Below are 57,671 nucleotides of genomic sequence, written 5' to 3'. Positions count from 1 at the left end.
ATCAATGATTTTTGTTGAAGCTGTTAGAACAACATTAGCACCTAACACAGCTTCTTTTTCTACTCTCACTCCTTCAACAACTATACACCTTGAGCCAATAAATGCACTGTCTTCAATAATCACAGGTGAGGCTTGTAAAGGTTCCAAAACTCCACCAATACCTACACCACCACTTAAATGAACATTTTTGCCTATTTGAGCGCAAGACCCTACAGTAGCCCATGTATCTACCATAGTGCCACTGTCAACGTAGGCGCCAATATTCACGTAAGACGGCATCATAATAACTCCTTTAGCTAAAAAAGCACCATATCTAGCAACAGCATGAGGAACAACACGAACTCCTAATTCAGCATAATTGCTTTTTAATTTCATCTTATCGTGAAATTCCATTGGACCAGCTTCTAGAGTTTCCATCTTTTGGATAGGGAAATATAAAATTACGGCTTTTTTTATCCATTCATTTACAACCCATTTGCCCTCTTTGTTGTCCGAAACACGAAGACGGCCTTTGTCCAATTCTTCTATAATGTAACGAATACTTTCTTGAGTTTTACTATCGTTTAAAAGCTCACGATTTTCCCAAGCTTGTTCTATTATTAATTTTTGTTGTTCAATCATAGGAGCAAAGATAGTTAAATGCTTTATTTTTGCACTATGTCAAGAGTGTTAGCAATCGATTATGGTCAAAAGCGAGTGGGTATTGCAATTACGGATGAGGAACAAATTATAGCCTCTGCTCTAACAACCCTAAATTCAAAGGATGTAATCCCTTTCCTAAAAGATTATTTGGATAAAGAAGTTGTGGAGTGTTTTGTCGTAGGTTTAGCCAAAAACCTTGATGATACACCTTCTGAAAGTGCTCGTTTTATAGAGCCTTTTGTAAGACGTTTAAAAGATGCTTTTCCTGAAGTTAGTATAGAAAGAGTCGATGAGCGTTTTACCTCAAAAATGGCTTTCCAAACAATGATAGATGCAGGGTTGAAGCAACGTAAAAGAAGGGACAAAGGCTTAGTAGACAAAATAAGTGCTACTCTTATTCTTCAATCATTTCTGGACGCTAGAAAGTAATTTTTCTTTTAAAAATTGCGCTGTATACGATTTCTTATTTTTAACTAATTCTTCTGGTGTTCCTTGAAAAAGTAGTTCTCCACCATTTTCTCCTCCTTCAGGGCCTAAGTCTATTATCCAGTCGGCACATTTTATAACATCAGAATTGTGTTCTACACAGATAATTGTGTGTCCGTTTTCAATTAAGGCATTAAAGGAGTTTAGCAACTTTTTAATATCGTGAAAATGTAAGCCGGTTGTAGGTTCATCAAATATAAACATGGTCTTTTCGGACTTATGCCCTTTGCTTAAAAAGAAGGCTAACTTTATTCTCTGTGCTTCACCGCCACTGAGCGTATTTGACGATTGCCCAAGTTGAATGTAGCCTAAGCCTACCTGTTGCAGCGGTAGAAGTTTAGAAACGATTTTCTTTTTATCATTTTTATCAAAAAATGAAACCGCTTCATCTATGGTCATTTCCAATATATGAGCAATGTTTTTACCCTTAAATGTAATATCTAAAGTTTCATTTTTGAATCGTTGTCCTTTACAGCTTTCGCATTCTAAATGAACATCTGCCATAAATTGCATTTCTATGGTGATGTTACCCTCTCCTTCACATACCTCGCATCTACCACCTGAAACGTTAAAAGAGAAATGGCCACTTTTGTATCCTCTAGCTTTAGATAACTCTTGTCTTGCGAATAAATTTCTTATTTCGTCATAAGCCTTCAAATAGGTCACTGGATTTGATCGAGATGACCTGCCAATAGGATTTTGGTTGATAAACTCAATATGTTGAACAAGTTTGGTGTCTCCCTCAACACTATCATGAGCTCCTAGTTTAGAGGCGTAGCCTTGTATGCTTTTTTGTATAGCCGGAAATAATATTTGTTTGACGAGTGAGCTTTTTCCTGAGCCACTAACTCCAGAAACTACGGTTAAGCATTCTAAAGGAAAACGGACATTAATATTTTTAAGATTATTTTCTCTGGCACCATTTATTAAAATAGCATGTTGGCTTTTTCTACGTTGATATGGTATTTCAATACTCTCTTTATTGGATAAGTATTGTGCTGTTAAGCTTTCTGTATTATTACCAATGTTTTCAAGTTTACCTTGATAAACTATATTACCCCCATTTTTGCCAGCTAGCGGGCCAATATCAATAATTTCGTCTGCTGCCATCATTATTTCCTCGTCATGTTCAACGACAACAACTGTATTTCCTAACTCTTTTAGAGAATGTAAGATGTCAATTAACTTTTGAGTGTCTTTGGAATGTAATCCGATACTTGGTTCATCTAGGATATACAAAGATCCAACCAAACTACTTGCTAAGGAAGTTGCTAAATTTATTCGTTGCGATTCTCCGCCTGAAAGGGTAGAGGACAAACGGTTTAGTGTTAAATAACCTAAGCCCACATTATCTAAGAATTGTACTCTGTTTTTTATTTCTTGAATTATACGATCAGCTATTACTGATTCGGTACTAGAAAGTTTTATGTCTGATACTAGTTTGAGTAGTTTGCTAATTGGCAAATGAACAATGTCATTGATTGTCTTCTTTCCAACTTCTACGTATAAAGCCTCTTTTCTTAGTCGAGTGCCGTTACACTCGGGGCATGTGTTTTTGCCTCTGTATCGAGCCAATAACACTCTATTTTGCACTTTATAATTCTCTCTTTCTAAAAGTTGAAAAAACTGACGTATACCTTTTACCCCTTTTGCTCCATTCCACACTAGCTTTTTCTCATCTTCGTTGAGGTCGTTGTACGGCCGATGAATAGGGAAATCGTGTTTAGAAGAGTTAAGAACAAAGCGTTCTTTCCAACGGCTAAGCTTTTCTCCTTTCCAGCAATTTATGGCACCTTCGTAAATGGAAAGTGATTTGTTAGGAATGACTTTATCTTCATCTATTCCTAGAACAGAGCCAAAGCCTTCACACATTTTACATGCCCCATATGGGTTGTTGAAACTGAACAAATGTTCTGAAGGTAGTTCAAACGAAATTCCATCTAATTCAAAGCGATTTGAAAACTCTTTGATTCCCTTGTCAACAATTTCAATAGCGCACTCTCCGTTACCTTCAAAAAGTGCGATTTGAATACTATCGGCTAATCGGTTTAAATTATCATTTTCAAGATTGACCATTAATCTATCAATAACCACCCAAATCGTTTTATCTTTTCCTATTGCTGAATAGTCTTCAATACTATCCAATCTAAGAATTTCTGTATTTACTTTGATTCTAGAAAAGCCTTTTAAGCTTAGTTTATCTAAGTTTTCTTGAATAGAGTTTTTAGAAAGGTCAAGTTTAAACAAAACAAGAACCTTATTGCCGATTTTTTGTTCGCAAACGTAATCTACAACATCACTTACTTGATGTTTTTTGACTTCTTTTTTTGAAATAGGGGAAATAGTTTTGCCAACTCTAGCAAATAATAGTTTTAAATAGTCATAAATTTCTGTAGAAGTGCCAACTGTTGATCTTGGGTTTTGAGTATTTACTTTCTGTTCAATAGCTATAGCGGGTGAGATCCCCTTAATATGATCAACATCTGGTTTTTGTAACTTGCCTAAGAATTGTCTAGCGTATGAAGATAGGCTTTCTATGTAGCGTCTTTGTCCTTCAGCAAACAAGGTGTCAAATGCTAAAGATGATTTTCCCGATCCTGAAACTCCAGTAATAACAACTAATTTTCTTTTTGGAATTGCAACATCAATATTTTTGAGGTTGTGCATTCTTGCCCCTCTAATAGTGATGTATTTTTGATTGTCTTTTTGCACTTGTTTTAAAGGCATTGTTTTGTTTTAATTTTAGCGGAATTTTGCAAATTTACGGTTTTATCATTTGGAATTTTACTAAAAGTCATTTATATTTGAACCAGTTAACGACCAATTGAATGGTCATTTTTAGTGTAATTTAAATCATTCGCCTATAGATACATATCTACCTTTTAATTAGTATTAATTTAAAATTGTTAGATATGTTATTACACAAAGTCTCCGATAAGGATTTAGTCTCATCTTACATTAATGGAAATCCACTAGCTTTAGATGAACTAGTTACTAGACATCAGTCAAGAGTATTAAGTTTTATTAACTCTAAGGTCAGGAATCTACAACTTGCTGAGGATATTTTTCAAGATGCCTTTTTTAAAGTCATTAAGTCACTAAATTCAGGTAAATATAATGAAGAAGGTAAGTTTTTGCCATGGTTGATGCGTATTTCTCATAATCTTGTTATTGATTACTTTAGACAAAATAAGAGAATGCCCAAGGTAGCTCAATCTAAAAGCTTAGAGAATTTCGACATTTTTGATGTTATCGGAAATGGTGAAAAATCTAAAGAATACGATATGATGGAAGATGAGCAAACGCAGATGTTACGTCGTTTAATCTCCGAGTTGCCGAATGAGCAAAAAGAAGTTCTTGTAATGCGCCACTACGAAGATTTAAGCTTTAAGGAAATTGCAGAAAAAACAGGTGTGAGTATAAATACAGCTCTTGGTAGAATGCGTTATGCATTAATAAATATTCGTAAACTACTAGAAGAGAATAACGTGGATTTAACCATAAATTATAGTTGATGCAATAAAGGTTGTTAGACTTGCGTTATAGTAGCATAATTTAAAATCTACTATATGTATAAAACCTTTACTCAAAATGATTTAATTAGATTCTTGTATAATGAAATGAATTCAGAAGAATCCATATTGTTGAAAGATGCATTGCTTAATGATGCAGAGTTATGTGCAACATATCACAAGTTAAAGTCTTCAATGGATTTATTAGACGCTGAACGTTATTCGTTAACACCATCTGATTTTAGTCTTGCAAAAATTAAGTCTTATGCAAGAGGATTTTCATCAAAACCATCAAAATATTTAAATAGAATTGATTTGGTTTTGAATTAGTTAATAACATATTTTTAACATGCCCTTCTTATTAATTTAAGAGGGGCTTTTTTTATACATTTGGGTATGAATAGAAAAAAACGATTCGAATTATTTGTTGACTATTTCGATGAGAATATGCCTATTGCTGAAACAGAGCTGCATTATAACAATGGTTTCGAGTTGCTCGTTGCGGTTATTTTGTCCGCTCAGTGTACTGATAAGCGTGTTAATATGGTAACACCTACTTTATTTTCAGCATTCCCTACTGCTGAATTGATGGCCTTGTCTTCTGCTGATGAGATTTTTCATTATATCCGATCTATAAGCTATCCTAACAATAAGGCTAAACACCTTCATAAAATGGCTAATATGTTGATGACTGACTTCAATGGTCAGGTTCCTGACACTGTAGATGCTCTTCAGTTATTGCCTGGTGTAGGTCGAAAAACTGCTAATGTCGTTGCTTCTGTTTTGTTTGGTGTTCCGACAATGCCTGTCGATACCCATGTATTTAGAGTGTCAGAACGTATAGGGCTTTCCAAAAATTCTAAAAATCCTTTGCAGACAGAAAAGCAATTGGTAAAATATTTCCCTACTGAAAAGTTAACTATCGCTCATCATTGGCTTATTCTTCATGGTCGTTATGTATGTTTGGCAAGAAAGCCAAAATGTAATGATTGTGGTATCACAGACTTTTGTGATTTTTTTCAAAAGAAAAGATAATTTGTTAATAAATGCCGCTCTAAAACTTTGTTAATACTGAGATTTTTTTGCTCTTTTGTTTAGCTAATAAAAATATTAAATGACTAGTTTAAAAGAAGGCGATAAAGCGCCCCAATTCAGTGTTGTTAATCAAAACGATGAAGTGCTAACCCTAGATTCTTACGTAGGTAAGAAACTTATACTTTATTTTTATCCAAAAGATAGCACTCCTTGCTGTACTGCTGAGAGTTGCAATTTAAGAGACAACTATTCTGAGCTATTGTCTTTAGGTTATGACGTGCTTGGTGTTAGTGCCGATAATAGTGCTTCACATCAAAAGTTTATTGCCAAAAATGAATTACCTTTTCACTTACTTTCTGACACTGAAAAAGAAGTTATTAAGGCGTATGGTGTTTGGGGTCCTAAAAAATTTATGGGAAAGGAATATGATGGCATACATAGAACAACCTTTGTGATTGATGAAAAAGGTCATATTGAACGTATTTTTACAAAAGTCAAAACAAAAGAACACACACAACAAATTTTAGAAACATATAAGTAAATAGCTATGAGCGACAAACAAAAAGAAGCAAAATTAAAGGCCTTACAACTTACTCTAGATAAAATGGAGAAGTCATATGGTAAAGGAACAGTCATGCGCTTAGGAGATAAGCCTGTAGAAAATATAGATGCTATTCCAACAGGCTCTTTAGGTTTAGATATTGCGTTAGGAATAGGTGGTTATCCAAGAGGAAGGGTGATAGAGATTTATGGTCCAGAATCTTCAGGTAAAACCACTTTAGCAATACATGCTATAGCAGAAGCACAACGTCAAGGCGGTATTGCTGCGTTTATTGATGCAGAACATGCTTTTGATCAAACGTATGCAGCTAGTTTAGGTGTAAATGTTGATGATTTATTAATTTCTCAGCCCGATAACGGTGAACAAGCTTTAGAAATTGCTGATAATCTTATACGTTCGGGTGCAATAGATATTCTTGTAATCGATTCTGTTGCTGCTCTTACGCCTAAAAGTGAAATAGAAGGGGAGATGGGTGATACTTCTGTAGGTCTTCATGCCCGATTAATGTCTAAAGCACTACGAAAATTAACCGGTACTATCAGTAAAACAGGTTGTACATGTATTTTTATTAACCAGTTGAGAGAGAAAATTGGTGTTATGTTTGGAAATCCTGAAACGACAACTGGTGGTAACGCTTTAAAGTTCTATTCTTCTATTCGATTAGATGTAAGGAGAAGTACTGCTATCAAAGATGCTGATGGCGCTATTGGAAACAAAACAAGAGTTAAGGTAGTTAAAAACAAAGTGGCACCCCCTTTTAAACTGGTTGAGTTCGATATAATGTATGGTAAAGGAATCTCAAAATCTGGTGAAATATTAGATAAAGCTGTGGAATTAGATATTGTTCAGAAAAGTGGTTCTTGGTTTAGTTATGATGGTGATAAGCTAGGTCAGGGAAGAGATGCTGTAAAGCTTGTTTTGCAAGATAACCCTGAATTATCCGATCAGTTAGAAGAAAAGATAAAAGAACAAATCAATAATTAAGTTAATAGCACCTTGTATGTTTAGGCTGCTTGTATTTTCTTGTATCATTGTATTTTTTTCCTGTTCAGAAGGCAAAGTAGGATCTAGTGAGCCCAAGTCTATTTCTGAATTGAGTAAGGCCTTGCTACAGGAGCCTAACGATACTGTTTTACTTAAACAAAGACGTGATTTGTTTATCTCAAATGGCATATTAGATAAAGCAATTCTTGATCAGCAACAACTCTATAATTTAGATTCAACAAACTTAAAATATCGTTATGATTTAGCGGAAATGTATTTTGAGTTATCAGTATCAAATCCTAGCTATGTCAATAAGAGCTTAAACTTGTTAACTGAAAATAACATGGTTTACTCACCTATGTTACTTCTGAGAGCAAAATTGCATTATATATTTCAGGATTATTCTCAATCATTAGTTGATTTAAATACATATTTACCATCTTATCCCTTCAACGCTGAGGCATATTTTTATAAAGGTTTAAATTATAAAGAAATGGGGGATTTAGAAATGGCAAAATCTCAATTTCAAACAGCTGTTGAGCAAGATCCTAATTATATTGAGTCCTATGAACAATTGGCTTTTATTTATGCTTTTAATGGTGATAGCCTTGCGGAGTACTATTTTGATAATGCCTTGGAAGTAGATTCTAGTTTAATTAGTTCTTGGTATAATAAGGGTATGTATCACCAGAATGCAGGAGATTTTTCAAAAGCTAAGGCATCTTATTATGGTATTCTTAGAAGAGATTCATTACATTCTGATGCTAATTATAATTTAGGATATATATCATTAGTTGAGGGCGATTATAATTCGTCTATTGATTATTTCACATCCGTTATTGTTCAGAACCCAAGCTTTGCTTCGGCTTATTTTTCTAGGGGCTTAGCTTTTAAGTTAAATAATGACTTAGTAAGTGCTCGAAAAGATTTTCTTTCAACTTTAGAATTAAGTCCAGAATTTAAGGAGGCTGAGGATGAACTTAAATTTTTGCCATAAAAAAAGGCTCCGTTAGGAGCCTTTTTCATTGTTAGTCTTAGTTTATTTATGCTAATTTTACATTTGTAGCGTTTAGACCTTTACGGCCTTCTTCTAAGTCAAATGTAACTTTGTCATTTTCACTAATTTCATCGATTACTCCAGAAACGTGTACAAAGTACTCCTTATCTGTTTCGTCTTCTTTAATGAATCCATATCCTTTGGTATCATTAAAAAATTTAACTGTTCCAGTATTCATAATTAATTTAATTTATTTCGACAAAGGTAACAAAAAAGGTAAACCATTGATGATTTACCTTCTTTAAATTATTATATGAGTTAAAATTTAACTTTTAACCTTGTCCACTACTGCTTTAAAAGCTTCTGGATGGTTCATTGCAAGGTCTGCAAGAACTTTTCTGTTTAGGGCAATACCCTTTTTCGATACTGCACCCATAAATGTAGAATAACTCATTCCGTGTTCTCTAACACCTGCGTTTATTCTTTGAATCCATAATGAACGGAAGTTTCTTTTCTTTTGTTTACGTCCAATGTATGCATATTGCATTGCTTTTTCTACAGCATTTTTAGCTACTGTATGGACATTTTTTCTACGGCCGAAGTAACCTTTAGCGGCATCTAATACCTTTTTTCTTCTAGCCTTTGCTGCGACAGCGTTTACCGATCTTGGCATAATTTAATTGTTTTAGTAGTTAGCGCCTCTATACGAGAACTTTTGAGCTAAATACTTGGTTAATAATTATTAATTAGAGGCACAATTGTTGTTTGATGTTTTTAACATCAGACTCATGTACTAATCCTGTTTGAGTTAAGTTACGCTTTTGTTTAGTCTCTTTCTTTGTTAAGATGTGACTTTTAAAAGCATGCTTTCTCTTGATTTTACCTGTACCAGTAAGCTTAAAACGCTTTTTAGCACTAGATTTTGTTTTCATTTTTGGCATGATAAATCCGTTTAATTGGTTTTACTTCTTCTTTTTAGGAGCAATGAACATAGTCATTCGTTTCCCTTCTAATTTTGGCATTTGTTCTACAACACCATAATCTTCTAAGGCTTGGGCAAATTTTAGTAATAAAATCTCGCCTTTTTCTTTAAAGACTATGCTTCTTCCTCTAAAAAATACGAAAGCTTTTACTTTCGAGCCTTCTTCAAGGAATTTTAATGCATGTTTTGTTTTAAAAGCAAGGTCATGCTCTTCTGTATTAGGTCCGAAACGGATTTCTTTGATTACAGTTTTTGATGCGTTTGCTTTTATTAATTTTTGTTTCTTTTTTTGATCGTATAGAAACTTTTTATAGTCGATAATTTTACAAACAGGAGGATCTGCTTTAGGAGAAATTTCAACTAAATCCAATCCCATTTCATTAGCGATATTCAATGCTTTTGCTAAAGGAAAGATTCCAGATTCTATGCCTTCGCCTATTAATCTGACTTCAGGAGCAGTAATAAATTTATTGATTTTATGTTCTGCTTCTGTTTTTCTTCTGTAGTTGTTATTTCTTCTTCTTATTGCGATTGTATTCTGTTTTTATTATCTACTCTATTTAAAGTTACTTATCAAACTATCAATTTCTTCGTTGATGATTTTTATGAATTCTTCAATTTTCATACTGCCTAAATCTTCACCACCATGTTTTCTAACAGATACTGTATGTTCGTTTTTTTCTTTTTCACCAACAATTAACATGTAAGGTGATTTACTTATTTCAGCATCTCTTATCTTACGACCGGCTTTTTCAGCTCTTTCGTCAACGAGGGCGCGAATATCGGAATTATTTAGCAGATTTAAAATATTTTCTGCGTAATCGTGATATTTTTCACTAATTGGTAAAATCATAACCTGATTTGGTGTTAGCCAAAGTGGGAAATTACCGGCGCAATGTTCTAGTAAAACGGATACAAACCTTTCCATAGATCCGAACGGGGCTCTATGAATCATAACGGGCCTGTGTGTCTGATTATCAGAGCCAATATATTCTAATTCAAAGCGTTCGGGCAAGTTATAGTCTACTTGTATAGTACCTAATTGCCATTTTCTTCCCAAAGCATCTTTGACCATGAAGTCTAGTTTTGGGCCATAAAATGCAGCTTCTCCATATTCAATTATTGTATCAATACCCTTTTCTTCAGTTGCCTCTAATATGGCTTTTTCTGCTTTTTCCCAATTGTCAGTTGAACCAATATATTTTTCGGGTTGGTTGACATCTCTTAGAGATATCTGAGCTGTGAATTGTTCAAAGCTTAATGTTTTAAAAATGTAAAATACAAGGTCTATAACTTTAATAAACTCTTCTTTTACTTGTTCAGGGGTGCAGAAAATATGAGCATCATCTTGAGTAAATCCTCTTACTCTTGAAAGTCCATGTAATTCACCAGATTGTTCGTAACGATAAACGGTTCCAAATTCTGCAAATCTAATTGGTAAATCTTTATATGAACGTGGCTTTGTTTTATATATTTCGCAATGGTGGGGGCAGTTCATCGGCTTGAGTAAAAATTCTTCACCATCAGCAGGGGTGTTAATCGGCTGAAATGAATCCGCTCCATATTTGGCATAGTGACCAGAACATACGTAAAGTTCTTTACTGCCAATATGTGGCGTAATGACTTGATCGTAACCAGCAGTTTTTTGTGCTTTTTTAAGAAAATTTTCTAATCGCTCTCTAAGTGCAGCTCCTTTTGGAAGCCACAAAGGTAGTCCTTGACCTACTTTTTGAGAAAATGAAAATAATTCCATTTCTTTCCCAAGCTTTCTATGATCTCTTTGTTTGGCTTGTTCTAGAAGTTCCAAGTATGCTGTTAGTTCCTTTTGCTTAGGAAAACTAATGCCATAAATACGTGTTAACTGCTTATTGTTCTCATCGCCTCTCCAATATGCTCCTGCAATGTTGAGCAGTTTGGTCGATTTTATAAAAGAGGTATTTGGAATATGTGGACCTCTACATAAATCGGTAAAATTACCTTGTGTATAAAAAGTAATATTGCCATCTTCTAAATCTTCAAGAAGCTCAAGTTTGTATTGGTCATCTTTTTCTTGAAAGTAAGAAATAGCATCTTGTTTGGATATCTCTTTTCTTACATATTCGTTTTTTTGTCTAGCTAACTCAACCATTTTAGCTTCAATTTTGCTAAAGTCATCGGAAGAGATAGAGTGTTCTCCTAGATCAACATCGTAATAGAATCCGTTTTCAATAGCTGGTCCAATGGCTAGTTTAATGCCTGGGTAAATCGCTTCTAAGGCTTCAGCCATAAGGTGTGCCGAAGAGTGCCACATGGTTTGTTTGCCTAGATCATCATTCCAAGTGAGTAGTTTGAATTCACAATCCTTTTCTATAGGACGGTTAGCATCCCAAACCTCTTCATCTATTTGACATGCTAGAACATTTCTTGCTAATCCTTCACTGATACTTTTGGCAATATCCATGCCTGTAGTACCTTTTTCAACTTGTCTTGTCGCTCCGTCTGGAAGTGTAATTTGTATCATAAAATTTATCTATACTCTTATCTAGAGTCTGCAAATATAATCAAATGAATATATTTTCTGAGAGATTGCTTGTGTTTAAACTTGAATAACTCCTGGGTTATAAGCTGTTTTGATGGGTGAATTGTTTGCAGCTTCTATTCCCATTGAAATTACTTTTCTGGTTTCTCTTGGGTCTATAATAGCATCAATCCAAAGTCGTGATGCTGCGTAATAGGGTGATGTTTGTTCATCGTATCGTTCAGTGATTGTTTTAAGAAGTTTATCCTCTTTCTTTTTGTCGATTTTTTGACCTTGTTTTTTTAGGGATGATTTTTCTATTTGCAATAATACTTTAGCAGCTTGTTCTCCTCCCATTACAGCCATCTTGGCAGTTGGCCATGCGACTATTAATCTTGGGTCGAATGCTTTTCCGCACATAGCATAATTACCAGCTCCGTAAGAATTCCCCATTATAATGGTGAATTTTGGAACTACCGAATTGCTTAAAGCATTTACCATTTTTGCTCCATCTTTAATGATTCCTGAATGTTCAGATCGAGAACCAACCATAAAGCCTGTTACATCTTGTAAGAAGACTAAAGGGATTTTCTTTTGATTACAATTTGCTATAAATCGAGTAGCTTTATCTGCTGAGTCAGAATAAATAACACCTCCAAATTGCATTTCACCTTTTTTACTTTTGACCAATTTTCTTTGGTTTGCAATGAGTCCTATCGCCCAACCATCAATTCTTGCATAGCCGCAAATTATAGTTTCGCCGTAGCCTTTTTTATATTCTTCAAAATCAGAGTTGTCAACCAGTCGGTCAATAATTTCAAGGGTATTATAAGGCTTATCTCTATTGACAGGTAAAATGCCAACTATTTCATTTTTATCTTTTTTGGGATCTTTAGACTCTATTCTGTTGAAGCCAGCTTTTTCAAAGTCACCAATTTTACTGAATATATTACGGATAGTTTTTAGACAGTCCTCATCATTTTCTGACTTATAGTCTGTTACACCTGAAATTTCACAATGAGTTTCTGCACCACCTAAAGTTTCGTTGTCAATATCTTCACCGATAGCGGCTTTTACTAGGTAGCTTCCTGCAAGAAATATAGTTCCTGTTTTATTAACGATTAATGCTTCATCGCTCATTATAGGAAGATATGCGCCGCCAGCTACACAAGAGCCCATAACGGCTGATATTTGTGTAATGCCCATTGACGACATTTTGGCATTATTTCTAAAGATTCTACCAAAGTGTTCTTTGTCTGGAAAGATTTCGTTTTGTAATGGTAAAAATACACCGGCACTATCTACCAAATAGATAATAGGCAGTCTATTTTCCATTGCAATTTCTTGTGCGCGTAAATTTTTCTTAGCTGTAATAGGAAACCAAGCACCTGCTTTTACGGTAGCATCATTAGCTACAATAATACATTGTTTAGAGCTCACATAGCCGATGACAATAACAACTCCTCCTGATGGACAGCCTCCATATTCTTCGTACATTCCATCTCCTACAAAAGCACCAATTTCAATAGTTTCACTTCTGTCATCAACTAAAAATTGAATTCTTTCTCTGGCAGTAAGTTTTCCTTGGTCGTGTTGTTTTTTGATTTTTGCCTTGCCACCACCAATCGAAACTTTATCAAACTTTTGATTCATCTCTGATATCAAGAGTCTCATTTGATCTTCGTTTTTATTAAATTCTAAATCCATAAGACGTTAATGATTTTTAGGTGTTAATTGATTCGAGATAAGCTCTACTATTATTCCCTTCATTAAAAAGAAGATCTAATATACTGAGATTAGCAATAAAGCCGAGTTTATTTTCAAAAACTTGCATATACCTTTTTGTAATTTCATTATCAAAGGTATCCATTCTTTTATCATCTAAATCTGGGTTTTTGATGTAGTTTTCACTGATTTTATAGTCTGTTGAAAGTCCAATTTTTGAACAAATAAAACTCATCATTTCTAAATTCAAGTCTACTAAGAAAGTGTGTTTCTTGTGAAATAAAGGCTGGAATTCATCTTCGTAGTATTCAAAAAATGGAGAAGAACGGTAGGCGCTGGTTATACTTTGCCAATGTTCTTTTTGCCAATGGTGATCATAATTTATCTTAATATCTTTGAACAGTGTTTTAGAGCTGTTTTTTCTAAATTTCGGAACAGTTAGTGTTAATGGTCCATTAGCTCCATAAATAACACATCGCGTTCTTAAGCTTTGTTTTACAAAATAGTCGTTGACTTCTATAATACAATTGCTAGAGAGTAGGTTAGAAAAATACTCAATAGAGCCGAAATATGGGCAAGGTAAAAGTGTAGCTCTAGTGGACTGCATTGAACAACCTATTCCATCTAATTTTGTGAATGCCTTTTTTGTTTTTATCCCAGCTCATCCATATGAAAAGGGCTTTTCCAACGACATGGTCCTCTGGAACAAATCCCCAGTATCTAGAATCTAGTGAATTGTGTCTATTATCTCCCATCATCCAATAGTAATCCATTTGAAATGTATAGCTTTTGCTAAGGTTTCCGTTAATGTAAATATTGTCATCAACTATTTCTAAAGTATTTTTTTCATAGCTTTCTATCACTCTTCTGTATGTCTGAATATTTTGAGTATCTATATCTACTGTCATTCCTTTGGCAGGAATAGTTAATGGTCCAAAGTTATCGAGGTTCCAATTGAATTTATCATCTGGAAAAATTAATTCAGTTGAATTGGTTTTAACACCTTTTTCTGCTACTATTTTTTCAACCTTTTTTACATAGGTAAAGCGTCTTATGGCTTCTAAGCTTTCGTTGTTAAGCATTAATTCATAATCACCATTTCTTGATAAGATTTGGCCTTCGTAAATATTATATTTATTTAATGTTTTTTGACTAAATAAGGTGCCATCGGTTTTAACATAATACCTAAATTGGTTTTTCATCTTTTCGGTAGTACTTTGTGGTTCGCCATTGACAAATAGTCCTGTGTTTTTTATCTCAATGACATCGCCGGGTAAGCCTACACATCTTTTTATATAATTTTCTTTTTTGTCTACTGGTCTTTCTGGGTGTAGTGCATCGTCGGCTGGATAATTAAAGACCACACAATCGTTTCTTTCTATTTTACCCATCCCCTTCATTCTGTGGTAATCTAATTGTATCCATTTAAGATATGCCGGAGTGTTTTTGGTAAGTGGTAATGTATGATGAACAAGAGGAAAAGATAGGGGGGTGTTAGGCACTCTTGGGCCGTAACTTACCTTACTAACAAATAAAAAATCACCTATTAGAAGAGATTTTTCCATAGATGATGTAGGTATGGTATAAGCTTCGATTAAGAAAGTTCTAAGAATTGTTGCTGCTATTACGGCAAATAGAATAGCGTTAAACCAACTTTTGATTTCGCTTTTAGGTTTTTTCTTTTTCTTTTCTTTTTTCTTCCAAAATTGCCAGCTAATAGTTTCCCAAAATAGAATGTCCCCAACGATTAAAGGGAAAAAGTAAAGCCATTCACCATCTATTAAGTAGACTAATAGTGACCATAATATCGTAAATACGATGAATAGTACCACTTTAAAAGATTTGCCTAAAAGTTGTTTTAATTTATTCATTGTTCTTAATTAATTTTTAGAATGTCACTTATAGAGAAACACCCTTTTTTATCAATAATCCACTCTGCAGCAAGAAGTGCGCCTTTGACAAAGCCCATTCTGTTGTGTGCTTGATGAGAAATGGAAATAGTATCTATCGTTGAAGTATATTCTACAATATGTGTGCCGGGAACGTTTTCTTGCCTTTCACTTTTGATATTGATAGTGTCAGAAATTTGCGATTTTAATGTAAGTGCTGTTCCGCTTGGTATATCTAGTTTTTGAGTGTGATGTATTTCTTCAATTGATGCTTTGTAGTCAGTGTGATTATACATCAGTTGATTTAGCTTTTTGTTCAATTCAAAAAATAGGTTTACACCAATACTGAAGTTAGATGCATATAAAAATGCGGTTTCTTGTTCTACCGCCATCTTTTTAATCTCTTCAATTTTTTCTAGCCAGCCTGTTGTCCCAGATACTACAGGTATTCCTTTTAACAACAATTGACTGATATTACTGAAAGCACTTTCTGGTGTGCTAAAATCAATCGCAACGTCAATGTCCGAAAAATTTTGCTTGTTGATGGGGTTTTTGCTAGTAGCAATGAGAGAAATCGAATGTCCCTTTTCTAGAGCAATTTGCTCTATTAGTTGTCCCATTTTACCATAACCTATAAGTGCAATGTTCATATCGGCAAAGTTAAAAATTCATTTTTAATGATAACACCGTTGTTTTACCTATAGGCGTATCAATAATTTTGGGTGTTGTGTTTAAACTCAAGTCTTCACTAATGTCAAAATCAAAAAGATGGGCGTCTACGCTAGCATCTACTATGTTAAGAAGGTAGATTGCCCCAGCAATAATATAGGAAACATCCCTGTTCCTTTCATAATAATCGACAATTGTGAGTAGTTGGCTATTATTGTAAATATCTATATAGTCATCAGTCCCTCCATTAGACCTTGTGATGTATGCGTCTTGATAGGTCGTTAATTTGTTCTGATTATCCTTAATGAAATAAATACTTGTTGCTAGTGAAGCGTAAATAATGGGAACCTTCCAATATTTTTTATTATAAACTTGTCCAGCACCTGGAACAACAGCCGAAAGTATTGAGGCTTTATGAGCAGACTTAATAGTTTTTGATTCGTTAGATTGAGAATGACCAATCAACGAATAACATAAGAGTATATTTAAAATTATGTATTTCAATTATAAACCTAATTGTGAAATGAGATTATATAGATCATCATTGGAAGTGAAGGGAATTTCTATTTTCCCTTTACCACTTTTAGAAACCTTTAGCTTGACGTCTGTACCGAGCTTATTTGTTAGGTCATTGGCTAACTTTTGATGTTCAAAGCTTGGCAATGTCTTGCTTCTATTTCTAGATGTTTTGAGGTATGAGCTTTCGCCAAAATCTTTAACAATTTGTTCGATTTCTCTAACTGTAAAGCCATTGTTAACGGCATCTCTAAAAATGTTTATTTGAGTTTCTTCACTTTTGACGTTTACGAGAGCTCTTGCATGTCCCATGCTAATGCTTTCATTCCTTAGGCCTGCAAGAATTTCTGCAGGTAATTTAAGTAGTCTGAGATAATTGGTAATAGTAGAGCGTTTTTTTCCAACTCTTGCACTCATTTTTTCTTGAGTGAGTTTGCATTCGTCTATAAGTCTTTGATAACTTAAAGCTACTTCAACAGGATTTAGCTGTTCTCTTTGAATATTTTCGACCAAAGCCATTTCTAACATTTCTTGGTCGTTAGCAATCCTTACATAAACAGGAACTGTTTTGAGTTCAGCAATTTGTGAAGCTCTAAATCTTCTTTCCCCAGAAATTAGTTGGAACTTATCGTAGCCTAACTTCCTTACAGTTAGTGGTTGGATAATTCCTAACTCTTTGATAGAGATAGCTAGTTCTTGCAGCGCATCTTGATCAAAATCTGTTCTTGGCTGGAATGGATTTACTTCGATTTGTTCTATTTCTATTTCAGCAACTGCTCCAACTACTTGAGTTGTTTCTGCTATACTTTCATTACTAGTAATATCAGTATTAGGGTCTTTTAATAATGCCGATAGGCCTTTTCCTAATGCACGTTTTTTTTCTGCCATTTTATTGATTTTATTGTGCTAGTTTTTTATTCTTTTCTAAAACTTCTTTCGCTAGGTTAAGGTAGTTGATAGCACCTTTGCTATTCGCATCATGCATAATTATTGTTTGCCCAAAGCTTGGCGCTTCACTAAGTCTTACGTTACGCTGAATGATAGTATTGAAAACCATTTCTTGAAAATGGGTCTTTACTTCTTCAACGACTTGGTTTGATAATCTTAAACGGGTATCATACATCGTTAGTAAAAGTCCTTCGATATCAAGTTCTTTGTTTAAACGATTTTGGACAATTTTAATTGTATTAAGTAATTTTCCAAGCCCTTCTAAAGCAAAATATTCGCATTGGATAGGAATAATGATGGAGTCTGCTGCTGTTAGTGCATTGGTGGTTACTATTCCTAATGATGGTGCGCAATCAATTATGATATAGTCATAGTTAGAATTGACTTGTTCTAAAATTCCTTTGAGTATATATTCTCTGTTTTGTTGATTGACAAGCTCGAGTTCAGCTCCAACTAAATCAATATGTGCTGGAAGTAAGTCTAAATTTGGACTTTCTGTTTTTACTATTGCATCTGTTGCACTAAGGTTATCAATCAAACATTCGTACAGTCCAGACTTTATTTCTCTAGGATCATAGCCAACGCCTGAAGTTGAATTTGCTTGGGGATCAGCATCGACAAGCAATACTTTTTTTTCGAGTACGCCCAGACAAGCTGCTAGGTTGATTGCTGTAGTTGTTTTACCTACTCCACCTTTTTGATTTGCAATTACAATTGTTTTATTCATTTTGTTAGTTTTATATTGAAGTGTAAAATTTATTTGGTTTTAAGGGTTCGTCAGATAAGGTCGTTTATACTAACTTATTTGGCTATATTTACGATTCAAAAATAACCTAATTAATTGACTGCCTAAGAAGAAAAAAACGTGTTTTTTTTAACATTTAGCGCAAAATGTTAATAGCTTTAATTTAAACCTATTTAAATATGTCATTTATTATAAATTCATCAGAATCAGTATTCTTAATTGTTCAGATTTTATCAGTATTATTTTTAACGATTTTGTTTTTACAGTCTGGTATTGATAAGGTCGTAGATAAAAAAGGAAATTTGGAATGGTTAAGCTCTCATTTTTCTAATTCTCCATTTAAAAATTCAGTACCTGTTTTATTGTTTACAGTTACTGTTGTTGAACTTTTGTCGGGAGTGCTGAATTTGATAGGTGTTATATTTCTAATTAAAGACGGTAGTTCAACTTTCGCTTTGCTAGGTACTATGCTAGCTTCAATAGCTCTCATAATGTTGTTCCTAGGTCAAAGAATAGCCAAAGATTATGCTGGAGCACAATCTTTGGTAAGTTATTTCATACTTACAGTTTTAACGCTAATTCTATTTGGATTTACAATGTAGATCTAAATATCATCAAAGTTAACATCAGTAAAATTTTTGTTGTCTTCGTCTGAATCTTTCTTTGGGTTTGAAATAATTTCCTCGCCCTTGTTTTTGAAAATAAAGTCTACACTTTCTGAGAGTGCATCTTTAAACTTTTCAAAATCTTCTTTGTAAAGAAATATTTTGTGTTTTTTGAAATGATGGCTGCCATCATCATTAAATATTTTTTTGCTTTCGGTAATTGTGAGATAGTAGTCGTCTGCTCTAGTCGCGCGAACGTCAAAAAAGTAAGTTCTTTTACCTGCTCTTACTTTATTTGAGAAAATTTCTTCTTGGTCTTTGTAGTCTTCCATAATTTTTCATGATTTATCTATCAAATCTATGAAATTAATTGGAATGGACAAATTTATATTTACTTTGAAAGTTGTTGCTGGTACATTTCGAAATAGATGCCTCTTTTTTCAAAAAGGTTTTTATGAGTTCCCATTTCGGCAATTTGACCGTTATTAAGAACTATTATTTTGTCAACATGTTGTATAGACGATATTCTATGACTAATAGTAATGGTCGTTTTTTTCACACCTTCTTTTTTAATTGAAGCGAGTATTTTTTCTTCTGTTTCGTTATCTACTGCTGATAAACAATCGTCAAAGATAAGTATACTTGAAGGTCTAATTAAAGCTCTTGCAATAGAGATGCGTTGCTTTTGTCCTCCAGAAAGGGTAACACCTCTTTCTCCAACTATTGTTTGATAACCTTTAGGAAAGCCTTTAATGTTATCATGTATAGCCGCTTTTTCTGCCACAGCTTCGATTGTTTGTTGAGTAAGTTCTTCTTTTGAGCCAAAAGCAATATTGTTAGAAATAGTATCAGAAAATAATAAAGCTTCTTGAGGAACAAGGCTAATTCCAGAGCGTAAGCTCTTGAGGTTTATTTTTTCTATTGGAATACCGTCTATTTCTATTCTTCCAGAAGTAGGCTTATACATGCGACTTATGAGATTGATAATGGTGGATTTTCCAGAGCCTGTTCTTCCTACTATAGCTATTGATTCACCTTTATCTATGTCAAATGAAATGTTATTCAGAGCTTTTATTTCGCTATCGGGGTATTCAAAGCTTATATTTTTAAAAGATATTCTTCCTTGAATTTCATGAGTATTACCATCTGTTGAATTAATATTAGCTTTAGTGTTTAAGAATTCATTAATCCTTTTTTGAGAGGCTGCCGCTCTTTGTATTATGGAGGTCACCCATCCTATTGAAGCCATAGGCCAAGTCAGCATATTAACATAAATAATAAATTCAGCAATATTACCTGTAGAGATATTACCTGCTATTGACTCTTTTCCTCCGATGTATATAGTAAGTAAAGTGCTTAATCCTATCAGTAAGAGCATGAAAGGAAAAAAGGCAGCGTTTGTTTTTGCTAGAGATACATTACGCTTGAGGTATTCGTTTGTTTCTGTCTTGAAAATATTGAAGTTTGTTTTTTCATTTACAAATGATTTCAAAATTCTTATGCCAGAAAAAGACTCTTGAGTAAGCGTCGATAGTGTTGATAGCTGGGTTTGGACTTTCTCGCTTTTAGCGTGTATGACTTTACTAATAAAAAATATTGTAATTGACATTAATGGCAGAGGGGCAAGTACAAATAGGCTGAGCTTTACATTTATGCTGAACATATTATACATAACAAATAGAAAAAGCGAAATCATATTAATAGGATACATTGTAGCTGGACCTAAAAACATTCTAACTTTAGTGACATCTTCACTTATTCTTGCCATCATGTCACCTGTATTATTTCTTTTGTAAAAAGCTCTATCTAGGTTTTGGTAATGTTTGAATATTTCATTTTTGATATCAAATTCAATTAATCGTGACATGACGATTATAGTTTGTCTCATAAAAAACATAAAAACCCCCTTCAGTAAGGCAAACAAAATAAGCATCATTCCAAAATACAGTAAGGTAGAAGTCAGTTCTGAAAAATCATAATTACTTGTTTGTGATGATTCTATTGCTTCCTTGGCAGCGTCAAAAGCTTTTCTGGTATAGATGGCTGGATAAAGTGCAAATATATTGGAGGTTACAACAAAAAAAGTGCCGAGAGCAAAACGCCATCGGTATTTTTTATAAAACTTGAATAGATATTTAAGCTCTTTCATAAAATTGAACTTGTTAATTCAAATACACAAATAAAATTGTAGTTTTGCCAACTCAAAATTTATCTTTTTAGAATAATAATAAAGAGGGAGCAAAGTTAATTAACTTTCTGTTTTAAATTAATTAAAATCAAACTCTATGTTGGAAGTAAAGAATGTTAAAGATTCTGGTGAAGATTTTCAAGTAATTGAAAAGATGAGTCAAATGAATCATGAGCAATTGGTATTTTGTAACGATAAAGAAACTGGTTTGAAAGCGATAATTGCTATTCATGATACTTCTTTAGGTCCAGCCTTAGGGGGCACTAGGATGTGGAATTATAATTGTGATAACGATGCTATTATTGATGTCTTAAGACTCTCTCGAGGCATGACATTTAAAGCGGCTATTACAGGTCTGTCTTTGGGCGGAGGAAAAGCTGTAATTATTGGAGATTCTTCTACTCAAAAAACGGAAGCTTTAATGCGTAAGTTTGGTGAGTATGTTAATAGCTTGGGAGGTAAATACATTACTGCTGAAGACGTTGGAATGAGTGCCTCTGATATGGTTCATGTTAAAAAAGAAACGGATTTTGTTACAGGAATTCCAGTAGAAATGGGTGGCGGTGGAGACCCTTCTCCAGTAACTGCATTTGGTGTTTATATGGGAATGAAAGCTGCAGCAAACTACAAATGGAGTTCTGACGATTTAAGTTCTAAAAAAATATTGGTTCAGGGTGTAGGTCATGTAGGAGAGAACCTTGTTAAACACTTAAGTGAAGATGGTGCTGAGGTATTTATTAATGACATCAATAAAGAAAACTTACAGCGTGTTTCCGAACTTTACAATACTCAAATAGTAGAAGGCGAATTGATATATGATTTAGATGTAGATATTTATTCCCCTTGTGCTTTAGGTGCTACAATCAATGATGTTACTATTGATATGTTTAAATGTGAAATTATTGCTGGTGCTGCTAACAATCAACTTCAAGATGAAGATAAGCATGCTAAAAAACTTCAAGAAAAGGGCATCTTATATGCTCCTGATTTTTTGATTAATGCGGGTGGTTTAATTAACGTATATTCTGAGATTAATGGCTATGATAGAGAGAAAGCAATAGCTCAGACTCGCAAAATATATAATACTACACTTGAGATTTTTGCTAAATCAGACGATGAAAAAATAACAACACATCAGGCAGCACTCAGATTAGCAATGGAAAGAATTGCCCAAGCCAAAAATTAGAGAGGTTAATAAAAATAGTCTATGCTTAATCGACGTCATTTAAGAATTCGTGTTTTACAGTTTGTTTATTCTTGGAAAAAATCAAACGATAGCGATATCGTTATTCTAGAAAAACAATTTTTAAAGTCTCTAAAAAAAGTAGAAGAACTTTATTTACTTCTTTTGATGTATATCCTAGAAGTAAGAGACTTTGCAGAAAACTATTCAGAAAGTTCAAAGAATAAACAATTGCCCTCGGACAATGATTTGAACCCCAATACAAAGTTCATCAATAATTTATTTCTTCAAAAGCTTAGAGACGATTCAGCTTTAATAAGCAAAGCGGGACAATCTAAATTATCTTTTGCAGATCAGCAGAATATGGTCAAGTCGATTTATTTTAAAATGACAGAATCAGAATTGTATAAAGAATACATGAATGGAAAAACGGTTGACTTTGATTCAGATAAGAAATTTATTGTTAAGCTTTTTAGTAAAGAACTTATAGAAATTGAAGTCTTTCAAGACTTCCTTAGTGAACAAGATATTTTTTGGGATGATGACTTTCCATTTATCTGTAGTATGGTAATAAAGACTATAAAGGATTCTACATCAAATAAAATAGAACTGTTCGAATTATTTAAAGATACTGACGAGAAAGATTTTGCACTTAATCTTTTACGTCAATCCATTATACATGCTGAAGACTTTTCTGAACTAATTTCTTCAAAAACCAAAAATTGGGATTTAGAAAGGGTTGCTCAGATGGATTTGATTTTGATGCAGATGGCATTAGCTGAATTATTAAAAATGCCTAGTGTTCCTGTAAAAGTTACTATCAATGAATACATTGAATTAGCAAAATATTATAGTACTCCCAATAGCAAGAATTTTGTCAATGGAATACTAGATAGTTTGTTAATAGAATTGAAAAGGGAAGGCGCTATTAAAAAAATGGGTAGAGGCCTTATTGAATAATTACTATTTTTGTTACCAACTAATTATAATTTTAACATGTACAGAATTTTTATAATATCAATTTCAGTTTTGCTTTTTGCTTGTGGAGATGTAGCAAAAGAAGTGGGAGATAATTCAACTCCTCCTGTTAAGAAAGAAGAAATAAAGCCGTCACTTTCATCCAACCTTGTGATGAATGATAATACTGCTGAATCTTCAAATAGTAAGTCGCCTATGCCAGATTTTAAATTTGAAAAAGAACTTCATGACTTTGGTCAACTTATTGATGGAGAAAAAGTATCCTACTCTTTTAAATTCACCAATTCTGGTAATGCCCCTCTTATTATCTCTAGTGCTAAAGGTTCTTGTGGTTGTACAGTTCCTAATTGGCCTAAAGACCCTATAGCTCCGGGTGAATCAGGTACAATTGATGTGACTTTTAATAGTTCAGGAAGAAGTGGAAAACAAAAGAAAGCTGTAACTTTAACAGCAAATACGAACCCAAACAGAAAAGTGATAAACATCACCTCTGAAGTAATATCTAATTAAATGAATTTAACTACAATATTTTTACAAGCCGAAGCTGGAGGTAATCCACTCATTTTCTTTGTTTTAGTTTTTGGTGTATTTTGGTTTTTTATGATAAGACCACAAGTGAAAAAGCAAAAACAAGAACGTAAGTTCAGAGAAGAAATTAAAAAAGGTGATAAGGTGATAACATCTGGAGGCTTACACGGTAAGGTGGTTGAGGTAGCTGATAAGATCGTTAAAATTGATGTCGCAAAAGACATTGTTTTAAAAATTGATAAATCATGTATATCTGCTGAATTATCAACAGTGAAAGAATAATTTCTAATAGGGCTTCGGCCCTTTTTTTATGTTGAGCAAACTTACACTTCTATTCAATAAACTAATTGTTGTGTTAAGAATTGAGAGAAAGCAACTGCCTATTTTCTTATTTCTATTAGCACTATCTACACTATTTTGGGTGCTTACTGTTCTGTCAAAAGATTATACTACAACAGTACATTATGAGGCTGTTTTTGTTGACTTACCTGATGATAAATTAGTTATTGAAAATAAAGAAGTTGACCTTCATCTTCAAGTCATTGCTCCTGGATTTACTATTCTTGCTCATCGATTAAGTTTTAGAAATGATTTGCCATTGTCTGTTTCTACTTTTATTCCCAAAAAGATTGGTGAAAAATGGAATTATTATTGGTTAGGTAAACAATCAATTTCACAACTTCAAGAAGTATTGCCGACAAATATGCAATTACTTCACGTACAGCCTAATAGAATTGATTTAATGCTAGATGAGAAAGCCGAACGGGTTATACCCGTACAAATTAAATCAGAGTTGTCTTTTAAAGATTTATTTCGATTGAAAGAGTCTATCACTTTAGACCCTCAAACTATTGTTATTTCTGGTCCTAAGGCTGTTGTTGAGGTATTCGATGCTATTGGAACTAAAACGCTTAAAATAAATGATATAGATTCTGATTATTCAGGCAAAATAGAAATAGAACCTCTCAATCACTCAGAAATTAATTATTCTCTAAATTCAGTAAATTGGGATATTAAAGTGGAACAGTTTACAGAGGGGGAATTAAAGCTACCTCTTTCAGTTAATAATGTGCCAAAAGGGTATGAAATCAAGTTATTTCCTGATGAGGTAACTGTTAACTATTTAGTTTCATTAGATCAATTTGAGTTAGTAAAAACAAATATGTTTGCTACTAATGTTAATTTTGATGGAGAATATAAAAGGCTACCTATTGAATTAGTCAGTCAAGCTGATTTTGTAGAGAATGTTCGTATATCACCATCTAAGGTTGAATATTTTCTAATTAAGAAATAATATGAAAAAGGTAGGCTTAACAGGAAATATTGGCAGTGGTAAGACTACAATTGCAAGACTATTTGAAGTTCTTGGTATAGCTGTTTTTAATGCTGATGTGGAGGCTAAAAGACTGATGACTACGGATTCAGTATTAAAAGATAATTTAATATCTGAATTTGGCAAAGAAGTGTTTATCGACAACCAATTGAACCGTAAATATTTAGCAGACTTAGCTTTTAACAACGATTTAATTTTGAAAAAGCTAAACGCACTAGTACATCCTGTTGTTCAAAATGCTTTTGAAAAATGGTCAGATGAACAAATAAGTCCTTATATAATAAAAGAAGCTGCTATATTGTTTGAAAGCAATACACATCAATCTTTAGATGCAATAATCTGTGTAAGTTGTCCTGAGGATATTAGGGTAGAACGCTTGTTAAAAAGGGACAGTGTATCAAAAGAGCAGATAAAACAAAGAATGAGTAATCAATGGCAAGAAGAGAAGAAGATTTCCATGTCAGATTTTATAATCGTAAACGATAATTCTTGCTTAGTTATACCTCAGGTGTTAAGAATTCATGACGCTTTAAAGTAGGTCCTCAGTCTTTCCTAAACCCACTCTAATAATATCAATTACACCCTTAGAATAATCAACGACTGTAGATGGGATTAATGAACCTATTCCCGCATCGATGACAATATCTACTTTATTGCTATAGCGTTCGTGTATTAACTCTGGATCTGTACTGTACTCCATTATAGTGTCTTCATCGTGAACGGAAGTAGATAAAATAGGATTTCCAATTTCATTGACCAGAATTTGTGGTATGTTGTGATTTGGTATTCTAATACCAACGGTTTTCTTTTTAGTTTTAAATAGTTTTGGAATACTACCATTAGCTTTTAGAATAAAGGTGTAAGGACCTGGCAAAACCCTTTTCATACTTTTATATACATTTCTACTGATAGGTAGTGTATAATCAGATAATTGACTTAAATCCGAACATATAAATGAGAAGTTTTGTTTTTTTAAATCTACATTTTTGATTTTTGCGATTCGTTCAACAGCTTTTTGCTGAAATATATCACAACCTATTCCATAAATTGTATCCGTAGGATAAATAATAATACCACCGTCTTTAAGACATTCTATAACTTGAGAAATTCCTCTAGGATTTGGGTTGTCTGGATGTATTTGTATGAGCATCTTTATTGATTATTGGCATAATCGTCTAAAAACTTCTTTAAGCCTATAGCAGTTAATTCATGAGGTATTAAGCCTTTGATTGCCGAAAGGGGGGCAGTCACTACGTGAGTACCAATCTTTGCACATTCTTCAATGTGTTGTTTGTTTCTTATTGATGCGGCTAATACCTTAGTTGAATAATTTTGTCGTTCAAACATATTTACAATGTTACTCACTATTTGTATTCCATCCTCTCCATTATCATCAAGTCTGCCAATAAATGGTGACACATAAGTAGCACCTGCTTGAGCGGCAATCAGTGCTTGACCAACAGAAAAAACTAGTGTACAATTGGTTTTTATTCCTTTGTCACTAAAATAACGAATAGCTTTCACGCCATTTTCAATCATTGGTATTTTAACAACTATTTGAGGATCTAGAAGAGCTAACTCTTGACCTTCTTTTACCATACCTTCAAAATCTGTAGAAATAACCTCTGCACTGACATCTCCATCCACAATTTGACAGATGGTTTTGTAATGTTGAAGAATATTGTTCTTTCCTTTTATGCCCTCTCTAGCCATTAGACTAGGGTTTGTAGTCACACCATCTAGAATACCTAGTGATTGCGCTTCTCTGATGTCGTTTAAATTTGCTGTGTCGATGAAGAATCTCATATTGAAAAGGTATTATTCAATAAAGATAATAAAAAAAGGGCAAGCTACTTACATCACACCGCTCAACCACTTACCCTTGCTACCTTCCGGTCCTGGGGGAGTTCAGCAGGAGCTGGTTGTGTAAGACTTGCCCGGTGCAAATATATACTAATTGCATTCTTTTCCGATTACTTTAGCCTAAAAAAATAGGACAAAAAAATAATTATATTTGTATGCAATCCTTAAATCAAAATAATGAAAGATTATATCCTAAAAAACGGTTTAATACTTGGCTCCATAAGTATAGTTTTACTATTAACATCATATACTCTTGGAGTTGATTTTTTTCTCAATGATACATGGTCTATCATCAAAGGGCTGACTCCTTATGTGATTTTAATTTTTTTAGTTATCAATTATAAAAAATGGGTAGGTGGTTTTCTTTCTTTTAAAGAAACTTTTACGGTTACTTTAGGTATTTCGGTAGCAGGAGCTTTTTTCACTACATTTTTTTCTATCATCTTGTTTAATTTTATTGATCCAGATTTTGCTGTTTTGTTAAAAGAATTCACGATTGAAAAATTAGTTGTTCAGCTAGAACAACTTCCTGAGAGCAATGCTATGTATAGTGTGATGGAGTCATTAATAGAGCAAACACAAGAAGAGGACATATATTCAATTTCTAATCAAGCAACAGCCTTTTTTTATAGTTTCTTTTTTCATATTATCATAGCCGCTATAATTGCGGCATTTGTTAAAAAAGATAAACCCATAGAAATTTCAGAATAAATATGAATATATCCATTGTAGTACCTTCTTTTAATGAATCTGAATCTCTTCCTGAACTGTGTTCTTGGATAGATAAAGTAATGCAAGAAAACTCTTTTTCCTATGAAATTGTAATTGCTGATGACGGTAGTACTGATAATTCTTGGGAAGTAATTCAACAATTATCAAAAACAAACTCTTGTATTAAGGGGATTAAATTTAGAAGAAATTATGGCAAATCAGCAGCTTTGAATATTGCTTTTGCTAAAGTTCAAGGTGATGTAGTGATTACAATGGATGCTGATTTACAAGATAGTCCTGAAGAAATACCAGAGTTGTATCGTTTGATTAAAGAAGATGTTTGGGATTTGGTTTCTGGTTGGAAAAAGAAACGTTATGACCCCATCACTAAAACGGTACCTACTAAACTATATAATTGGGCTGCCCGCAAAGCTTCGGGCATTTACTTGCACGATTTTAATTGTGGTTTAAAATCATATCGAAAAGATGTGGTGAAGAACATTGAGCTATATGGTGAAATGCACCGTTATATCCCGATGTTAGCTAAAAGAGCAGGTTTTCCAAAAATCACCGAAAAGGTCGTTGAGCATCAAGCCAGAAAGTATGGTGTTACAAAATTTGGTTTAGAGCGTTTTATCAATGGCTTTTTAGACTTGATGACCGTCACTTTTGTTTCCCGTTTTGGTAAAAAACCAATGCACTTTTTTGGCGTGTTAGGTACCTTAATGTTTGTTCTAGGATTTATTTTATTTACTTATATAGGAGGGCAAAAGCTATACTTCATGTATGTTGATGTTAAAGCTACCAATATTGCCGATATGAGTGGATTTTATATCGCTTTAACTTCTATGGTAATGGGATTGCAGTTATTCTTAGCAGGTTTTGTTGGAGAGATGATTTCTAGAAATGCTCACGATAGAAATCAGTACCACGTCGAAGACGAGATATAACTTAAATCAACCGTGCTAAACTCATTAGAGAGTCAGTGGAATAGTACTGGTCCGACTGACCTATAAATACAGCAAACATATTAGCATTTTGAGCAAATTCCATATCGCTAATAGAATCACCTACCATAATACTTTTTTTAAAGTCTATTTTTGGAAAATCATTACGTGCAGCTAAAGCCATACCAATATTCGGTTTTCTCATTGGAGAGTTTTCTTCTGCTAATTGCGGTGCATAATAGGTAGCATCAATTTTACCCCCTTTCTTTTTTACTTCCTCTATTAAATGAGTGTGTACCGTTTGCAAGTCTTTTTCGGTCATCAGTCCCTTGCTTATCCCTTGTTGATTGGTAACAATAACAATCTTATGAAATCGGTTAGAAAACAGTTTTATAGCATCTAATACTTGTGGAAGAAATTCAAATTCTTTTACAGATTTGACATAGTCGTTTTCTAACTTTCTATTTATTACACCATCCCTATCTAGAAAAAGTGTCCAACTGTTATCAATATTAGGAAGGTTTAACGACATAATAATACTATGAGAATAATTCTTTTTCGACCAATTCACATATAGCGTGTCCTAGCATAAGATGACATTCTTGAATTCGTGGTGTATCGTTAGAAGGAATATTTATGATTAAATCGCAGTGGTTATTCATTTCACCACCTTTTTTGCCTGTAAATCCTATGGTTATGAGACCTTGTTTTTTAGCCTGTTCCAATGCTTTAGTCACATTTTTTGAATTTCCCGATGTTGACATACCTATTAGTATGTCTCCGTCTTTGCCAATTCCTTTAATTAGTCTAGAGTATACTTCGTCAAATGAAAAATCGTTAGCTACTGCAGTCATAAAAGAAGTGTCTGTATGTAGCGCTTCAGCGTGTAATGGGGCTCTGTTTAAATAATATCTTCCAGAAAATTCTGCTGCTAAATGTTGTGCGTCGGCAGCACTTCCTCCATTACCGCAAAACAATAATTTTTTTTCAGTTTTAAAGGCTTTTATTATTAAATCAGCAATCTCTACAATTTGCTTAATGAGAGTTTCATTTTTAAGTAGCTCTTTCTTAATTTTAAGAGAATCTTTAATATTCTTTTTTATAAGGTCTTGCTTATTCATTTTGGTTTTTTATTTGTTCAGACTTAATAATGAAAGTAAATTTTTAGTGAATATTGACCAACTGTATTGGGTCTTTATTTCTTTTATGTTTTCAATCATTTCTTTTGAATCCTTATTATCAAAGAACTTCAATATGGCATTTTTTATTTCATGTGGGTTAGGGTTAACTACATATCCTACTTTACCATCTGGACACATTTCTTTTAGTCCACCAACATTTGTAACCACCATAGGTTTGTTAAAGTGATATGCTATTTGAGTAACTCCACTTTGTGTAGCAGATTTATAGGGTTGAACAACTAAATCACAAGCGTTAAAATATAAATGTACTTCAGAGTCGGGGATAAATTTATCTGCTTGTATGATGTCTTTTTCTAGTTTATATTTTTTAATTAACTCCAGATAAGGTGTTTTGTCTGAGTAATATTCTCCAGCGATAATTAGTTTGATCTTCTTTTCTCTTAGTTCTTGAGATGAATATGCTTCTAATAGTAAGTCCAGTCCTTTATAATCTCTTATTAACCCAAAAAATAAAATGTATCGGTAAGATGAATCTAAATTTAAGGACTCTAGACTTTTTTCTCTTGTTTCAATTTTGCCGAAGTTGTCATAAATTGGATGAGGAGAAACGACTTTAGGTTTATTTTTTTCAAAGGTTTTTAAATCTTTTGAAACTTTTTCCGTCATTGATAAAAAGCCATCTACACCTTTCGTAAAAAACGAGGTTAGAGCTTTGTCACCAATACGTTTTTCGTGAGGTATGATGTTATGAGCTATGCATAGAACCTTTGTACTCTTTCTTTTAAGTAGTTTTGTTATAGTACCCAGAGAAGCTCCCATAAATGGTAGCCAAAATGGTACAATGACAACATCATATTTCTCTTTTCTTAAGCTCAGCCCTTGAAATATCCAGTTTATTGGGCTTATGGCGTTTACAGTTCTAATAATGTTGAGATTTTTGGGTTTTTCTTCAGAAGAAAATTGTGTTTTACCAGGAAATAAAAAATCTGGATACTGTAATTTAAAAGTATGTATAGTAATCTGATGCCCTTCTGAAATGAGTTCTTTAGCTAGACGCTCATTGAATGCGGCAATTCCGCCTCTGTAGGGATGTGCTGTACCAATGATTGCAATCTTCATTTAGCTTTTTATTTTTTTAATTTTTAAACCTAAATAACCATATACTATTGTCATTAATGGGCTAATTAGATTAAAGAAGCAGTAAGGTAGGTAGGCTAATGTGGCAACTCCTAAGACAGCTGATTGTGTTGCACCACATGTGTTCCAAGGAATAAGTACAGAAGTTACAGTGCCACTATCTTCAAGTGTTCTGCTTAAGTTTTCAGGTGCTAAACCTTTCTTTTTATAGGTGTCGGCATACATTCTTCCTGGAACAACAATACTCAAATATTGGTCACTTGCCGTAAGGTTGAAAAATATACAAGTACAGGCTGTAGTTGCTATTACTGATCCAGTACTCTCAGCATATTGAATGATTGACTGGCTTATTTTTTTAAGCGCTCCTGTGGCTTCCATCGCACCTCCGAAACACATAGCACATATGATAAGCCATATAGTATTTAACATTCCATACATTCCTCCTGAAGAAAGTAAATCATTCATCATTGCATTTGATGTGGTTATGTTCGTTTCTCCTCCCATTGCATTTATTACCGCTACATAGCTTGCTTGTAAAAAATTAGTGTCAATCTCTGATAGTTTTACAACTAGATCGGCTTGAAAAATCACAGCAAATAAACCTCCTAGTAATGTACCTGCTAGTAAAGAGGGTAGGGCGGGTACTTTTTTTATAATCAGGGCTAGTACTATTATGGGTACTAGAAATAACCAAGGACTAACATTAAAACTGTTATCAATTGCAGATAATAAACTTTTGATGTCGGTTGTGTTTTGGGTACTATCAAAAGTTAAACCAATAACTAAAAATAAAATTAGTGATATCAAAAAGCTAGGAACCGTAGTGTACATCATGTATCTGATATGAGTAAATAAATCTGTGCCAGCCATAGCAGGGGCTAAATTTGTTGTATCTGATAGAGGGGATAATTTGTCACCAAAATATGCTCCTGATATAATTGCACCTACAACTAATCCTTCAGAAATTTGTAGAGCTTCTCCTATTCCTAAAAGAGCTATACCAACAGTTGCAATGGTAGACCATGAACTTCCTGATGCAAGGGAAACAATAGCACATATAATACATGCTGCTACAAGAAATATTTTAGGATTCAAGATTTGTAACCCATAGTAAATCATAGTAGGAACAATACCACTTATGAGCCAAGTTCCAGCCAAAGAACCTATTAATAGAAGTATGATTATAGCAGGAGTTGTTGAAGCAATACTTTTACTAATTCCATCTAAAATACTTTTCCAACTGCTGCCATTTTTGATTCCCATTAGGGCTGCAAATGCGGCAGACAGCAATAGTGCTAATTGGTTCGCTCCTCCCAAACTATCGTCTCCGTATAAGTAAACGTTAAAAGATAATAAGGCAATTAAAAATAGAATGGGAAGAAAAGCACTAAAAAAAGATTGTTTCATAAGGGGAAATTATTTCTGTAAATATAATAATCCTAAAGCATGAAACAACAATTGCTCTTAGTCTTCTTTAAGAATGCTTGTTTTGATTAAGCATTCTTTTATTCTATGAAATGTTCTTTCTATATCATTGTCTAAACCAATTGACATACGGATCATACCCTCTGAAATTCCCATTTCCTCTTGTTCTTCTTCAGGTATTTCTGAAGATGTACTAGCGCCAGGCGCAGAGAATAGTGTTTTGTAGAAGCCTAAACTTACTGCCAAATAGCCAATATTTTCATTTTGCATCTCTTCCATTACCTTATAGGCATTCTCCATAGAACCAACGTCTAGAACTAACATTCCTCCAAATCCAAATTCAGTATTCATACTGCTCTTCATGAGTTCATGTTGAGGATGGCTTTCAAGGCCAGGGTAATGAACTTTTAAGCCTATTTCTTTTAACTTAATGGCTAGAAAATGAGCATTTTTACTGTGTTGTTTTATTCGTATAGGTAGAGTGCGCAAATTTTTAAGAATCCCATTTGCTCTTATAGCATCCATCGTTGGTCCGAATAGCATTGCAGCGCCTTCATTAACGTCTATAAGTTCACCCACAAACTCTTTGTTAGAGCATATAACCCCTCCTAATGTATCACTTGCACCATTGATGAATTTAGTAAGTGAGTGTATCACGATGTCAGCACCTAACTCGTTAGGGGAAAAGATAAGCGGAGTAAAAGTGTTGTCCACCACTAGTTTTATATTGTTTTTGTGAGCTAGTTCGGCTAATTTTTTAATATCAGAAATTTCTAAAAGGGGGTTGCTCATAGTTTCACAATACAAAATCTTAGTATTGGAGCAAATAGCAGACTCAACAGATTCTAAATTAGTTGTATCAACAAAAGAAGTTTTAATATTTAGTCTTGGTAAGAAGTTTTTCATAAAAGCATATGAGCCACCATATATGGTTCGACTACTTACGATATGATCACCGCTTTTACACAGTTGCATGATAGTGCTACTGATAGAGCCCATTCCAGAAGCGGAAACATGTGCAGCCTCTGTATTCTCCATATTAGAAATTGCTTCAGCAAGGTATCCAGTACTAGGGTTCATGTGCCTAGAATATAAATAGCAGCCTTCACGTTCACCGCCAAAAACCATTTCCATAGTTTTTCCGGCCATATATGTAAATGTTGAAGAATCTGCAATAGAAGGATTTACGCCTCCATATTCACCAAAATATTGAATATCTTGAATGCTATCTGCTGGTTTGTGTTTTTTCATGTTTATTGTTGTTAGTTATATTTTCCACCAAGGTTTTTTATCTTGTGTTTGGTCTTCTGTATAGTAACCATATCCATAAGTATTACCATATCCGTACCCATATCCATAGGAAGTTTTGTCAATAGAAATATCATTAATAATCAAATTCATATTGACCACATCATTTTCAATAACAGTTTCGTTAAAATTATAGAGCATATCTTTTGTTGTAAAATTCTGCCTTACTACATAAATGTTTACATCACAATGCTTCATTAAGATTAGTCCATCTGTTACCAATCCAATAGGAGGGGTATCAATGATAATATGTTGGTATGTTTTCTTTAATTCCTCGATAAAGCTTTTCATCTTTTCTAGGCTTAATAACTCAGAAGGATTGGGCGGTATTGGTCCTGAAAGGATGATATCTAAGTTTTCAAAATTAGTTTTTTGAATGACTTCCTCTTTGGTGTTTTGATTACTAAGATAGGAGCTTAAACCTCTGTCATTTGATAGGTTGAAGTCGTTAAATATCTTAGGTTTTCTCATATCAGCACCTATAAGAATAGTCTTTCCTCCAGTTATACTAAATATAGAAGCTAAATTCATGGCAACAAAGGTTTTTCCTTCACCACCAACACTTGAAGTTATACCAATAACTTTTTCTTTTTTATCTGAAGCTAAGTATTGAATATTTGTTCTTATCGATCTAAATGACTCAGCAATACCAGACTTAGGACTGTTAGCATTTACTAAGTTATAACCACTATCATTATGCATAATTTTTCCGAGTAAAGGAATGGAAGTAATTTGATCAATATCTTTTTTATCAAGAATCTTGTTGTTAAACAAAAAGAATATGCTTATTGCAAATGTTGGCAGAAATATACCAAGCAGGATTGATAACACATAAGTTAGTGTCGTATTGGGTTTGATTGGTAATTTTGACTCTAACCTTGGTGAATCAATTATTTTATGGTCAGAAATATTACTTGCTTTAGTTATGGACGCTTCAGCTCTTTTTTCTAGTAAGTAGTTGTAAATGTTTTCGTTAAGATTAAACTTTCTTTGAATGTTTAAAAGTATTCTTTCATTCTGTGGTAGTTCTCCAATAAGTCCTTCAATTTCAACGATTCTTGAGTTTATATCTTTTAGAGAAAGTTCTGAGCTACTAATGATATTTTCAATATTCTCGATTAATTTTTCTTTAGTACTTAATATTTGTTTTTGAATAGATATGACGAGAGGGTGTTCTTGTTTAGAGTTTACGCTTACTAGGTCTAGTTGTGAGTATAATTTAGTTAAATCAGCTAAAAGGGTGCTAAGAAGAGGGTCTTCAATTCCCATTGTTGATGGTGCAACTATATTTTCAACATTATTGTTTTTAATTAAGTATTCTTGAAGAGAGATATAATATTTGTTGTTTAATTCAAGAATAGCTTTCTCTTGCTCGAGTTTTTCGACTTGGTAAAAGGCACCATATTCTTTTTGTGATAATTCAATTTTCGGATTATTTTCTTTGAAATTTTCTAGGCTACTTTCAACATCGGACAAAGAGTCAGAAATTGAAGCTAATTGCTCATTTATAAATTGAATAGTGTTAGATGTGATTTGATTTTTTTCATCAAGACCAGCAGCGAGGTATAATTCAGTGAATTTATTTAAGAAGTCATTGATTTTGATAGGGTTTGAGCCTTCTAGTGATATTTTTAATATAGAAGCATCTTTTTCTATTTCTAAAACTTCTAAGTTTTTGAGATAATTTTTAGTTAAGTCATTGTAACTTGAAACAATAAAGTAATAGTTTGTCCAATTCTCTTCTTTGAATAGAGTTAGATCATTTTTTGATATTTTAAAACTGAAGAAGTCAGTTGTTATTTTCTCATCAAATTTATGTGTGTTTTCGTAATCAAAATCAAACTCCTTATTAGAAATGTACGTTTCAGTGCTAAGGTCAAATAATTTGAAATTATTGAAGTCGGTTGATAAAATAAATTCGTCTTCAGAAACTAATTTTATGTAGAACTTTTGATTTATGGTCTGAGGATTAATTTCATCTATTACAACCTTAAATGGTGTTTTTTTGTAAATATCATCTGATTTTAAATTACCAGAGTGATAATATGATATTCTAAAGTTTAACCTTTCTAGGGTTTTTTTGGTCAATGAAAAAGATTCTAAAATTCCAATTTCATTTTTTATATTTTTTTGTCCACCAAACAAATCTAACCCTTCAAAAACATCATCTGAACCTAAGCTTGCATTACTTTCTTCTTTGATTAATAATGTAGTAGATGATTTATAGATTTTAGTTGAATACCTATTGTATATGAATCCTATGAGAAGAAAAATAATAACTGAAAATATGATTTGCTTCCAGAAAATTAGATATCTATCGATAAAAATTTTAAGGTCTATTTTTTCTTCTTGATTATTATGTTGCGAATTGTTCATGAACAATTTTGTTAAGGATTTAGAATACTAAAAACAATATTAGCAATAAGAGCTATACTTGAAATAGCAGAAATATAAATTTGTGCGTTAGAGCTTCTTAATCGCACATTTCTTAATGGTTCTACATAGATTACATCATCAGATTTTAAAACGAAATTTTGTGAGTATAACGTTTCTATTTCTGTTAAATCGATGTATAAAATTTTGTTGTCTCTAATGAGTTTTATTTTCTTCCGATTTGCATAATCCGATAAGTCACCAGAAAGTCCTAGTGCTTCTAGAATAGTAATGTTGTCTTTATAAACGGTGTAAGTTCCTGGACGATTCACTTCACCAAGTACTGTGATTTCAAAATTTATATGCTTAACAATTACGGTAGAGTTAATCAAAAAATCGTTAGCTCTTGTTTGAATCTTACTTTTTGCTTCTTCGACCGTTAATCCTTCAATAGGTATCTTACCTAGTGTAGGGATTTCGATATCTCCTTTGCTATCTATTGTAAAGCCATTAAGGAAAAGATTAGCTGACGTCGTTTGACTATTATTGGCATTATTTTCAACATTGAAAATATCAAAGGACTCTTCTTGTATGCCAATGATTTTCACGTGCAAAATATCACCTTCTTGCAATTGGTGTTTTGGATAGTTAGCAGTTGTGATTTTTGTATCCTTATCCAAATCCTTGTCTAGCAGTACAATTTTATTCATCGATGAACAAGACACTAAAAACATTGATACTATTGATATGTATAAAGAAAATTTCATAATAAATCTTGTTATTTCGTATTACAAAAGTACTAAAGATTTATCAGATAACTATATAACGAATGTAATGGAAGTCCCATTACATTGTAATAACAACCCTCTATTGATTTAATTCCTATTTTCCCTATCCAATCTTGAATACCATAAGCGCCTGCTTTATCACTAGGGTTGAAGTTGTTTATGTAATAGTCAATTTCGTTTTCAGAAATAGTCTTAAACGTTACTTTAGTTAATTCAGAAAAACTATGTTTTTGGTTTTTATGGTAAACACAAACTCCAGTAATTACTTCGTGCGAAGAATTAGATAATTTATTAAGCATCTTTTTTGCTTCTTCTTCATCCTTAGGTTTGTTTAGTACTTTGTTATTGTGTATTACCACAGTATCAGCAGTAATTAATATTTCATTTTCCTTTGGTTTAAACGCTGAAGCTTTTTTAATAGCCAGGTATTCGGCTATATCATGAGTGTCCATTTCAGATGGAAAGTCTTCTTCTGTAGGCTTTGTTTTAACTTCAAAAGAAATGCCTAAATCAGATAACAACTCCTGTCTTCTTGGTGATTGAGAGGCTAAAATTACAGTTTTTGTTTCAAGATTTTTTAACATGTTTTTTTTAAAACAATAGAGTAAAGACTAACATTGAAAGTGTTCCAGTAAGCATAATTAATTTTATCATTTGGCTAAGATGATGATATCCTCCCTTATCATTTAGTTTGAATAATTTGATAAAAAAGTATAGGAATGGTATTTCAACAGCTAATATGACATATACAGCTGCAATATAAGCCTCGTATGTAATCTGAATTGCCGTAACAGCTCCAATAATTAATATGAGAAGTGCACTAATAAATCTAATACTATTTTTTGCTGATTTCTCTGAAACTATCGCAAATGTAGTGTAGCCCATTTTTCTGTCACCATCGGTATCTTCAAAATCTTTAACAATTTCTCTTATGAAAGTTGTGAAAAATGCAAAAATGGCATAGCCGCAAATAATATAAAATGCATTCTCACTATTTGCCATAGGCTTTGGTATAATTTCGTACAACGGCACTATTAAAATGACAAGAGCTGCTAATAAACTGATTAATAGATTTCCACTTAAATAAGCTCTTTTAAAGTGAGTGGAATAAAACCATAATGCACTAGAACAAAACAGGTTTATAAATCCCAGATTAAATATGCCTACTCGCCAACCAAGAAAAAAACCTAAAAACACACCAATACCACTTAATACAAAGTGCCATAGAATGGCTTCACGTCTTTTAATCGTGTTATCAATAATAACTTTTCTTTTGTTTAGCCTATCAACTTGAGTGTCAAAATAGTCGTTTATGATGTATCCAGCAGCAGCAATAAAAACGGTTGATAGCACTAGGTAAAAAAACTGTAAGTCGTTCAGGCTATTGCTTTCTGTTATTGGAATGATAAGCGCATAGCGAATGAGGTATTGGCTAATAGCAATTATGAATAGGTTTTTAATCCTTATTAGTCTGAAAAAATCGATTAGTTTGACCATTTCCCTTGTACTTTAAGTGTTTGTTCTATTACATCTCTTACACAACCTTGACCACCATTTTTATGTGAAATATAGTCGGCAATAGCTTTTATTTCTGGAACAGCATCTTGTGGACAAGACGCTAAACCCACTTCTTTCATTACTTCCCAGTCGTTGATATCATCACCCATATATAAAATAGAATTAGCATCTAATTGATGGATATGTATTAAATCGCTAAGAGCATCTTTTTTATCCTCGCAGGCTAAATATACATCATGAATTTTAAGATGTTTAAATCGTTCAATGAGTCCTTGGCTTTTGCCACCGGAAATGATAGCGATTAAATATCCTTTTTTTAGAGCCTCTCTAATTGCCATTCCATCTTTCACACTCATACTCCTCATCTGTTCTCCAGAAGGGTGAAGTAACACCTTGCCATCTGTAAGAACACCATCTACATCAAAAATAAATGCTTTTATGTGATTTAACTTTTCTTTATAATTCATTTCCGTTTTTTAATACTTTCTGTTAGCAGTTTATATATTTTTTCTTTTTCAATATTGCTTTCTAATAGTTTTATGTGTTTTTCTATTGTCTCAGAATCTCCTCTTTTAGCTGGTCCTGTTTGAGCCATCGACGGTGATGTTTTTTGAATTTTTTTAGCTGTTTCAAAAATTAAAGGTTGCAATATATCAAAAGGGATGTCTTCTTCTTGGCATATTTCTTCAGAAAGTTGATAAAGTAAGTTGCTAAAGTTACAGCTTATAACTGCAGCTAGGTGCAAACGTTGCCTTTGATCACTATTTAATTTAACAACTTTGCTAGATATCGATTGAGCTAGTACTGTTAGTGATTGCATTAGTTCGGTATTCGATGCTTCTATGCAGATTGGGATTGAGTTAAATTTTATTTCTATGTTTTTATTGAAAGTTTGTAACGGATAAAACACACCAATCTCTTCACCGTTAAGTATTGACATTGGTTTTGTCCCAGAAGTATGGACTTTTGGAAAATCAATATGTTTTTCAATATTGTGTATACAATCGTCGTTTACTGCAATGATAGCTAAGTCTGAAGAAATTATACTTTCTAAGTCTGTTGTATAAGGAACATTTATTCGATTGGAAAGTTCATAAGCAGATTTTTCTGTCCTACTATAAACTTGAATAATTTCGTGTCCAGAATCCTTTAAAGTACGACAAAGATGTGTTGCTAAATTACCTGCACCTATCATTGTTATTTTTGTCATACTGAATTATATGTATTTGATATTATATCACCACAAAATTAAGTAATTTTGTACTTCCAAATTTAAACCTTTATGTTAGATAAGTTTATCTCCTTTTTATTTTCCATGCGACTGATGGCTATTTTGATACTTTTATTCTTCGTAGCAATCGGATATGCCACCTTTATAGAAAACGATTTCGGCACTCAAACCGCTAAAGCACTTGTATATAATACCACTTGGTTCGAAATTATAATGGTACTACTTAGTATAAATATGATTGCTAACATCAATCGATATAAGCTATGGCGAAAAGAAAAATGGCCGGTATTACTTTTTCACATTTCATTTATTTTCATTGTTATTGGCGCGGGTATTACTAGATATGTAAGCTACGAAGGTATGATGTCGATTCGTGAAGGTGAACAATCAAATTTGATTGTTTCAGATCGCACTTTTTTACAGATAAAAGTACATGATAATGCCTATCAATTTAATTACGATAAGCCATTGTTATTGCACAATTATGAAGGTCCATTAGAATTTTTAAAGTCTAATGATTTTAGTCAAAACGTTAAGTTTTTGGAGAATGATATTTCTATAGATTATATCGACTTTATTCCCAACGCAGTAGATACCCTCATTGTAGGAGAGGGTGTTCCTACACTTACCATCGTATTAGCAGGTGCTAATGGAAGAGAAACATATTATCTGCAAGAGGGTAGGGCCAAACGCTATTTAGGGCTTAACTTTTCGTTCGGAACTCCTCTTCCAGGTCACGTAAACTTTTTTTATCAAGACGATGAGTTGATGGTTCAGCTTCCATCAGATGGGCAGTTTATGCGCATGGCAGACCAGTTTCAAGGAATGGTGCAGAAAGATAGTATACAGCCCCTAATGTTACGTTCCTTGTATATGGTTGATGGTCAAAATTTTGTCATTCCTATTCTAAATGAAAAGGCTACTCTTTCACATTATGCTGGAGTCAATCCTGAGGGTCAAGAAATGGAAGACTTGTTGAAAGTTAAAGTGAGTAGTAATGGTGAAGAACAACTGGTTGAGCTGTTTGGCGATAAAGGTTTTGTAAGTAATAGAAATCAGTTTCAATTAGGGGGGCTAAATTTTTCGCTTTCATATGGTTCTAAATACTATCAAACCCCTTTCTTTATTCGTCTTAATGACTTTCAATTGGAAAGATATCCAGGTTCAAATAGCCCAGCTTCATTTGCAAGTGAAGTTACTTTGATTGATGGAGAAGAAACGAATCATCGTGTCTTTATGAATAATGTGCTAGATCATAAGGGCTATCGCTTTTTTCAATCCTCATATGACCAAGATGAATTGGGCACAGTACTTTCTGTTAATCATGACTTTTGGGGTACTTGGGTTAGCTATTTGGGTTATCTTCTAATGACCATAGGAATGATAGCTACTATTTTTTCTAAAAACACACGATTTGCTTCTTTAAGAAAGAAACTAGATGATTTGAGACTTAAAAGAACGCTTACTGTATTGCTTTTCTTTTCCCTTTCATCGTCCATTCTTGCTCAATCGTCATCATCAGTAGATTCATTAGTACAAGCCAATGCTATAGAAGTGATACATGCTAATGACTTTGGCAGATTAGTGGTTCAAGATGATGGTGGCCGATTAAAACCGTTCAGTACAACATCTTCTGAAGTTTTGAGAAAAGTTAGCCGTAAAAGTGATTACAATGGATTAAATCCTAATCAAGTGGTATTGGGTATGCTTCAAAATCCTTACTTATGGCAGTTGGCTCCTATGATAAAAGTCAATAACGAAGAACTCAGAGCTAATTTAGGTATTGAAAATAAATACACTTCTTTCTTGTCTTTCTTTAGTGATGAGGCTAGATATATACTTACCAATGAGGTAGAAGTAGCCTATGCTAAAAAACCCGCTGAGAGAAGTAAATACGATAAAGAGGTTATGGCTGTTGATGAGAGAGTAAACGTATGTTATATGGTTTACAATGGCTCATTTATGCGATTTTTTCCTATTCCAGAAGACCCCAATAATAAGTGGATATCGCCTTCTATGAATCAAGGTTTACTCATGGGTGGAGATTCATTATTTGTCAATAATATCTTACCTATATACTACAAAAGTTTACAACAAGCAATTGCAGATGGGGACTATCAAGTGCCAAATAATACCCTGACCGCCATAAAGAATTATCAGTTGAAGTTTGGTTCAGAGGTTTACCCCTCTGATATGAAAATAAATACAGAGGTTTTTTATAATGAATTTAGAGTATTTAATCGATTATCATACTACTATGCTATTGTTGGTTTGATAATGATTTTATTACTTATCCAACAAATTTTAAAGGAAAGAAAATGGCGAAATGTAATTATTAAAATTGCTTTTGTTTTAATTGGTATTGGATTTGTTGCCCATACAGTAGGTTTGATGGGGCGTTGGTTTATATCTGGTCATGCACCTTGGAGTAATGCCTATGAAAGTGTTATATACATTGCATGGGCTACTGTTTTAGCAGGTTTTATTTTTTCTAGAAAAAGCCTAATGACGGTTGCAGCTACGGCTATATTATCCTCATTACTTTTAATGGTAGCAGCACTTAATTGGTTAGATCCTGAAATCACTAACTTGGTGCCTGTATTGGATTCGTATTGGCTTATTATTCACGTAGCTATCATCACAGCTAGTTATGGTTTTCTTGCTTTGGGTGCATTGCTCGGATTCCTTAATTTGATTTTAATGATAATTCAGAATAAGAATAATAGAAAAAGAATTGGAGATAGTCTGAAAGAATTGACATTTATCAATGAGTTGAGTATTACGACAGGATTGTTTATGCTATCTGTAGGAACATTTTTAGGAGGTATATGGGCTAATGAATCTTGGGGAAGGTATTGGGGTTGGGACCCCAAAGAAACTTGGGCATTGGCTAGTATGCTAATTTATATTTTTGTCTTGCACATGCGTTTTATTCCTAAGATTAAAGGAATCTTCGCTTTTAACCTTGCCTCCTTAGTTGCCTACAGTTCAATAATTATGACTTATTTTGGGGTGAATTTTTATCTTTCTGGTTTACACTCTTATGCAAAAGGTGACCCGATGCCCATTCCTTCATTTGTGTATTATTCTATTGTAATAGTAACAATTGTTGCTGTTTTAGCTAAATGGAGACAAAGACAATTAAGAAATTAATAAAATACCAAAGCGTATTTCTACTAACTGTTTTTTTGAGTTGTATGAATAGTTACAATACATCAGAAAGTCAATCTTTTTATGATTTTAAACTTAAAACCATAGATGGTGTTGAGTTCGATATGTCAAGTTTGAAGGGTAAAAAAATACTAGTAGTTAATGTGGCGTCAAAGTGTGGTTTAACACCTCAATATAAGCAGTTGGAAGCGTTGTATCAAGAGAATAAAGAACAGAATTTTGAAGTTTTAGCATTCCCATCTTCTGATTTTGCTAACCAAGAGTATAGTGACAATGAAAAGATATCTTCTTTTTGTCAAAAAAATTATGGTGTAACTTTTACTATTTTTGAAAAAGTATCGGTAAAGGGAAAACATAAACATCCCTTTTATCAATGGTTGACAGAAAAAAATAAAAATGGGAAGAAAAATGTATCGGTTTTGTGGAACTTTCAAAAGTTTACTATCGATGAAAATGGATATTGGGTAGATTATTTTTTACCAACTACCAGTCCCAAATCAAAGAAAATTGTAAAATGGATAAACAGTTAGATATATTAGCTTTTGGTGCGCATCCTGATGATGTAGAGCTAGGCTGTGGTGGTACTATAGCAAAGCAAATCTCTTTAGGAAGTAGGATAGGTATTGTAGACCTTACACGAGGAGAGCTAGGAACTCGAGGTAGTGCTGAAATTAGAGATAAAGAAGCTGCTATAGCGGCTCAAATTCTTGGTGTTGAAATCCGACATAACATGAATTTTAGGGATGGTTTTTTTCAAAACGATGAAATACATCAATTAGAGATAGTCAAAATAATTCGTGAGTATCGTCCTAGAATTGTTTTGGCTAATGCTGTCAGCGACAGACATCCAGATCATAAGAAAGGTTCTGATTTAGTTTCAACAGCTTGTTTTTTAGCAGGATTATCTAAGATTGATACAGGACAAGAGGCTTGGCGGCCTGAGGTAGTTTATCATTATATCCAATTTGAAGAAATAGAGCCTAACTTTGTGGTAGATATTAGTGATTTTATGACACAAAAAATGGAGGCTGTTAAAGCCTTTAGTTCACAATTTTTTGACGCTAATTCCGATGAGCCTGAAACTATAATTTCCAGTCAAGGGTTTTTAGATAGCGTACGCTATCGAGCATCCAATTTAGGGCGATTGTCTAGAATGGAGTATGCAGAAGGTTTTACAACTGAAAAACTAGTAGCTGTTGATAGTTTAGATACACTCAGATAATTTTATTCTTTTATTGATTTTATCAAATATTCCTTTCCGTCATACGACTGTAATTTAATGATATAAATGCCGTCATTATAATCAGATAAATCAATTTCAAAATAATCTATACTCATGTCAGTCTTTCCTTTCTTTATTTCTTTACCATCTATAGTATATATAGTGTAGTAATATGAATTAAGAGAAGGTAGAGATACTCTCAAATTACCATTTGTAGGTATAGGATATGCTTTAAGATAATTAAAACCTTTAGTTTCAATTGCAGAAGTGTTGTAACAGGCTTTTATATCAAATTCAGCTGCTGACGCCCATGGACCGCCATTGACCTCTGATAAAGCAACTATCTTTATATACCTTCCTACTTTGGGGTTTTGAAAAATAATTGTTTGAGGTGCAGCTGTATTTTCAAATTCGACTATTGTATCAGGCTCTCCATAATCCAATAAATCGTTGCTAAAATAGATCTCCATATCCTTAATCCTACCATTTTCACCATCTTGTCTTGTTTTATAAGTGAACTCATAAATTTTAAATTCATTATTAAAATCAATTTCTAATTGATGAGGGTAAGGTGTATTGCCAGTACTCCATTGAGTGTGCCAAATTGTACTTGTATTGCCGTCAAAAGCCATACTTGCATAACCTGGATAATTGCTTTCTTCACTATCGAAATACACTAAGTCCCAATTTTCTTTGGGTACAATAGCAGGGTTGTCACAATTTTCTATTGAAGGACATTCTTTAGCATAAATCATATCTTCTATGGTTTTAGAATAGGTTGTTCCATCTTTTGTGACGCTTAGGGTGACAGTATAATTTCCAACCTCTCCCAAGATCACCATTGGATTTCTTATATTTTCATTTTCAATATAAATAGGCTCAGGTTCGATTGTCCACTGCCAGCTACAGTTTTCATGATTTAAAATAGAATGATCTTCCAATTGTATAGTGTCGAAAACACAATCAATTATCGGTCGATTGACCCAAGGTTGAATGATAGGCAAAAAATCAATTTCGTCTAAATCATTTTCCCATACACCTGATGTTCCAGCAACTCTTATTTTACTATCTCTAAAAAATGGAAGAGCATGGTTTGGGTCTGTGCCTACAGGGAAATCAGTGCCATAAATTGACCATTCACTTTCTCCATGTCTTCGAATATAGCAATTAGCGTTTTCACTATTGATGTTTGAGGTAAATAAGTAGACGATATCATTACCTGATCCGTCAGGTTGGACAACTAAAGACTTCGAATAGGGGTTTAGGTTTTCTGTCCAATCTGTCCAATTGTCTCCTCCATCTGTTGATTTAAAAATTTTGCCTAAATCTGCTGACCATATTCCATTTTGCAAACAAGCGTAAATTGTGTTTGGGTCATTGGGAGAAATATCAAAATGTAGCTTTCCTTTCCAAAAGCTATCTCCATTTTCTCCGTTAGTTAAACTAGGTTTAGCTATCCAGGTATAACCGCCATCTTCTGATTTATGTAATCCTTGATTGACAACGTCAGCATAAATCACATTGGGATCACTATATGAAATTTGTAGATATCTAACCCTTTGCCCAAAGTTGTGTAGAAGCTCAAATGATTGCCCCATATCGTTACTTTTCCAAAAGCTATTTCCTTCACCCAAAAATATTACTTCATAATAATTGGTATGGAATACCATATTTCCTCTTCTACCACCATACTCATCCATATTAGGATACTTGTTAAAAGGAAATCGACCTTCAGGAGAGGACTCCGCTGAGCTTGGAAGTATCCAACCAGGACCTAAGTCGTTGAAGGCTACATGCCTACTTTTCCCTTTCATAAGCCAACCTGTAGGAGATTCAGCACCGCCCATTCTCAATGCTTTAGGTTGATAAAAATCAGCAATTGCAGTATTACCATTATGATATCGACCACCAACAACGATATCTTCATTCCATCCTTGATCAAAACCCCACATATCTGAACCAACTAAGTTTTTGTTTTTGGAGTATGCATTATTGGTATTAGTGAAATTATCTGTTGAATAGGTAAAGCCACCGTCGGTTGCTAACCATGCTTCGTTGTTTTCGAGTAATATCATGTATTGGGCATCTGGATGTATAGAGAAATCACCTCCATATCCGCCTATGATAAAGAAACTTTCACCACCATTTGTTGATTTGTATAAACTTGACGTTCCTGCAAATATTACGTCAGCATCATCTGGTGATACTTCAAAAACTAGATCATAAAACCCTTGCCAATTTTCTAGGGGAAAATCATCAGTTTGCCCAGTGGCAAGGACTTCCCAACTATCCATAGCTAAGTTTCCTTTGTAGAGTAGGGGTGTGTCATTACTACTTAAGAGTAGAGCAAAAATACTTTCGGAATCATCTGGGCTTACTGCTAACAATGCACCTGATTCATCTGCAATATTGCTCGGAAAAGAAGAGACAGTAGAAAAACTAGCCCCACCATTATTAGATTTAATAAGTTTAAAATCTCCGTTAACGGTAGTTATAGCAAATACTATAGATGCATCATTACTTTTAAAATGTACATCATAAGATTGATATTCCCATGGGTTTGACCAATTAAGCCCTTCATCAGTAGAATAAAAAATGCCATTTGAGCCTGCTGCAATTATTTTGTCTGAATTGGATTCATCAATAATAATTTTGTCAGAATAGAATAAGCCGTCAGAAACAAGTAGTGTATTCCAGTTTTCTCCTCCGTCATTGGTTTTATGAAGTTGTGCACCTGCGGCTACATATACGGTTTGTTCGTTTTGTGGATCTATAGCTAAGGCTGTAATCCCACCGTTAAAACTATAATCTTTTGCCAACATTACCCAACTGTCTCCCTTGTCTGTTGATTTGTTGACAAAGCCAGTTTCAGTACCACAATAAAGAATGGAGTCATTGCTTTTTGATACATCGAATGAATATACATTTACTTGCCACGGACAACTAGAAGGTAACATTTCGCCTCCACTTTCATTAAGAAAAAAAGTTTCTTTGGGTCCTAAAAATGACCATTCATTTTCTGAAGATATGCTTTGTTGAGTAGCAGGAGGTGGGGTGTTTATTTGTGAGACTATTTCCCCATTAACTCGTACATAGGGTTTGATATTCCTAACCCATATTTTATAATAGCGTTCAATCGCTTTGAATTCAGTACTAGGATTTTTTTTCCATTCATTATATTTTTTTTGTATCTCGAGGAAGTTTGGATTTTCATCATATAACATTTTTCCCCATGCAGGGTAAGAGTTGTCGAATGAGGGCTTATATGACGGAATATTTCCTTTAATAAAATCGTGTGAGTTAAATTTGTCTTGTGCTGTAAGTTGCAATGAAAAAAACAAGCAATATATAATGGTGGTAAGTAATCGCATAATTATTTTATTTAGAGATGTTTTTTCGTTTTAATCTTAGTGAATTCCCAATAACAATAACATCAGAAAAGGCCATAAATAAAGCACCCCACATAGGATTTAAAAATCCTAGTGCTGCAATAGGTATTGCAACAATGTTATAGGAAAATGCCCAAAACAAATTTTGTTTAATAGTTTTAAGAGTGTGTTTACTGATTTTATATGCTAAGGTTATTTGTTTTAAGTTCTCAGTATTAAGTAGAACAATTTGTGCAGACTCTATAGCTACTTCTGTACTTCCTCCTAAGGATATTCCTACATGTGCTTTTGCTAGTGCTGGTGCATCATTAATTCCATCTCCAATCATAGCTGTAAGACCTTGCTTATTAAGATGGTCGATCTTTTCAAGTTTCTCGTGAGGTAAGTGTTCGCCATAAACGTTATAAATGCCGATGGCGTTGCCAACGGATTTACATTTTTCAATTTTATCACCACTTAACATGGTGGTTGATAAACCTTCTTTGTTAAGTTCTAAAATGGTCTCTTTAAGGTTTTCTTTTATTTCATCGGAGCAATTTATCCCTGCCAAAAATCCATTGTTCTTAAATAAGAAGAGTTGTTGTTTTCCTTCTTTGTGATTAACAAAATGAGCTGAACCTAATTTGTATAAATCTCCTTTCCACTTTGCTTGTATCCCTTGTCCTTTTATTTCTTTTATTTCTTCCAACTCTAACACTATGGCTTCGTTTTCAAGCTCTTTAATGATGGATTTTGCAATAGGGTGCGAAGAATGCAGTTCTAAAGAATAGAGTAAATTAACCACCTCTTTTCGTTGTTTATCTTCACAATCAATACTGTCTATCTTAAAGTTACCTGTAGTAAGAGTGCCTGTTTTATCAAAGACGATGTTTTTTACTTTCGCAAACTCTTCTAGGGTATTACCCCCTTTAATTAGGATTCCATTTTTGGCAGCTCTTCCTAAGCCAACCATTACGGCAGTAGGAGTTGCTAAGCCCATTGCACAAGGACAGGAAATTACCAATACAGCAATCGATCGCATAATTGCTTGAGATAGGCTGATGTCAAAGACTAAATAGCTTAATGTAAATGTTAGTATGGCTATCAATAGCACAACAGGAACAAATATTGAACTGACCTTGTCGCCAAGTCGTTGAATGTTAGGTTTATTGCTTTGGGCTTTTTTAATAAGTTTGATGATGTGTGATAGAACAGTATCTTCACCTACTTTTTTCGCTATCATCTTAATATTACCATTTAAAAGAATTGTGCCGCCAACTACATCTTCATTACTTTTTTTTAAAATGGAATGACTTTCTCCAGTCATCATGGATTCATCAAAATATCCTTCCCCAGAAATAATAGTACCATCAGTGGGCACTTTATCTCCTGAGTTAACAAGTAAGATATCTTCTTTGACTATGTTTTTAAAAGATACAGTTTCAATAGTGCCATCTGTTTTTTCTCTTTTAGCCTCAAGGTTTTGTATTGAGCTTAAATCTTTTATGGCTGAAGTGGTTTGTTTGACCGAACGATGTTCTAAAACATTTCCGAGCAGAACTAAGGTGATAATGGTGGCGGTCGTTTCAAAAAATAGATATTGGTGTGCCTCGATTGTTCCCCAAAAAATAAGAGTACCAGAAATACTATAAAAAAATGCTGCTGTTGTCCCCATCATAATAAGAACATCCATATTTGGAACGCCAATTTTTAAAGAGTTCCAAGCACTTCTGCCAAAATAATAACAGCCTACAATATATACAGGTAGGGCCAGAAAAAACTGTAGAATAGGGTTTTGAAGAATATGATTTTCATTTATAAACATATGACTAAATAGGGGTATAGTCAATATTAAACAAAAGGCGAATAACTTTTCTACTATACTCTTTTCTTCTATGACATCTTTTTTTGCTTTAAAGCCAATGGATTCAATTTCTTTGATGACATAATCTACATTTGTATTTTCACTTAAATAATGAGCTTCTGAATTTGAAAAATCAACATTTACTTCTTTTATACCTTGTTTCGATAAATGTTTCTCAATTCCTTTAGCGCAATTGGCACAGGTCATGCCTGAAATATTTAGACTCTGATATTTATTAGCATTAGTCATGGTTTTTCAAAGGTAGTTTTTTTGTAAAAAAAAGGGCTCTTATTTTTCTAAATTTATATATTTGCCGTCCCAATGGTGGTTGTAGCTCAGTTGGTTAGAGCATCGGTTTGTGGTACCGAGGGTCGTGGGTTCGAATCCCATCATCCACCCAAAGTAAAAGGTCTTGCGTTTGCAAGACCTTTTTTTGTTTTATTATGTGGGGTTTGTCTACCTTGTGTAGCTCATTAGCAATCGCTTAAATTGAGCTGGTTTTTGTGAACCTGGGAAACTTTTAATTTTTTCAAGTTCGGTATCTAGTAATACTGTTGAGGGCCAATAGTATCCGCCATTATATGGTTCAACTAATTCAGCAAATAAGTTATGTCTCCATGTAGATTTAGGATCTTTTTCGATACTAGCATCATTGACATAATCAATTCCTTTGAAAGTTATGGTGTCTTTGCTTTTACCATCTAGCATTACCGCATAATAATTATTATTAATTAATTTAATAATCTCACTATCTTGTAATGTGGTTTCTTTCATTTCTTTGCAAAAAGGGCAGCCCTTTTTTGTAAATAATAAAATCACTTTTCGTGGCGATTCTTTCATCTTCGCATCAAGTTCATCGAGAGATAACCATTCAATAGATGAATAAGCGTTACTTGATTTAATGATTTGTTTAAGGTTGGTTTCTTTTTTTACTTTTTTGCCTTCATTTTCGTTACAAGAAACGACTGCAAATGGTAAAGTGAAAACCATTAAAGTGAAAAAGAATTGTTTCATTATTTATTTTTTAAGATAATTATTTGCATTGGCAATCCAAGGTGTTGGACCTCCAGCTACATAGCCTGTTTTTCCTAAAGAAGTAATTTGAGTTTTTCCGTCTGCTATTCCAACATTGAACATGTGTAGTGTTGGATAACCTCTTACTTTAAAGAATTGCTGAAGCTCTCGATTTTGTTTTTTAATTTCTTCAGTTTGTGGTGTTCTTCTTGGGTAATCAAGTTCAAGAAGTATAACGTTTTCATCAGCCCATTTTTTAAAAGCAGGTGTTACAAAAACTTCTTTTTTTAATCTAATACACCAACCACACCAATCGCTTCCAGTGAAATTTGCAAGAATAGGCTTGCCAGTTTTCATAGATAGCTCAGCAGCTTTATCAAAGTTTAGCAACCAACCATCATTCTCTTGTGAATAAAGCGTTAGTGAGCTGATCAAAAGGGTACAAACAATAAGTATATTTTTCATTTCATTTATTTTTTTAGTGAACGCCATGCATCCATTTTTTAAGTATTGGTGATATTATAAACGATAAAATAGCCATTCCTATTGCCACAACCCCAACTTGAGTGAAAACAGAGGTGTAGCTTAGAAGAGATTGAACACCTTCAACACTAGATTCTGTGAAGCCACCAGCAAAGCCTGTAACTTTCTCAATCATTGTTGTCATAAATCCAGGTTCAGGGGCTGTGCCTGATTCTGTAGAGGTGGTTAACTTAGCAATTGCACCAGAAATATAATGTGCATATGAGGATGATAGGAAGTAAACACCCATCATAAATGCTGTCATACTTTTTGGTGATAGTTCTGTTACTTTAGAAAGTCCAATAGGGGAAATAAACAACTCTCCAGTAGTTAATAGTAAATAACCAATCATTAAGAACATAAAAGGGGTACGACCATCAGCATCCATAAATTGAGCACTCATAGCAAATACAATAAAACCTAGGCCTAACTGTAATATACCTAAGGCAAATTTGATAGGTGTGATAGGGTTCCTTTGTGTTTTCGAAAGATACACCCACATCAAAGAAAATGGAATAGCAAGGAAAATAATATAACCAGGGTTAATAGCATTGGTTTGTGAAGCGTTTAGCAGTGTTAGGTTTACATTACGTTCAGCAAAAAGGGTAATAGCTGTACCTGCTAATTCAAAGAATGACCAGAATACCGTAATAAGTAAGGTTAGTACAAGCACACTTACCAATCTAAAAACTTCCATTCTTGAAAGTTCCATCATCTTTTTAATGATAATTCCAAGGATTACTATACCTAAAACGGTTAGTAAAGAAGAGTGAAGCTGAAACCCTTCAAGTACTTCAAGGGCATTATTCTTGACTAAGAAAGCAGAAATAGGAACCATTAATAAAGCTACCACATAAAAGAAGTGATCTGTTCTTAATCCATACATTTTCTTTTCTTTATATTCTTCGGGTTGTTCACCATTATCACCGAATACTCCAGAGTTCATACCTCTCATGAAGACAAATAATCCAGCTAGCATACCTACACCAGCGGCACCAAAACCAACGTGCCATCCAAATTCGTAACCTAACCAACCACACACTAGAGGTGCTAAGAATGCACCAGCATTAATTCCCATATAGAATATTGTGAAACCAGAATCTCTTCTAGAGTCTCCCTCAGGATATAGTCTTCCTACCATTGTTGAAATGTTAGGTTTAAAGAATCCGTTTCCTACAATCAATAACGCTAAAGCAGCGTAGAAGAAGAAGTTATTTACGGCAGTAACATTCATTCCTAAAACGTCAGATTCGAAGTAAAAAGCCATAAAAAAGTGTCCTAAGGCCATTAAGATACCTCCCAGCATAATAGATTTTTTAAATCCAATAAACTTATCTGCAATCATTCCGCCAAGTACAGGGGTTGCATATACTAATGAACCATATGCTGCAAAAATTCCAAAAGACATTTCTTCTCTATATGCTTCATCGGTGATATACATGAAGAATTCATTTACCATATAAAGGGTTAGTAATGCTCGCATTCCATAGTATGAAAAACGTTCCCATAATTCGGCAAAAAAGAGATAAAATAATCCTTTAGGGTGCCCTAGCATTTCTTGATTTTGTTGACTCATTAGTTCTTATTTTTTAATTAAAAAATTGACTTCGAATATAGCAATAAAATGTTTTTATAAGTTGTCTTCAATGAAATTCGTCATTTTATGATAAAGATGGAGTCGAGTATTTCCACCATAGATACCATGATTTTTATCTGGATAGACGAATAAATCGAATTGTTTGTTAGCTTTTACTAGAGCGGAGACCATTTCATAGGTGTTTTGAACGTGAACATTGTCATCTGCTGTTCCATGTATGAGTAAATAACTTCCTTTTAAACTATCAACATGATTGATGGGGGAGTTGTCGTCATAGCCTGAAGCATTCTCTTGGGGTGTTCGCATATACCTTTCAGTATAAATGTTGTCATAGTACCTCCAATTTGTTACTGGTGCAACTGCTATTGCCATTTTGAAAACATCAGCTCCTTTTGTAATTGCTAAGGATGACATATAGCCTCCATAGCTCCAGCCTTGAATACCAATTCTATTGCCATCAACGTAGTCCAGACTAGCCAAGTATTTATTAGCTTCTATCTGGTCAATTGTTTCGTATTTGCCTAATTGCTGATAGGTCATTTTTTTAAATTCAGCCCCTCTACCACCTGTTCCTCTATTATCTACACAAACGACTATATAGCCTTTTTGAGCAAGATGCTGATACCAAAAATAATTGAACCAACCCCACGAGTTTAGCACTTGCTGTGAGCCTGGACCGCCATACAAAAACATAAAAACAGGATATTGCTTGGTTTCGTCAAAGTCAGATGGTTTTATCATCCAGCCATTGAGGCTGACATCTTCAGAAGTAGTAAATGAGAAGAATTCTTTTTTGGATAGGTCAAATTCTGACATTGTAGAGGATAGTTCAGTATTATCTTCTAAAACTCTAATTTGTTTACCTGTGTTGCTATGTAAGCTAATGTAAGGCGGTGTGTCTGCAGTAGAGTAGGTGTTAGAGTAGTATTTCATTCCATTACTGAACGTACTGCTATGAGTTCCTAAATTTGTTGATAGTTTAGTTTTGTTACTTCCATCTAAGTTAATACAATATAGACTTCTATTAATGGCTCCATCTTCATTTGAAGTATAAAATACCTTGTTTCCATCGCTATTCATGCCGTGGTATTTTGTTACTTCCCAATCGCCTGATGTAATTTGCTGCATATTGCCATCTTGAAGATTAACCAAGTATAGGTGGTTAAAACCGCTTTTTTCTGAAGACCAAACTAGACTTTTTTGGTTATCGGTAAAAGTGGTGTTGTCATGAATGTCAATGTAATAGGGGTCTTTTTCAGAGAACAATACTTCACTTGTTTTATCTGAAGTATTGTACAAAATGAAATCCAATGTGTTTTGATGTCTATTCATTGCTATTACATAAAGCAAACCTTCTTTCTTAGTCCAATTCATTCTTGGCAGGTATTCGTAGTCTTTATCCAAAGCAATCTTAGTCGTATTTTTATCTTCAAGGTTGTAAAGATGAATACTTATTTTTGAATTGTCTTCACCAGCTTTAGGGTATTTGAATTCGTATTGACTAGGGTAAAGTTCATTTTTAAACATATCCATTGAAAACTCTTTTACTTCACTTTCATCGAATTTATAAAAGGCAATTTGTTTTCCGTCAGGTGACCAAAAGAAAGCTTGTACTAAACCAAACTCTTCTTCATAAACCCAATCCGTTGCTCCGTTAATGATGCGATTGAATTCTCCGTCATTAGTTATTTTAATAGTATTTCCATTGGACAAGTTTTTTACAAACAGATTATTGGCATTCACATATGCTACTTTATCTCCTGAAGGTGAAAAGTCAGCGTACATAACCATATCGTCGCATAATTTTTCTAATTTCTTGGTTCTGATATCGTAGGTATAGTAAATGGATTTGGAACTGTAACGGTAGATGCTTTGAGTTTCAGTTGCAAATAGAATTTTCTTTTCATCATTGGAGAATGTATATTTACTAATGTCTATGTCTAAGTTTTTTGAACTTACAAGCATTCGTACTTTCTGACCTGAACGGAAACTATATTTGTTGATTTCAGTATTATCCTCTTTCTTGTCTAGTTTGCTATAATAATTTCCGTCTTGCATGGAGTTAAAGCCACTAACCGATTTAGGATAGAAGTCGTAGGTTTTCCAGATATTTTCAAGGGTAATTTTCTTTTTTTGAGCAAATAATGCTAGAGGAAATAGTAATAGATAAATCAGATATATTTTTCTCATGAGAGTTTTATGTTTATAGAATGGCGAATTTACTTAATTTTGCCAAAATGTTGGAAATGGAATTCAAGAAGATAAGTTCGGTTGATTTAGATTTTTTTCATTCTTTTTTAGATGATAAAGGAATCTTTTTAGATGATGAGAGTATTCATGATTACGCACATGATGAAACTGAAGACTTAAAGTATTACCCTGAAATTGTTTTAAAGCCTAGTAGTACAGATGAGGTTTCTAAAATAATGAAGTATTGTAATGAGCAAACTATTCCCGTAACACCTTGTGGTGCTCGAACAGGTTTAAGCGGTGGTTCGTTGCCCGTTTGTGGAGGTGTTGCTATGAGTATGGAACGGTTCAATAATATTATAGAAATTGACGAGCGTAATTTGCAAGCAACCGTTGAGCCAGGTGTTATTAATCAAGTATTTAAAGACGCTGTTCAAGAAAAGGGTTTGTTTTATCCTCCAGATCCAGCAAGTAAAGGAAGTAGCTTCTTAGGTGGTAATCTAGCTGAAAATTCTGGCGGACCCAAAGCTCTTAAGTATGGAGTGACTAAAGACTATGTCTTAAACCTTGAGGTTGTTTTGCCATCAGGAGACATTATATGGACAGGGGCTAACGTTCTTAAAAATTCAACAGGATATAATTTAACCCAACTTATGGTTGGGAGTGAGGGTACACTTGGTGTGATAACCAAAATTGTATTTAAACTTATTCCTCATCCTACTCACGATTTAACACTTTTGGTTCCTTTTCGTTCTGCTGAAAAAGCATGTGAGGCTGTTTCTGCAGTTTTTAGAGCGGGTATAACCCCTTCAGCACTAGAATTTATGGAAAGAGATGCTATTGACTGGACATTAAAATTTACCGAAATGAATGTGCCTATCAATGAAGATATTCAAGCTCATTTGCTAGTAGAGGTAGATGGTAATGATATGGATACGCTTTTCAAAGATTGCGAAAAAATAACTGAAGTTATGGAGCAATACGATTGCGATGAAATCTTATTCGCTGACTCTTCTCAACAAAAAGATCAACTATGGAAAATGAGAAGGGCGGTAGGTGAGGCTGTTAAGAGTAATAGTGTTTATAAAGAAGAAGATACCGTTGTTCCTAGAGCTGAATTACCACAATTATTGAAAGGAGTGAAATCTATTGGTGAAAAACACGGTTTTACTTCTGTTTGCTATGGTCATGCGGGTGATGGTAATTTACATATCAATATTATTAAAGGTGATATGAGTGATGAGGCTTGGAATAATGATTTATCCAAAGGCATAAGAGAAATTTTTGAATTAACAGTTGGTCTTGGCGGAACTATAAGTGGTGAACACGGAATAGGGCTAGTCCAAAAAGGCTATATGGATATTGCCTTTACTGAAGAGAATATAGCCATTCAAAAGGGTATAAAATCTATTTTTGACCCTAAGGGCATTTTGAATCCTAAAAAAGTATTCGTTTAGATTACCTTAGAATAACCTTTCTTACAGATTTACCTTTCTTACCGATTAATTCAACAAGATATAGACCAGAATTTAATCTGCTTATATCAAATCTTTCGTTTAAAATACCATTGGAATATTTTGACACTCTTTCTTCTATTACTCTACTCTGAACATCAATTATTCTTATAGCTTGAATTTCATCATTTAGTGAAGTATGTTGAATGATAAATTCGCCTCTTGTTGGATTTGGGAATAGCATAGTGTTAGACAAGTACTCTTCAATAGAAGCACAATCTACTACTTTAAGAGTTATGGTATCATTAGAATAGCAGCCGTTTTCATCTTGAGCCAAGACCGTAATGATGTTTTCACCCAGTGTAGATGCTGTTCCCATGTAGATTAAACCAGTTACACTATTATTCCAAATGGAATTATCAAAAGTGGGAGATACATTAAAATTGAAGTCAGAATTTTTGCAAATTATTAAAGAATCCATTGACGTTAGAATCTCAACTTGTTGAGGAGTAATAATCGGAACAAAAATTTCGTCAGAAAGTTCGCAACCGTTATTGTCAATTGCTTCAACAGAATAGTCACCGCTAGAACTTATTGATATAGCGTTACTAGTTTCCCCAGTACTCCATGTGTATGAGTCTAGACCTGACAAACATTGTAGAAAAATTGATGAACCTTCACACAAAACTTGATTAGCATTAATTTCGAAAGTTAAAATCGACGGAATATCAATGGTTTCGCTAGCCAAACAACCTAATGAATCGTATGCATTAATGGTGTATTGACCAGTATCGTTAATTGTTAAATTTTGATTCGTTGACTGATTATTCCACTCATATGACACGAAGTTTCCATTTGCTGTGAGTGTTAGGCTATCGTAAGGGCAATTCTCATCAATGGTAATGCTAAGAGTTTCATTACTACCTATTTTAGCTTCTACAGCTAGTCGAGGGCTTGAACAAATTTCTTTGACATTCCAGTTGTAGAAATAGTAATAATAATCTGTTAGCGTTTCATTTCCCCAGTAAGAGCTTGTTATGCTCAATGTGTTGTTGTAGTTATAAGGGAAGTAAAGTGGGACTGCACTACTTGTTCTTTTTAATTGAGGGTTTTCTCCACCAAAATTAGCGATACTGACCTCGTTATCAGTTGCCAATTTATAGTTCATTCCTGGGTTTATTTGAAAGTTTAGTACTATAGTGTGTGGCTCGTTATTTGAAACAGGAATATTTTCAGTGTGCTCCTGTAATATATTGTCATTGTTATCTAACAAAACAATCTTTCTTTCTCCAGCTTGATTGGTGTAAACATCAACAGATTCAAGAATAAAGCTTTCGTAAACACTAAAAACTATTGATCCAACACTAGATGATGAACCGCTATATTCGTTGTTACCTTCGTGTTCCGATGGACCTACATTACCTGAATTAATAACCTCTGAGGTTGACACATAAAATAATGTTGTAGAGTTTAATACTTCAGTAGTATAGTTTTCTCCAGTATAAACTAAGTTTCCATTCGTTTGGCTGTCATACCAATTTATTTCAGCGTTAGGGTTGTTGGCTGATGCTATTAATTCTAGCGAAGTAGGAGTACAACTTTCGTTATTAGAAGCTGATGGCATATCTAAAACATCAATGGTTATAGTTTGACTAATAGTATCTGTACCTAAAGCATTGGTGGCAACCAATTTTACTTCATAGCTTCCGTCGATTTGATATTGATGTGAACTATTATTTTCAGTTGAAGTGCTGTTGTCTCCAAAAAACCATTCTACAGATGTTGAATTGGATGAAGTATTATTAAAAGATACCAGTCCAGA

The 57,671-nt window shown here is 33.6% G+C and carries 56 protein-coding genes, 1 tRNA gene and 1 other RNA gene (1 of these 58 running past the window's edge); 21 read left to right on the top strand and 37 right to left on the bottom strand.

Translation table 11 applies throughout. The features are described 5' to 3' along the window. Window positions 1–621, bottom strand: the 5' portion of a protein-coding gene (locus tag P8I29_07425; GenBank protein ID MDG1917620.1) for a 2,3,4,5-tetrahydropyridine-2,6-dicarboxylate N-succinyltransferase. Its footprint begins 198 nt before the window's first position; only the first 621 of its 819 coding nucleotides appear in the window; its start codon is at window positions 619–621; its stop codon lies beyond the left edge, outside the window. A gap of 36 nt (window positions 622–657) precedes the next feature. Here P8I29_07425 and ruvX point away from each other — a divergent pair, with 36 nt between their 5' ends. Further along, the gene (gene ruvX, locus P8I29_07420) at window positions 658–1,071 is read left to right on the top strand and encodes a Holliday junction resolvase RuvX (protein ID MDG1917619.1); all 414 of its coding nucleotides are present in this window, start codon (window positions 658–660) and stop codon (window positions 1,069–1,071) included. Here ruvX and uvrA read toward each other — a convergent pair. Beyond that, on the bottom strand, window positions 1,048–3,855 hold the full coding sequence (uvrA, locus tag P8I29_07415) for an excinuclease ABC subunit UvrA (protein MDG1917618.1): 2,808 nt from the start codon (window positions 3,853–3,855) through the stop codon (window positions 1,048–1,050). The two genes, ruvX and uvrA, sit on opposite strands and share 24 nt — an antisense overlap. A gap of 185 nt (window positions 3,856–4,040) precedes the next feature. Between uvrA and P8I29_07410 the strand changes: the two genes are divergently transcribed. The 6 genes from P8I29_07410 to P8I29_07385 all read left to right on the top strand — a co-directional run bounded on the left by P8I29_07410 (window position 4,041) and on the right by P8I29_07385 (window position 8,218). Further along, a complete protein-coding gene (locus P8I29_07410) occupies window positions 4,041–4,643 on the top strand; it encodes a sigma-70 family RNA polymerase sigma factor (GenBank protein ID MDG1917617.1) in 603 nt (200 codons plus the stop codon). 54 nt (window positions 4,644–4,697) lie between these two features. Beyond that, the gene (locus P8I29_07405) at window positions 4,698–4,970 is read left to right on the top strand and encodes a hypothetical protein (protein ID MDG1917616.1); all 273 of its coding nucleotides are present in this window, start codon (window positions 4,698–4,700) and stop codon (window positions 4,968–4,970) included. 66 nt (window positions 4,971–5,036) lie between these two features. Beyond that, window positions 5,037–5,675, top strand: a complete 639-nt coding sequence (gene nth, locus P8I29_07400) for an endonuclease III (protein MDG1917615.1) — start codon at window positions 5,037–5,039, stop codon at window positions 5,673–5,675. 79 nt (window positions 5,676–5,754) lie between these two features. Next, the gene (bcp, locus tag P8I29_07395; protein MDG1917614.1) at window positions 5,755–6,216 is read left to right on the top strand and encodes a thioredoxin-dependent thiol peroxidase; all 462 of its coding nucleotides are present in this window, start codon (window positions 5,755–5,757) and stop codon (window positions 6,214–6,216) included. Between the two features lie 6 nt (window positions 6,217–6,222). Then, window positions 6,223–7,221 carry a recombinase RecA gene (gene recA, locus P8I29_07390; protein MDG1917613.1) on the top strand — a complete coding sequence of 333 codons (999 nt, stop codon included), beginning with the start codon at window positions 6,223–6,225 and terminating at the stop codon, window positions 7,219–7,221. Between the two features lie 16 nt (window positions 7,222–7,237). Beyond that, window positions 7,238–8,218 (top strand): tetratricopeptide repeat protein, encoded by a 981-nt coding sequence (locus P8I29_07385; protein MDG1917612.1) that lies wholly within the window; start codon window positions 7,238–7,240, stop codon window positions 8,216–8,218. A gap of 46 nt (window positions 8,219–8,264) precedes the next feature. Here P8I29_07385 and P8I29_07380 read toward each other — a convergent pair whose 3' ends face one another. The 12 genes from P8I29_07380 to P8I29_07325 form a co-directional block, all read right to left on the bottom strand. Further along, window positions 8,265–8,456: a cold shock domain-containing protein gene (locus P8I29_07380; GenBank protein MDG1917611.1), complete on the bottom strand. Its 192-nt coding sequence runs from the start codon at window positions 8,454–8,456 to the stop codon at window positions 8,265–8,267. An 87-nt stretch (window positions 8,457–8,543) separates the two neighbouring features. Continuing rightward, window positions 8,544–8,891 (bottom strand): 50S ribosomal protein L20, encoded by a 348-nt coding sequence (gene rplT / locus P8I29_07375; protein ID MDG1917610.1) that lies wholly within the window; start codon window positions 8,889–8,891, stop codon window positions 8,544–8,546. Window positions 8,892–8,964: 73 nt separating this feature from the next. Next, the gene (rpmI, locus tag P8I29_07370; protein MDG1917609.1) at window positions 8,965–9,159 is read right to left on the bottom strand and encodes a 50S ribosomal protein L35; all 195 of its coding nucleotides are present in this window, start codon (window positions 9,157–9,159) and stop codon (window positions 8,965–8,967) included. A 21-nt stretch (window positions 9,160–9,180) separates the two neighbouring features. Then, window positions 9,181–9,732 carry a translation initiation factor IF-3 gene (gene infC, locus P8I29_07365; GenBank protein ID MDG1917608.1) on the bottom strand — a complete coding sequence of 184 codons (552 nt, stop codon included), beginning with the start codon at window positions 9,730–9,732 and terminating at the stop codon, window positions 9,181–9,183. Window positions 9,733–9,756: 24 nt separating this feature from the next. Continuing rightward, window positions 9,757–11,700: a threonine--tRNA ligase gene (gene thrS / locus P8I29_07360; protein ID MDG1917607.1), complete on the bottom strand. Its 1,944-nt coding sequence runs from the start codon at window positions 11,698–11,700 to the stop codon at window positions 9,757–9,759. Between the two features lie 75 nt (window positions 11,701–11,775). Continuing rightward, complete coding sequence (locus tag P8I29_07355; GenBank protein ID MDG1917606.1) at window positions 11,776–13,404, bottom strand: carboxyl transferase domain-containing protein; 1,629 nt, start codon at window positions 13,402–13,404, stop codon at window positions 11,776–11,778. Between the two features lie 16 nt (window positions 13,405–13,420). Then, on the bottom strand, window positions 13,421–14,029 hold the full coding sequence (locus P8I29_07350) for a WbqC family protein (GenBank protein ID MDG1917605.1): 609 nt from the start codon (window positions 14,027–14,029) through the stop codon (window positions 13,421–13,423). Further along, the gene (gene lepB, locus P8I29_07345; GenBank protein ID MDG1917604.1) at window positions 14,016–15,293 is read right to left on the bottom strand and encodes a signal peptidase I; all 1,278 of its coding nucleotides are present in this window, start codon (window positions 15,291–15,293) and stop codon (window positions 14,016–14,018) included. The genes P8I29_07350 and lepB overlap by 14 nt, the downstream gene beginning before the upstream one ends. A gap of 5 nt (window positions 15,294–15,298) precedes the next feature. Further along, complete coding sequence (locus P8I29_07340; protein MDG1917603.1) at window positions 15,299–15,961, bottom strand: dihydrodipicolinate reductase C-terminal domain-containing protein; 663 nt, start codon at window positions 15,959–15,961, stop codon at window positions 15,299–15,301. A 10-nt stretch (window positions 15,962–15,971) separates the two neighbouring features. Beyond that, window positions 15,972–16,484 carry a DUF5683 domain-containing protein gene (locus P8I29_07335; protein MDG1917602.1) on the bottom strand — a complete coding sequence of 171 codons (513 nt, stop codon included), beginning with the start codon at window positions 16,482–16,484 and terminating at the stop codon, window positions 15,972–15,974. Continuing rightward, window positions 16,485–17,384 (bottom strand): ParB/RepB/Spo0J family partition protein, encoded by a 900-nt coding sequence (locus tag P8I29_07330; protein MDG1917601.1) that lies wholly within the window; start codon window positions 17,382–17,384, stop codon window positions 16,485–16,487. Window positions 17,385–17,394: 10 nt separating this feature from the next. Next, a complete protein-coding gene (locus tag P8I29_07325) occupies window positions 17,395–18,171 on the bottom strand; it encodes an AAA family ATPase (protein ID MDG1917600.1) in 777 nt (258 codons plus the stop codon). A 197-nt stretch (window positions 18,172–18,368) separates the two neighbouring features. Here P8I29_07325 and P8I29_07320 point away from each other — a divergent pair, with 197 nt between their 5' ends. Further along, the gene (locus P8I29_07320; GenBank protein MDG1917599.1) at window positions 18,369–18,791 is read left to right on the top strand and encodes a DoxX family protein; all 423 of its coding nucleotides are present in this window, start codon (window positions 18,369–18,371) and stop codon (window positions 18,789–18,791) included. Between the two features lie 2 nt (window positions 18,792–18,793). On the opposite strand, the gene P8I29_07315 is transcribed toward P8I29_07320, so the two are convergent. Then, window positions 18,794–19,126: a DUF3276 family protein gene (locus P8I29_07315; protein ID MDG1917598.1), complete on the bottom strand. Its 333-nt coding sequence runs from the start codon at window positions 19,124–19,126 to the stop codon at window positions 18,794–18,796. Window positions 19,127–19,185: 59 nt separating this feature from the next. After that, a complete protein-coding gene (locus P8I29_07310; GenBank protein ID MDG1917597.1) occupies window positions 19,186–20,943 on the bottom strand; it encodes an ABC transporter ATP-binding protein in 1,758 nt (585 codons plus the stop codon). A 136-nt stretch (window positions 20,944–21,079) separates the two neighbouring features. Between P8I29_07310 and P8I29_07305 the strand changes: the two genes are divergently transcribed. From P8I29_07305 to coaE, 6 genes are read left to right on the top strand one after another with little or no spacing between them, the layout of a single operon-like run. After that, window positions 21,080–22,168: a Glu/Leu/Phe/Val dehydrogenase gene (locus P8I29_07305; protein MDG1917596.1), complete on the top strand. Its 1,089-nt coding sequence runs from the start codon at window positions 21,080–21,082 to the stop codon at window positions 22,166–22,168. Between the two features lie 21 nt (window positions 22,169–22,189). Then, window positions 22,190–23,125 carry a transcription antitermination factor NusB gene (nusB, locus tag P8I29_07300; protein ID MDG1917595.1) on the top strand — a complete coding sequence of 312 codons (936 nt, stop codon included), beginning with the start codon at window positions 22,190–22,192 and terminating at the stop codon, window positions 23,123–23,125. 36 nt (window positions 23,126–23,161) lie between these two features. Beyond that, entirely contained in the window at window positions 23,162–23,653 is a 492-nt protein-coding gene (locus tag P8I29_07295) for a DUF1573 domain-containing protein (GenBank protein MDG1917594.1), read from the top strand. Next, window positions 23,654–23,953: a preprotein translocase subunit YajC gene (gene yajC, locus P8I29_07290; protein MDG1917593.1), complete on the top strand. Its 300-nt coding sequence runs from the start codon at window positions 23,654–23,656 to the stop codon at window positions 23,951–23,953. Between the two features lie 28 nt (window positions 23,954–23,981). Next, window positions 23,982–24,965 (top strand): hypothetical protein, encoded by a 984-nt coding sequence (locus tag P8I29_07285; protein ID MDG1917592.1) that lies wholly within the window; start codon window positions 23,982–23,984, stop codon window positions 24,963–24,965. Window position 24,966: 1 nt separating this feature from the next. Continuing rightward, window positions 24,967–25,542, top strand: a complete 576-nt coding sequence (coaE, locus tag P8I29_07280) for a dephospho-CoA kinase (GenBank protein MDG1917591.1) — start codon at window positions 24,967–24,969, stop codon at window positions 25,540–25,542. Here coaE and P8I29_07275 read toward each other — a convergent pair. The 3 genes from P8I29_07275 to ffs all read right to left on the bottom strand — a co-directional run bounded on the left by P8I29_07275 (window position 25,534) and on the right by ffs (window position 26,943). Continuing rightward, window positions 25,534–26,160 carry an L-threonylcarbamoyladenylate synthase gene (locus P8I29_07275; GenBank protein ID MDG1917590.1) on the bottom strand — a complete coding sequence of 209 codons (627 nt, stop codon included), beginning with the start codon at window positions 26,158–26,160 and terminating at the stop codon, window positions 25,534–25,536. The genes coaE and P8I29_07275 overlap by 9 nt on opposite strands. Next, window positions 26,157–26,810 (bottom strand): fructose-6-phosphate aldolase, encoded by a 654-nt coding sequence (gene fsa / locus P8I29_07270; GenBank protein MDG1917589.1) that lies wholly within the window; start codon window positions 26,808–26,810, stop codon window positions 26,157–26,159. Before fsa ends, P8I29_07275 begins: the two co-directional genes overlap by 4 nt. A gap of 34 nt (window positions 26,811–26,844) precedes the next feature. Then, window positions 26,845–26,943, bottom strand: an RNA gene (gene ffs, locus P8I29_07265) — signal recognition particle sRNA small type. A 101-nt stretch (window positions 26,944–27,044) separates the two neighbouring features. Here ffs and P8I29_07260 point away from each other — a divergent pair. Then, complete coding sequence (locus P8I29_07260; protein MDG1917588.1) at window positions 27,045–27,578, top strand: DUF4199 domain-containing protein; 534 nt, start codon at window positions 27,045–27,047, stop codon at window positions 27,576–27,578. Between the two features lie 2 nt (window positions 27,579–27,580). After that, window positions 27,581–28,528 (top strand): glycosyltransferase family 2 protein, encoded by a 948-nt coding sequence (locus P8I29_07255; protein MDG1917587.1) that lies wholly within the window; start codon window positions 27,581–27,583, stop codon window positions 28,526–28,528. Window position 28,529: 1 nt separating this feature from the next. On the opposite strand, the gene P8I29_07250 is transcribed toward P8I29_07255, so the two are convergent. Genes P8I29_07250 through P8I29_07200 form a run of 11 tightly spaced genes read right to left on the bottom strand, consistent with a single transcriptional unit; the run spans window position 28,530 to window position 39,426 of the window. Continuing rightward, window positions 28,530–29,057, bottom strand: a complete 528-nt coding sequence (locus P8I29_07250) for an HAD family hydrolase (protein ID MDG1917586.1) — start codon at window positions 29,055–29,057, stop codon at window positions 28,530–28,532. Between the two features lie 7 nt (window positions 29,058–29,064). Continuing rightward, entirely contained in the window at window positions 29,065–29,646 is a 582-nt protein-coding gene (locus P8I29_07245) for a D-sedoheptulose 7-phosphate isomerase (GenBank protein ID MDG1917585.1), read from the bottom strand. Window positions 29,647–29,655: 9 nt separating this feature from the next. After that, window positions 29,656–30,786, bottom strand: a complete 1,131-nt coding sequence (locus tag P8I29_07240) for a glycosyltransferase (GenBank protein ID MDG1917584.1) — start codon at window positions 30,784–30,786, stop codon at window positions 29,656–29,658. After that, a complete protein-coding gene (nhaC, locus tag P8I29_07235) occupies window positions 30,787–32,211 on the bottom strand; it encodes a Na+/H+ antiporter NhaC (protein MDG1917583.1) in 1,425 nt (474 codons plus the stop codon). A gap of 57 nt (window positions 32,212–32,268) precedes the next feature. Next, on the bottom strand, window positions 32,269–33,480 hold the full coding sequence (locus tag P8I29_07230; GenBank protein MDG1917582.1) for an aminotransferase class I/II-fold pyridoxal phosphate-dependent enzyme: 1,212 nt from the start codon (window positions 33,478–33,480) through the stop codon (window positions 32,269–32,271). 15 nt (window positions 33,481–33,495) lie between these two features. Beyond that, the gene (locus tag P8I29_07225; GenBank protein ID MDG1917581.1) at window positions 33,496–35,913 is read right to left on the bottom strand and encodes a polysaccharide biosynthesis tyrosine autokinase; all 2,418 of its coding nucleotides are present in this window, start codon (window positions 35,911–35,913) and stop codon (window positions 33,496–33,498) included. An 11-nt stretch (window positions 35,914–35,924) separates the two neighbouring features. Beyond that, a complete protein-coding gene (locus P8I29_07220; protein MDG1917580.1) occupies window positions 35,925–36,677 on the bottom strand; it encodes a polysaccharide biosynthesis/export family protein in 753 nt (250 codons plus the stop codon). A 32-nt stretch (window positions 36,678–36,709) separates the two neighbouring features. Then, window positions 36,710–37,282, bottom strand: coding sequence for a Maf family nucleotide pyrophosphatase (locus P8I29_07215; protein ID MDG1917579.1), 573 nt, complete (start codon window positions 37,280–37,282; stop codon window positions 36,710–36,712). Window positions 37,283–37,289: 7 nt separating this feature from the next. After that, on the bottom strand, window positions 37,290–38,195 hold the full coding sequence (locus tag P8I29_07210) for a geranylgeranylglycerol-phosphate geranylgeranyltransferase (GenBank protein ID MDG1917578.1): 906 nt from the start codon (window positions 38,193–38,195) through the stop codon (window positions 37,290–37,292). Then, the gene (locus P8I29_07205; GenBank protein ID MDG1917577.1) at window positions 38,183–38,683 is read right to left on the bottom strand and encodes an HAD-IIIA family hydrolase; all 501 of its coding nucleotides are present in this window, start codon (window positions 38,681–38,683) and stop codon (window positions 38,183–38,185) included. Before P8I29_07205 ends, P8I29_07210 begins: the two co-directional genes overlap by 13 nt. Further along, complete coding sequence (locus P8I29_07200) at window positions 38,680–39,426, bottom strand: DUF2520 domain-containing protein (protein MDG1917576.1); 747 nt, start codon at window positions 39,424–39,426, stop codon at window positions 38,680–38,682. Before P8I29_07200 ends, P8I29_07205 begins: the two co-directional genes overlap by 4 nt. A gap of 72 nt (window positions 39,427–39,498) precedes the next feature. Here P8I29_07200 and ccsA point away from each other — a divergent pair, with 72 nt between their 5' ends. From ccsA to bshB1, 3 genes are read left to right on the top strand one after another with little or no spacing between them, the layout of a single operon-like run. Beyond that, window positions 39,499–42,600 (top strand): cytochrome c biogenesis protein CcsA, encoded by a 3,102-nt coding sequence (gene ccsA, locus P8I29_07195; GenBank protein MDG1917575.1) that lies wholly within the window; start codon window positions 39,499–39,501, stop codon window positions 42,598–42,600. Between the two features lie 44 nt (window positions 42,601–42,644). Beyond that, window positions 42,645–43,148, top strand: a complete 504-nt coding sequence (locus P8I29_07190) for a glutathione peroxidase (protein MDG1917574.1) — start codon at window positions 42,645–42,647, stop codon at window positions 43,146–43,148. Beyond that, window positions 43,133–43,840 carry a bacillithiol biosynthesis deacetylase BshB1 gene (bshB1, locus tag P8I29_07185; protein MDG1917573.1) on the top strand — a complete coding sequence of 236 codons (708 nt, stop codon included), beginning with the start codon at window positions 43,133–43,135 and terminating at the stop codon, window positions 43,838–43,840. The genes P8I29_07190 and bshB1 overlap by 16 nt, the downstream gene beginning before the upstream one ends. Before the next feature lie 2 nt (window positions 43,841–43,842). Here the strand turns inward: bshB1 and P8I29_07180 are convergent, their stop codons facing one another. Next, the gene (locus tag P8I29_07180; protein ID MDG1917572.1) at window positions 43,843–47,211 is read right to left on the bottom strand and encodes a discoidin domain-containing protein; all 3,369 of its coding nucleotides are present in this window, start codon (window positions 47,209–47,211) and stop codon (window positions 43,843–43,845) included. 7 nt (window positions 47,212–47,218) lie between these two features. Beyond that, window positions 47,219–49,321, bottom strand: coding sequence for a cation-translocating P-type ATPase (locus tag P8I29_07175; protein MDG1917571.1), 2,103 nt, complete (start codon window positions 49,319–49,321; stop codon window positions 47,219–47,221). Between the two features lie 75 nt (window positions 49,322–49,396). Here P8I29_07175 and P8I29_07170 point away from each other — a divergent pair. Next, window positions 49,397–49,470 (top strand) — tRNA-His (locus P8I29_07170). A 58-nt stretch (window positions 49,471–49,528) separates the two neighbouring features. On the opposite strand, the gene P8I29_07165 is transcribed toward P8I29_07170, so the two are convergent. The 4 genes from P8I29_07165 to P8I29_07150 are packed head-to-tail and all read right to left on the bottom strand — an operon-like array spanning window position 49,529 to window position 54,395. Next, window positions 49,529–50,086, bottom strand: a complete 558-nt coding sequence (locus tag P8I29_07165) for a thioredoxin fold domain-containing protein (protein ID MDG1917570.1) — start codon at window positions 50,084–50,086, stop codon at window positions 49,529–49,531. A 3-nt stretch (window positions 50,087–50,089) separates the two neighbouring features. After that, window positions 50,090–50,551 (bottom strand): thioredoxin family protein, encoded by a 462-nt coding sequence (locus P8I29_07160; protein MDG1917569.1) that lies wholly within the window; start codon window positions 50,549–50,551, stop codon window positions 50,090–50,092. A 13-nt stretch (window positions 50,552–50,564) separates the two neighbouring features. Further along, on the bottom strand, window positions 50,565–52,184 hold the full coding sequence (locus P8I29_07155) for a peptide MFS transporter (GenBank protein MDG1917568.1): 1,620 nt from the start codon (window positions 52,182–52,184) through the stop codon (window positions 50,565–50,567). A 54-nt stretch (window positions 52,185–52,238) separates the two neighbouring features. Beyond that, window positions 52,239–54,395 (bottom strand): S9 family peptidase, encoded by a 2,157-nt coding sequence (locus P8I29_07150; protein ID MDG1917567.1) that lies wholly within the window; start codon window positions 54,393–54,395, stop codon window positions 52,239–52,241. A 20-nt stretch (window positions 54,396–54,415) separates the two neighbouring features. Here P8I29_07150 and P8I29_07145 point away from each other — a divergent pair, with 20 nt between their 5' ends. Next, window positions 54,416–55,852, top strand: coding sequence for an FAD-linked oxidase C-terminal domain-containing protein (locus P8I29_07145; protein MDG1917566.1), 1,437 nt, complete (start codon window positions 54,416–54,418; stop codon window positions 55,850–55,852). 1 nt (window position 55,853) lies between these two features. Here P8I29_07145 and P8I29_07140 read toward each other — a convergent pair. Continuing rightward, a partial coding sequence (locus P8I29_07140; protein MDG1917565.1) for a PKD domain-containing protein occupies window positions 55,854–57,671 on the bottom strand: 1,818 nt, incomplete at its 5' end.

This window comes from Flavobacteriales bacterium, from assembly GCA_029248105.1.
Classification (GTDB): Bacteria; Bacteroidota; Bacteroidia; order Flavobacteriales; family UBA7312; genus UBA8444.
Note: the sequence above shows the minus strand (reverse complement) of the source record. Positions and strands in the feature narration are given on the sequence as shown.

Bases quoted from the DNA above. Each gene is read 5' to 3' on its own strand.
- P8I29_07350 (MDG1917605.1), bottom strand. From the start codon at position 14,029: ATGCAGTCCACTAGAGCTACACTTTTACCTTGCCCATATTTCGGCTCT.
- P8I29_07190 (MDG1917574.1), top strand. From the start codon at position 42,645: ATGAATAGTTACAATACATCAGAAAGTCAATCTTTTTATGATTTTAAA.
- P8I29_07250 (MDG1917586.1), bottom strand. From the start codon at position 29,057: ATGTCGTTAAACCTTCCTAATATTGATAACAGTTGGACACTTTTTCTA.
- P8I29_07260 (MDG1917588.1), top strand. From the start codon at position 27,045: ATGAAAGATTATATCCTAAAAAACGGTTTAATACTTGGCTCCATAAGT.
- P8I29_07175 (MDG1917571.1), bottom strand. From the start codon at position 49,321: ATGACTAATGCTAATAAATATCAGAGTCTAAATATTTCAGGCATGACC.
- P8I29_07220 (MDG1917580.1), bottom strand. From the start codon at position 36,677: ATGAAATTTTCTTTATACATATCAATAGTATCAATGTTTTTAGTGTCT.
- thrS (MDG1917607.1), bottom strand. From the start codon at position 11,700: ATGATACAAATTACACTTCCAGACGGAGCGACAAGACAAGTTGAAAAA.
- P8I29_07410 (MDG1917617.1), top strand. From the start codon at position 4,041: ATGTTATTACACAAAGTCTCCGATAAGGATTTAGTCTCATCTTACATT.
- ccsA (MDG1917575.1), top strand. From the start codon at position 39,499: ATGTTAGATAAGTTTATCTCCTTTTTATTTTCCATGCGACTGATGGCT.
- P8I29_07205 (MDG1917577.1), bottom strand. From the start codon at position 38,683: ATGAATTATAAAGAAAAGTTAAATCACATAAAAGCATTTATTTTTGAT.
- P8I29_07285 (MDG1917592.1), top strand. From the start codon at position 23,982: ATGTTGAGCAAACTTACACTTCTATTCAATAAACTAATTGTTGTGTTA.
- coaE (MDG1917591.1), top strand. From the start codon at position 24,967: ATGAAAAAGGTAGGCTTAACAGGAAATATTGGCAGTGGTAAGACTACA.
- P8I29_07215 (MDG1917579.1), bottom strand. From the start codon at position 37,282: ATGTTAAAAAATCTTGAAACAAAAACTGTAATTTTAGCCTCTCAATCA.
- uvrA (MDG1917618.1), bottom strand. From the start codon at position 3,855: ATGCCTTTAAAACAAGTGCAAAAAGACAATCAAAAATACATCACTATT.
- lepB (MDG1917604.1), bottom strand. From the start codon at position 15,293: ATGAATAAATTAAAACAACTTTTAGGCAAATCTTTTAAAGTGGTACTA.
- P8I29_07145 (MDG1917566.1), top strand. From the start codon at position 54,416: ATGGCGAATTTACTTAATTTTGCCAAAATGTTGGAAATGGAATTCAAG.
- nth (MDG1917615.1), top strand. From the start codon at position 5,037: ATGAATAGAAAAAAACGATTCGAATTATTTGTTGACTATTTCGATGAG.
- P8I29_07160 (MDG1917569.1), bottom strand. From the start codon at position 50,551: ATGAAAAATATACTTATTGTTTGTACCCTTTTGATCAGCTCACTAACG.
- P8I29_07330 (MDG1917601.1), bottom strand. From the start codon at position 17,384: ATGGCAGAAAAAAAACGTGCATTAGGAAAAGGCCTATCGGCATTATTA.
- P8I29_07315 (MDG1917598.1), bottom strand. From the start codon at position 19,126: ATGGAAGACTACAAAGACCAAGAAGAAATTTTCTCAAATAAAGTAAGA.
- rplT (MDG1917610.1), bottom strand. From the start codon at position 8,891: ATGCCAAGATCGGTAAACGCTGTCGCAGCAAAGGCTAGAAGAAAAAAG.
- bcp (MDG1917614.1), top strand. From the start codon at position 5,755: ATGACTAGTTTAAAAGAAGGCGATAAAGCGCCCCAATTCAGTGTTGTT.
- P8I29_07155 (MDG1917568.1), bottom strand. From the start codon at position 52,184: ATGAGTCAACAAAATCAAGAAATGCTAGGGCACCCTAAAGGATTATTT.
- P8I29_07180 (MDG1917572.1), bottom strand. From the start codon at position 47,211: ATGCGATTACTTACCACCATTATATATTGCTTGTTTTTTTCATTGCAA.
- ruvX (MDG1917619.1), top strand. From the start codon at position 658: ATGTCAAGAGTGTTAGCAATCGATTATGGTCAAAAGCGAGTGGGTATT.
- P8I29_07225 (MDG1917581.1), bottom strand. From the start codon at position 35,913: ATGAACAATTCGCAACATAATAATCAAGAAGAAAAAATAGACCTTAAA.
- P8I29_07340 (MDG1917603.1), bottom strand. From the start codon at position 15,961: ATGAACATTGCACTTATAGGTTATGGTAAAATGGGACAACTAATAGAG.
- P8I29_07325 (MDG1917600.1), bottom strand. From the start codon at position 18,171: ATGAATAAAACAATTGTAATTGCAAATCAAAAAGGTGGAGTAGGTAAA.
- P8I29_07310 (MDG1917597.1), bottom strand. From the start codon at position 20,943: ATGAAAGAGCTTAAATATCTATTCAAGTTTTATAAAAAATACCGATGG.
- P8I29_07295 (MDG1917594.1), top strand. From the start codon at position 23,162: ATGTACAGAATTTTTATAATATCAATTTCAGTTTTGCTTTTTGCTTGT.
- P8I29_07230 (MDG1917582.1), bottom strand. From the start codon at position 33,480: ATGAAAAAACACAAACCAGCAGATAGCATTCAAGATATTCAATATTTT.
- nusB (MDG1917595.1), top strand. From the start codon at position 22,190: ATGCTTAATCGACGTCATTTAAGAATTCGTGTTTTACAGTTTGTTTAT.
- P8I29_07405 (MDG1917616.1), top strand. From the start codon at position 4,698: ATGTATAAAACCTTTACTCAAAATGATTTAATTAGATTCTTGTATAAT.
- P8I29_07255 (MDG1917587.1), top strand. From the start codon at position 27,581: ATGAATATATCCATTGTAGTACCTTCTTTTAATGAATCTGAATCTCTT.
- recA (MDG1917613.1), top strand. From the start codon at position 6,223: ATGAGCGACAAACAAAAAGAAGCAAAATTAAAGGCCTTACAACTTACT.
- P8I29_07355 (MDG1917606.1), bottom strand. From the start codon at position 13,404: ATGGATTTAGAATTTAATAAAAACGAAGATCAAATGAGACTCTTGATA.
- P8I29_07150 (MDG1917567.1), bottom strand. From the start codon at position 54,395: ATGAGAAAAATATATCTGATTTATCTATTACTATTTCCTCTAGCATTA.
- bshB1 (MDG1917573.1), top strand. From the start codon at position 43,133: ATGGATAAACAGTTAGATATATTAGCTTTTGGTGCGCATCCTGATGAT.
- P8I29_07305 (MDG1917596.1), top strand. From the start codon at position 21,080: ATGTTGGAAGTAAAGAATGTTAAAGATTCTGGTGAAGATTTTCAAGTA.
- rpmI (MDG1917609.1), bottom strand. From the start codon at position 9,159: ATGCCAAAAATGAAAACAAAATCTAGTGCTAAAAAGCGTTTTAAGCTT.
- P8I29_07165 (MDG1917570.1), bottom strand. From the start codon at position 50,086: ATGAAACAATTCTTTTTCACTTTAATGGTTTTCACTTTACCATTTGCA.
- P8I29_07385 (MDG1917612.1), top strand. From the start codon at position 7,238: ATGTTTAGGCTGCTTGTATTTTCTTGTATCATTGTATTTTTTTCCTGT.
- P8I29_07320 (MDG1917599.1), top strand. From the start codon at position 18,369: ATGTCATTTATTATAAATTCATCAGAATCAGTATTCTTAATTGTTCAG.
- P8I29_07200 (MDG1917576.1), bottom strand. From the start codon at position 39,426: ATGACAAAAATAACAATGATAGGTGCAGGTAATTTAGCAACACATCTT.
- P8I29_07210 (MDG1917578.1), bottom strand. From the start codon at position 38,195: ATGGTCAAACTAATCGATTTTTTCAGACTAATAAGGATTAAAAACCTA.
- nhaC (MDG1917583.1), bottom strand. From the start codon at position 32,211: ATGAAACAATCTTTTTTTAGTGCTTTTCTTCCCATTCTATTTTTAATT.
- P8I29_07245 (MDG1917585.1), bottom strand. From the start codon at position 29,646: ATGAATAAGCAAGACCTTATAAAAAAGAATATTAAAGATTCTCTTAAA.
- yajC (MDG1917593.1), top strand. From the start codon at position 23,654: ATGAATTTAACTACAATATTTTTACAAGCCGAAGCTGGAGGTAATCCA.
- P8I29_07240 (MDG1917584.1), bottom strand. From the start codon at position 30,786: ATGAAGATTGCAATCATTGGTACAGCACATCCCTACAGAGGCGGAATT.
- fsa (MDG1917589.1), bottom strand. From the start codon at position 26,810: ATGAGATTCTTCATCGACACAGCAAATTTAAACGACATCAGAGAAGCG.
- P8I29_07380 (MDG1917611.1), bottom strand. From the start codon at position 8,456: ATGAATACTGGAACAGTTAAATTTTTTAATGATACCAAAGGATATGGA.